At 60.8% G+C, this 57,434-nt stretch carries 48 protein-coding genes and 1 pseudogene (2 of these 49 only partly in view); 20 read left to right on the top strand and 29 right to left on the bottom strand.

The features are described from left to right. Window positions 1-1,352 carry the 3' portion of a methyl-accepting chemotaxis protein gene (locus tag ACAX43_RS18930; protein WP_370709943.1) on the top strand. The gene continues 208 nt to the left of window position 1, outside the view, so only the last 1,352 of its 1,560 coding nucleotides appear in the window; the start codon falls outside the window, past its left edge; it ends in the stop codon at window positions 1,350-1,352. Between the two features lie 110 nt (window positions 1,353-1,462). On the opposite strand, the gene ACAX43_RS18935 is transcribed toward ACAX43_RS18930, so the two are convergent. Next, complete coding sequence (locus ACAX43_RS18935) at window positions 1,463-2,836, bottom strand: PLP-dependent aminotransferase family protein (RefSeq protein ID WP_370709944.1); 1,374 nt, start codon at window positions 2,834-2,836, stop codon at window positions 1,463-1,465. 170 nt (window positions 2,837-3,006) lie between these two features. Between ACAX43_RS18935 and ACAX43_RS18940 the strand changes: the two genes are divergently transcribed. From ACAX43_RS18940 to ACAX43_RS18965, 6 genes are all read left to right on the top strand, one after another. Beyond that, complete coding sequence (locus tag ACAX43_RS18940; protein ID WP_370709945.1) at window positions 3,007-3,648, top strand: SGNH/GDSL hydrolase family protein; 642 nt, start codon at window positions 3,007-3,009, stop codon at window positions 3,646-3,648. A gap of 40 nt (window positions 3,649-3,688) precedes the next feature. Further along, complete coding sequence (locus ACAX43_RS18945; RefSeq protein ID WP_370709946.1) at window positions 3,689-4,507, top strand: putative hydro-lyase; 819 nt, start codon at window positions 3,689-3,691, stop codon at window positions 4,505-4,507. 133 nt (window positions 4,508-4,640) lie between these two features. Next, window positions 4,641-5,891 (top strand): NAD(P)/FAD-dependent oxidoreductase, encoded by a 1,251-nt coding sequence (locus ACAX43_RS18950; protein WP_370709947.1) that lies wholly within the window; start codon window positions 4,641-4,643, stop codon window positions 5,889-5,891. An 87-nt stretch (window positions 5,892-5,978) separates the two neighbouring features. Then, entirely contained in the window at window positions 5,979-6,896 is a 918-nt protein-coding gene (locus ACAX43_RS18955; RefSeq protein WP_370710038.1) for a pyridoxal-phosphate dependent enzyme, read from the top strand. 258 nt (window positions 6,897-7,154) lie between these two features. Further along, on the top strand, window positions 7,155-8,342 hold the full coding sequence (locus ACAX43_RS18960) for a M20 aminoacylase family protein (protein WP_370709948.1): 1,188 nt from the start codon (window positions 7,155-7,157) through the stop codon (window positions 8,340-8,342). A 117-nt stretch (window positions 8,343-8,459) separates the two neighbouring features. After that, on the top strand, window positions 8,460-9,809 hold the full coding sequence (locus tag ACAX43_RS18965) for a DUF3100 domain-containing protein (RefSeq protein ID WP_370709949.1): 1,350 nt from the start codon (window positions 8,460-8,462) through the stop codon (window positions 9,807-9,809). Between the two features lie 307 nt (window positions 9,810-10,116). Here ACAX43_RS18965 and ACAX43_RS18970 read toward each other — a convergent pair whose 3' ends face one another. The 3 genes from ACAX43_RS18970 to ACAX43_RS18980 all read right to left on the bottom strand — a co-directional run bounded on the left by ACAX43_RS18970 (window position 10,117) and on the right by ACAX43_RS18980 (window position 12,146). After that, window positions 10,117-11,133 (bottom strand): IS110 family transposase, encoded by a 1,017-nt coding sequence (locus ACAX43_RS18970; RefSeq protein ID WP_370709950.1) that lies wholly within the window; start codon window positions 11,131-11,133, stop codon window positions 10,117-10,119. 211 nt (window positions 11,134-11,344) lie between these two features. Then, the gene (locus tag ACAX43_RS18975; protein WP_370710039.1) at window positions 11,345-11,680 is read right to left on the bottom strand and encodes a YbjQ family protein; all 336 of its coding nucleotides are present in this window, start codon (window positions 11,678-11,680) and stop codon (window positions 11,345-11,347) included. Between the two features lie 34 nt (window positions 11,681-11,714). After that, complete coding sequence (locus ACAX43_RS18980; protein WP_370709951.1) at window positions 11,715-12,146, bottom strand: Lrp/AsnC family transcriptional regulator; 432 nt, start codon at window positions 12,144-12,146, stop codon at window positions 11,715-11,717. A gap of 195 nt (window positions 12,147-12,341) precedes the next feature. Between ACAX43_RS18980 and ACAX43_RS18985 the strand changes: the two genes are divergently transcribed. Together ACAX43_RS18985 and ctlX are read left to right on the top strand one after the other, a co-directional pair. Continuing rightward, on the top strand, window positions 12,342-13,418 hold the full coding sequence (locus ACAX43_RS18985; protein ID WP_370709952.1) for an ornithine cyclodeaminase: 1,077 nt from the start codon (window positions 12,342-12,344) through the stop codon (window positions 13,416-13,418). 58 nt (window positions 13,419-13,476) lie between these two features. Then, window positions 13,477-14,406 carry a citrulline utilization hydrolase CtlX gene (ctlX, locus tag ACAX43_RS18990; protein WP_370709953.1) on the top strand — a complete coding sequence of 310 codons (930 nt, stop codon included), beginning with the start codon at window positions 13,477-13,479 and terminating at the stop codon, window positions 14,404-14,406. A 100-nt stretch (window positions 14,407-14,506) separates the two neighbouring features. Here the strand turns inward: ctlX and ACAX43_RS18995 are convergent, their stop codons facing one another. The 3 genes from ACAX43_RS18995 to betC form a co-directional block, all read right to left on the bottom strand. Beyond that, entirely contained in the window at window positions 14,507-15,655 is a 1,149-nt protein-coding gene (locus ACAX43_RS18995; protein WP_370709954.1) for a porin, read from the bottom strand. A 299-nt stretch (window positions 15,656-15,954) separates the two neighbouring features. Beyond that, window positions 15,955-16,908 carry a choline ABC transporter substrate-binding protein gene (locus tag ACAX43_RS19000; RefSeq protein WP_370709955.1) on the bottom strand — a complete coding sequence of 318 codons (954 nt, stop codon included), beginning with the start codon at window positions 16,906-16,908 and terminating at the stop codon, window positions 15,955-15,957. Between the two features lie 40 nt (window positions 16,909-16,948). Further along, window positions 16,949-18,496 (bottom strand): choline-sulfatase, encoded by a 1,548-nt coding sequence (betC, locus tag ACAX43_RS19005; RefSeq protein ID WP_370709956.1) that lies wholly within the window; start codon window positions 18,494-18,496, stop codon window positions 16,949-16,951. A gap of 152 nt (window positions 18,497-18,648) precedes the next feature. Here betC and ACAX43_RS19010 point away from each other — a divergent pair, with 152 nt between their 5' ends. Both ACAX43_RS19010 and purU read left to right on the top strand, forming a co-directional pair. Next, on the top strand, window positions 18,649-19,563 hold the full coding sequence (locus ACAX43_RS19010) for a LysR family transcriptional regulator (protein WP_370709957.1): 915 nt from the start codon (window positions 18,649-18,651) through the stop codon (window positions 19,561-19,563). A gap of 126 nt (window positions 19,564-19,689) precedes the next feature. Continuing rightward, on the top strand, window positions 19,690-20,565 hold the full coding sequence (gene purU, locus ACAX43_RS19015; RefSeq protein WP_370709958.1) for a formyltetrahydrofolate deformylase: 876 nt from the start codon (window positions 19,690-19,692) through the stop codon (window positions 20,563-20,565). Between the two features lie 81 nt (window positions 20,566-20,646). Here the strand turns inward: purU and ACAX43_RS19020 are convergent, their stop codons facing one another. From ACAX43_RS19020 to ACAX43_RS19065, 10 genes are all read right to left on the bottom strand, one after another. After that, window positions 20,647-21,504 (bottom strand): glycine betaine ABC transporter substrate-binding protein, encoded by an 858-nt coding sequence (locus ACAX43_RS19020; protein ID WP_370709959.1) that lies wholly within the window; start codon window positions 21,502-21,504, stop codon window positions 20,647-20,649. A gap of 137 nt (window positions 21,505-21,641) precedes the next feature. After that, window positions 21,642-22,916 carry an FAD-binding oxidoreductase gene (locus ACAX43_RS19025; protein ID WP_370710040.1) on the bottom strand — a complete coding sequence of 425 codons (1,275 nt, stop codon included), beginning with the start codon at window positions 22,914-22,916 and terminating at the stop codon, window positions 21,642-21,644. Window positions 22,917-22,949: 33 nt separating this feature from the next. Continuing rightward, complete coding sequence (locus ACAX43_RS19030; protein ID WP_370709960.1) at window positions 22,950-24,260, bottom strand: SRPBCC family protein; 1,311 nt, start codon at window positions 24,258-24,260, stop codon at window positions 22,950-22,952. 73 nt (window positions 24,261-24,333) lie between these two features. Beyond that, the gene (locus ACAX43_RS19035; RefSeq protein ID WP_370709961.1) at window positions 24,334-25,119 is read right to left on the bottom strand and encodes an electron transfer flavoprotein subunit beta/FixA family protein; all 786 of its coding nucleotides are present in this window, start codon (window positions 25,117-25,119) and stop codon (window positions 24,334-24,336) included. Then, window positions 25,116-26,288 (bottom strand): electron transfer flavoprotein subunit alpha/FixB family protein, encoded by a 1,173-nt coding sequence (locus ACAX43_RS19040; RefSeq protein WP_370709962.1) that lies wholly within the window; start codon window positions 26,286-26,288, stop codon window positions 25,116-25,118. The genes ACAX43_RS19035 and ACAX43_RS19040 overlap by 4 nt, the downstream gene beginning before the upstream one ends. Window positions 26,289-26,292: 4 nt before the next feature. Then, window positions 26,293-28,206 (bottom strand): (Fe-S)-binding protein, encoded by a 1,914-nt coding sequence (locus tag ACAX43_RS19045; protein WP_370709963.1) that lies wholly within the window; start codon window positions 28,204-28,206, stop codon window positions 26,293-26,295. 2 nt (window positions 28,207-28,208) lie between these two features. Next, window positions 28,209-30,272 (bottom strand): FAD-dependent oxidoreductase, encoded by a 2,064-nt coding sequence (locus ACAX43_RS19050; protein WP_370709964.1) that lies wholly within the window; start codon window positions 30,270-30,272, stop codon window positions 28,209-28,211. 49 nt (window positions 30,273-30,321) lie between these two features. After that, entirely contained in the window at window positions 30,322-30,858 is a 537-nt protein-coding gene (locus ACAX43_RS19055; RefSeq protein ID WP_370709965.1) for a DUF5943 domain-containing protein, read from the bottom strand. Window positions 30,859-30,910: 52 nt separating this feature from the next. Then, window positions 30,911-31,882 carry a dipeptidase gene (locus ACAX43_RS19060; protein WP_106280831.1) on the bottom strand — a complete coding sequence of 324 codons (972 nt, stop codon included), beginning with the start codon at window positions 31,880-31,882 and terminating at the stop codon, window positions 30,911-30,913. Between the two features lie 18 nt (window positions 31,883-31,900). Further along, complete coding sequence (locus ACAX43_RS19065; RefSeq protein WP_370709966.1) at window positions 31,901-33,175, bottom strand: serine hydroxymethyltransferase; 1,275 nt, start codon at window positions 33,173-33,175, stop codon at window positions 31,901-31,903. Window positions 33,176-33,629: 454 nt separating this feature from the next. Here ACAX43_RS19065 and ACAX43_RS19070 point away from each other — a divergent pair, with 454 nt between their 5' ends. Further along, on the top strand, window positions 33,630-34,625 hold the full coding sequence (locus ACAX43_RS19070; protein WP_370709967.1) for a GlxA family transcriptional regulator: 996 nt from the start codon (window positions 33,630-33,632) through the stop codon (window positions 34,623-34,625). Window positions 34,626-34,650: 25 nt separating this feature from the next. Here the strand turns inward: ACAX43_RS19070 and fdhA are convergent, their stop codons facing one another. Beyond that, window positions 34,651-35,850, bottom strand: coding sequence for a formaldehyde dehydrogenase, glutathione-independent (gene fdhA, locus ACAX43_RS19075; RefSeq protein ID WP_370709968.1), 1,200 nt, complete (start codon window positions 35,848-35,850; stop codon window positions 34,651-34,653). A 264-nt stretch (window positions 35,851-36,114) separates the two neighbouring features. Between fdhA and betI the strand changes: the two genes are divergently transcribed. From betI to ACAX43_RS19100, 5 genes are all read left to right on the top strand, one after another. Further along, entirely contained in the window at window positions 36,115-36,702 is a 588-nt protein-coding gene (betI, locus tag ACAX43_RS19080; RefSeq protein WP_370709969.1) for a transcriptional regulator BetI, read from the top strand. A gap of 29 nt (window positions 36,703-36,731) precedes the next feature. Then, on the top strand, window positions 36,732-38,201 hold the full coding sequence (gene betB / locus ACAX43_RS19085) for a betaine-aldehyde dehydrogenase (RefSeq protein WP_370709970.1): 1,470 nt from the start codon (window positions 36,732-36,734) through the stop codon (window positions 38,199-38,201). Between the two features lie 12 nt (window positions 38,202-38,213). Next, entirely contained in the window at window positions 38,214-39,899 is a 1,686-nt protein-coding gene (gene betA / locus ACAX43_RS19090; RefSeq protein ID WP_370709971.1) for a choline dehydrogenase, read from the top strand. A 523-nt stretch (window positions 39,900-40,422) separates the two neighbouring features. Next, complete coding sequence (locus ACAX43_RS19095) at window positions 40,423-42,891, top strand: DUF6531 domain-containing protein (RefSeq protein ID WP_370709972.1); 2,469 nt, start codon at window positions 40,423-40,425, stop codon at window positions 42,889-42,891. Then, window positions 42,888-43,403, top strand: a complete 516-nt coding sequence (locus ACAX43_RS19100) for a hypothetical protein (protein WP_370709973.1) — start codon at window positions 42,888-42,890, stop codon at window positions 43,401-43,403. The genes ACAX43_RS19095 and ACAX43_RS19100 overlap by 4 nt, the downstream gene beginning before the upstream one ends. Window positions 43,404-43,544: 141 nt before the next feature. Here the strand turns inward: ACAX43_RS19100 and ACAX43_RS19105 are convergent. From ACAX43_RS19105 to ACAX43_RS19135, 7 genes and pseudogenes are all read right to left on the bottom strand, one after another. Beyond that, window positions 43,545-43,781: pseudogene (locus ACAX43_RS19105) on the bottom strand (MFS transporter); the annotation flags it as partial. A 17-nt stretch (window positions 43,782-43,798) separates the two neighbouring features. Further along, entirely contained in the window at window positions 43,799-44,062 is a 264-nt protein-coding gene (locus tag ACAX43_RS19110) for a hypothetical protein (RefSeq protein ID WP_370709974.1), read from the bottom strand. 57 nt (window positions 44,063-44,119) lie between these two features. After that, window positions 44,120-44,776: a sarcosine oxidase subunit gamma gene (locus ACAX43_RS19115; RefSeq protein WP_370709975.1), complete on the bottom strand. Its 657-nt coding sequence runs from the start codon at window positions 44,774-44,776 to the stop codon at window positions 44,120-44,122. Beyond that, window positions 44,766-47,768, bottom strand: coding sequence for a sarcosine oxidase subunit alpha family protein (locus tag ACAX43_RS19120; protein WP_370709976.1), 3,003 nt, complete (start codon window positions 47,766-47,768; stop codon window positions 44,766-44,768). The genes ACAX43_RS19115 and ACAX43_RS19120 overlap by 11 nt, the downstream gene beginning before the upstream one ends. Further along, the gene (locus tag ACAX43_RS19125; RefSeq protein WP_370709977.1) at window positions 47,765-48,091 is read right to left on the bottom strand and encodes a sarcosine oxidase subunit delta; all 327 of its coding nucleotides are present in this window, start codon (window positions 48,089-48,091) and stop codon (window positions 47,765-47,767) included. Before ACAX43_RS19125 ends, ACAX43_RS19120 begins: the two co-directional genes overlap by 4 nt. A 17-nt stretch (window positions 48,092-48,108) precedes the next feature. Then, a complete protein-coding gene (locus ACAX43_RS19130) occupies window positions 48,109-49,353 on the bottom strand; it encodes a sarcosine oxidase subunit beta family protein (protein WP_370709978.1) in 1,245 nt (414 codons plus the stop codon). Window positions 49,354-49,407: 54 nt separating this feature from the next. Further along, the gene (locus tag ACAX43_RS19135) at window positions 49,408-50,802 is read right to left on the bottom strand and encodes an L-serine ammonia-lyase (protein WP_370709979.1); all 1,395 of its coding nucleotides are present in this window, start codon (window positions 50,800-50,802) and stop codon (window positions 49,408-49,410) included. Between the two features lie 352 nt (window positions 50,803-51,154). Between ACAX43_RS19135 and ACAX43_RS19140 the strand changes: the two genes are divergently transcribed. After that, window positions 51,155-52,237 (top strand): GlxA family transcriptional regulator, encoded by a 1,083-nt coding sequence (locus ACAX43_RS19140; RefSeq protein WP_370709980.1) that lies wholly within the window; start codon window positions 51,155-51,157, stop codon window positions 52,235-52,237. A 43-nt stretch (window positions 52,238-52,280) separates the two neighbouring features. Here the strand turns inward: ACAX43_RS19140 and ACAX43_RS19145 are convergent, their stop codons facing one another. The 4 genes from ACAX43_RS19145 to ACAX43_RS19160 form a co-directional block, all read right to left on the bottom strand. Beyond that, the gene (locus ACAX43_RS19145) at window positions 52,281-53,216 is read right to left on the bottom strand and encodes a choline ABC transporter substrate-binding protein (protein ID WP_370709981.1); all 936 of its coding nucleotides are present in this window, start codon (window positions 53,214-53,216) and stop codon (window positions 52,281-52,283) included. A gap of 95 nt (window positions 53,217-53,311) precedes the next feature. Beyond that, window positions 53,312-54,310: a GlxA family transcriptional regulator gene (locus ACAX43_RS19150; RefSeq protein WP_370709982.1), complete on the bottom strand. Its 999-nt coding sequence runs from the start codon at window positions 54,308-54,310 to the stop codon at window positions 53,312-53,314. Window positions 54,311-54,319: 9 nt separating this feature from the next. Next, window positions 54,320-55,222, bottom strand: a complete 903-nt coding sequence (gene choW, locus ACAX43_RS19155; RefSeq protein ID WP_370709983.1) for a choline ABC transporter permease subunit — start codon at window positions 55,220-55,222, stop codon at window positions 54,320-54,322. Further along, window positions 55,215-56,393, bottom strand: coding sequence for a glycine betaine/L-proline ABC transporter ATP-binding protein (locus ACAX43_RS19160; RefSeq protein WP_370709984.1), 1,179 nt, complete (start codon window positions 56,391-56,393; stop codon window positions 55,215-55,217). The genes choW and ACAX43_RS19160 overlap by 8 nt, the downstream gene beginning before the upstream one ends. Before the next feature lie 503 nt (window positions 56,394-56,896). Between ACAX43_RS19160 and ACAX43_RS19165 the strand changes: the two genes are divergently transcribed. Both ACAX43_RS19165 and ACAX43_RS19170 read left to right on the top strand, forming a co-directional pair. Beyond that, complete coding sequence (locus ACAX43_RS19165; protein WP_370709985.1) at window positions 56,897-57,091, top strand: hypothetical protein; 195 nt, start codon at window positions 56,897-56,899, stop codon at window positions 57,089-57,091. 224 nt (window positions 57,092-57,315) lie between these two features. Continuing rightward, window positions 57,316-57,434, top strand: the 5' portion of a protein-coding gene (locus tag ACAX43_RS19170; RefSeq protein WP_370709986.1) for a hypothetical protein. 190 nt of this gene lie beyond the right edge of the window; 119 of the gene's 309 nt are visible here — the first part of the coding sequence; the start codon lies at window positions 57,316-57,318; the stop codon falls past the right edge of the window.

Genomic DNA, 57,434 nt, shown 5'->3' on the forward strand with positions numbered 1-57,434 from the left:
GCGCCGATCCCTCTTTGTCGGATGTCTTCAGACGCGACAACGCCGCGACGATTTCCCAGATCGCCGGGGTGCAGCGGACGATAGCCGCCCTCGCGCACACGCCCGCTGATCGGAAACAGCTCGACGCCATTGCCGGGTTGCGCAAGCAGGTGCTGGCAACCCGGGACAAAATCGTGGCACTGCGATCCAGCGAGGCCGGAAAGCCCGCGGCGCTTACCATGTTGAATGAGGAATACATACCGATTCAGGCTACTTACGGTAAGGCGATCAGAACTTTCGTCGAACTGCAGGAGCAGCAACTGGCCATGGCCCAGGCAGATTTCGAACTTCAACGGCACATGGTTGTGGCGACAACAGCAATACTGATTGTGGCGCTCGCGTTGAGCGTACTGACCGGCGCTGCTGCACTGATCCGGTCAATCCGAAGGTGTTTGCTCGAAGTCAATCAATTGGCGGCGAGAATTGCGCAAGGTGACCTGAGCGTGGAGTTCACGGTAAGCCGGGTCGACGAATTTGGCGAACTGATGAAATCCATCCTCGCGATGAACCGCTCGTTGGAGGGCATCGTTCAACGCATTCGCACCGCAGCCGAGAATATCGGTACGGCATCAAGCCAGATTGCATCTGGCAATCTCGACCTGTCGCAGCGCACGGAGCAACAGGCGGCGTCGCTCGAGGAGACGGCGGCCAGTATGGAAGAGTTGACCGGCACGATAAGGCAGAACGCTGACAATGCGCGGCATGCCGGTACGCTTGCGTTGAGCGCCGCCGGCACGGCCGAGCGGGGCAACGAGGTCGTAAGCCGTGTTGTCGCCACGATGGCCGAAATCAATCAGAGTTCGGCGAAGATCGGGGAGATCATCGCGATTATCGAAGGCATTGCATTTCAGACCAACATCCTCGCGCTCAATGCAGCGGTCGAAGCTGCCCGGGCCGGAGAACAAGGCCGCGGCTTTGCCGTGGTCGCTGGAGAAGTGCGCACACTTGCACAACGCTCGTCTTCTGCGGCAAAGGAAATCAAGGACCTGATCGAAACGTCCGCCGAACGGGTACGTGCCGGAAGTGTGCTGGTGGAGGAGGCCGGCCGACGGATGAATGAGATCGATACGAGCGTGCGGCGCGTGACCGACATCATGGGTGAGATATCCGCGGCTTCAACCGAGCAACAAACCGGTACTGAGCAGGTCGCACTGGCGGTCACGCAGATGGACGAAGTGACCCAGCAGAACGCCGCGCTCGTCGAAGAAGCGGCGGCGGCCGCAAAGTCACTAGAAGAACAGGGGCGTGATCTGAAGGCGACCGTCGCGGTATTCAGATTGTCGGACTATAAGCTTAATCCGAGCAATGCGTGAGGCGTGTCTCGCAGTAGCGGCTCCAGCCTTAACCAGGTTCGTACCCGCTGCTAAAGCTCTTTTTGAAACATCCTCTTAGGTGGTCTGCTCGGTTGCGCGGCGGCAAACGCTCAAACTATGAACGCCGGGACAAGGTCCTGGCTGGTCTGCGCCAGAACCGCTGCGATCGCGCCCAACGCCGAGGTAAGGTCGGTCGGGGAGGGGGCGCCGAGACAAAGCCGAATGCCGCCGCTCAACGCTTGCAGATCGGCTGCGGTCGACTCAGGCGGAGTCACGATTACGCCGCGTGAGCGGGCAGCGTCAGCAAACTGCACGGCTTCCCGCATCGTCATCGGAAGCCACAGATGGAAGCCATCATGGTCCGGGCGTCGCATCGACTCACCAAGAAAGGATCGAGCCAAAGCGTAACGACGCTTCGATTCTTCCTGAATGGACTCCGTGACAGCTTGCACTGTACCGTCGATCAGCCACTGCTCCAACACCGCGCAACTCATTGACGACACCATGAGCGCCGAAACTTGTAGCGCTGCTTCTGCCTGAGCGTACATTGTCTTCGGCGTCACAAGGCCGCCAATTCTTAACGCCGGATTCAGCGTCTTCGAGAGACTGTTCGTATACAACGTGCGCTCAGGTGCCAGCATCGCAAGAGGCGGTAGGTTTCGATCTGCGACGAGTGCATAGACGTCGTCTTCGATGATGGTGACATCGTGATCTCGACACACGTCCACTACTGCACGCCTACGAGCGAGGCTCATTGTGGTGGTTGTCGGGTTGTTCATGGTCGGAGAGAGGAAAACCGCGGTCTGGCGGTTTCCTTTCGCTTCCAGGGCCCTATCCAGCGCGTCGGGCACAATCCCTTCGCTGTCCGCGGGCACGCCAACCAAATTCAACCCCAGGTGTCTCGCCAGGGCAATCGCGCCGGGATAGGTCTGCTCTTCGACGCACAGTATGCCGCCGACACCGCATGCCACGGACACGGCGACCGACACAGCGTGGTGCGCGCCACTGGTGAGAAGAAGACAGTGAGGATCCGCCTCCATTCCCTTGCCAGCGAACCACCGCGCCATCTGCCTGCGATATTCCTCGTGGCCGGCGGTCGGCGGATAAGAATTAAACAGGTCGGCGTCGACGCGCTTGGCCACTGCGGCCAGCGTGCGTGCAAGCAGCCGCTCGGTCATCAGCGCCGGCGGCACATTCCGGGACATATCGATCATTGGGCCTCCGCGCGCTTGCGACACCGAAACGAACATGCCGCTTCCCTTCACGCTGCGGACGAGGCCCCGGCGTTCAAGAATCGCATAGGCTTTCGTCACGGTGCCGAGGCCAATTCCCAACTGGCTGGCAAGGTCGCGGTGAGCAGGCAGCCGGGCGCCGGCCTCGATATGCCCCTCGATAATGTCTTCGGCCAACGCCGTTACCAGACGATCAGATGGCGCAGCATCGACGGGTGCGAGCCGCGCATTCCAAGGTGATTTTGCACGCATAGCATTTTTCCCAATAGTGTCACGTGACACTATATCGGTTTACATAGAGCGTCACAATATGTACGATTTGACACATCGCAGTGACAGTCGCGATTGAGATGGTTGACGCGCGTGGATTTCCCGCGTCCATAAATCGTATTCCTAATTTTTTACCAGGAGCTCGAAACAAAGTGAAGCAGATTGTCGTGTATGGCGACAGCGTGTCTTTCGGCATGATTCCGGGCAGCCGGGATCGCTATCCGTTCGACAAGCGCTGGCCCGGTGTACTGGAAAACTCGTTGAATGCCGAGGGCGCCTCGGTTCGGGTTATTGAAAACTGTCTAGCCGGTCGCAAGACCTCGTGGGACGACCCTTTCCGGCCGGGTCGTAACGGAGCACAAGGTCTTTCGGAAGTGATCGAACTTAATTCACCCACGGCGCTGGTTTTGATCTCGTTGGGGACGAACGATTTTCAGGCCACACACGACATCAAGTCGTGGGGTTCGGCGCAGGGCGTTGCAAAGCTGGTGGACATCGTACGCCAGGCGCCGATCGAGCCAGGAATGCCGCGACCAGAGATCCTCATTCTGGCGCCTGCGGATATCGTCGAGCCGAAGGGGGAAAACATCGTGAAGTTCGAGGGCGCACCTGCGCGTTGCAAGGGGCTTGTGGAGGCACTGAAGGCCGTCGCCGAAATCAAATGTGTTCACTTCTTCGACACGAATTCGGTGACGGGCGCAAGTGAGGTGGACGGTATTCATCACGACGACGTGCAGCACGTGAAGATTGGCAAGGCGTTGGCCCCGGTCATTCGACGCATCATCGGAAGTTAAATCCGTGCTGTTCCCGGTCAGTTCGCTATGGAGAAACGCTATGCAAAGCAGTGTGCAGGACTTTCAAAACAGCCTTGCGAATTTTCCTGATGCGCGAGCCGTACGACACGCAATCCGCAGCGGCGCGTGGCGCACCCATACCAGCGGTCTGACGCCTGCTTACGTGCAAGGGAACCTGGCGATTCTCGAGTCCGATCATGCCGATGATTTCTTGCGATTCTGCGAACGCAATCCAAAACCGTGTCCGCTACTCGCGGTAGGCGATGTCGGTGATCCGAAGCTTGCGACCTTGGGCGCCGATCTGGATATTCGCACGGACGTCCCCGGATATCGTGTCTATCGAAACGGGGAACTGACCGCCGAAGTGTCCAACATTGAGGACCTCTGGCAAGACAATTTCACCGCCTTTGTCATTGGATGCTCATTTTCCTTCGAGCATGCGCTAATCGACGCGGGCATCCCCTTACGCCACGTTGAGCAGAAGCGGAACGTCGCGATGTACCGCACAAATATCCAGACACGGCCGGCAGGTGTCTTTCACGGACCAATGGTGGTTTCGATGCGTCCGTTGAAGGCGGCCGACGCCATTCGTGCCGTGCAGGTGACAGCGCGCATGCCTCGCATACACGGAGCGCCGGTGCATGTTGGCGACCCTTCCTTGATCGGGATTGAGGACATTACGCACCCGGACTACGGTGATCCGGTCGAAATCATGCCCGATGAGCTACCGGTCTTCTGGGCGTGCGGTGTGACGCCGCAAGCGGTCGTGATGGCGAGCCGTCCTTCATTGTGCATTACGCATGCCCCAGGACATATGCTGATTACCGATCTTTTGAACCGCGATCTCTTATGGTCCTGAGCGTGACCCAGGGCGCATAGGCATAGCACCGACCCACTAGCAGCGGCGCGCACGGCTGAGGCGTGGAGGCGAGCCGCAGCAGACGCGTCACCTGCCGCGCCTGGTGCGAACAATATAGATGTTGGGGATTCCTATGAAATACGATGTTCTGGTTTTGGGTGCAGGGATGGTGGGCGTCAGTTGCGCTCTCCATCTGCAATCCAGGGGCAAGTCTGTCGTGCTTTTCGACCGGCGTGAGCCTGGTCTCGAGACCTCGTTCGGCAACTCAGGCATCATCCAGCGCGAAGCGATCGAGCCGTACGAGCTTCCCCGCAAGCTCTCGTTCCTGGCCTCCGCCATTCTGAACAGGCGCCTTGACGTGAGATTCCATCCCCGCGCGATCGGCAAAATGGCGGGCCCGCTTCTGTCTTATTACAGAAACTCGGCGAAGCGGCCTCACGCGGTGATATCCAAGGCGTATGAATCAATTATCGCGCTCTCTCTGGAGACGCACGGGCAGTTGATCAAAGATGCAAATGCGCAGTCGCTTCTCGGTGGGCGTGGCTATCTGACGGTTTTCAGAACCGAGAAGGAGCTGCACGCGTTATACAGGAAGGCGGACGAGCGTGCCCGTCATGGCGTCGGCCATCACAAGATGAATGGGTCGGAGGTGGGGAATCTGGAGCCGTCGCTCACTGGACACTTTGTCGGCGGCGTCTATTGGACCGATCCTATTACGGTCAAGAGCCCGGGCGACCTTGTGCAGGCATACGCGGGGCTGTTCGAAGACCGAGGCGGAGACCTCAGCATTGGAGATGCGTCGAGTCTCACGAAATCGGCCGATGGCGGGTGGCACGTCAAATCGGCCGATGGTGGGGTCATTGAGGCGGACGAGGTCGTGATCGCACTCGGGCCATGGAGCGTCGAACTTACGTCACGCTACGGATACAAACCGCCGATGTTCATCAAGCGCGGCTATCACATGCATTTCACGCCGAAGGTCGGACGCCAGTTGAACCACTGGGTAATCGACGCAGAAATGGGCTATGTCGTCTGTCCGATGAAGAACGGCCTGCGCCTCACGACCGGCGCGGAACTCGCGGAGATCGACGCGCCAATGACTCCGCTCCAGTTGGCTGCGGCAGAGAAGATTGCCCGTTGCGTTTTCCCACTTGGCGAAAAGGTCGATCAGAAACCGTGGATGGGTGGGCGTCCGTGTATGCCGGACATGAAGCCGGTAATTGGTGCCGTTCCATTTGTACCAGGTATGTGGTGCGCATTCGGGCATGGACATCAGGGCTTCACACTTGGACCTGCTACAGGTGAATTACTCGCCGATCTCATGACCGGCGCCAAGACAAAAATTGATGCAGCGCCTTTCGCACCTTCCCGGGCCTTCGTCTAACTCTCATCCTGGCCAGATCGGTTCGGCCATTGTAAAGAATTGGGCCGCGGCGCTGCCGTTGCGCAATCGCTAATTCAAGGAGCGAATATGCTTCACATTCGTACACCGCTTGTTTTGCACCACGGCCTTTCCACCGAGAATCGCCGCATCTGGCTTAAGCTCGAGAATCTTCAACCGAGTGGCTCGTTCAAGCTGCGCGGAGTAGGTCTGCTTTGCGAAGATGCGGCAGCAGCAGGGAAGAAATCGCTTATTTGCCCCTCAGGGGGAAACGCTGGGGTAGCAACTGCATTTGCGGCATACAAGCTCGGCCTTAAATGCGACATCGTCGTGCCCAGGACGACCCCGGCAGTCACGAAAAACCGCATTGCCGAACTCGGTGCCACTGTGACCGTCCACGGCGAAGTCTGGGATGAAGCGAACGCGCTGGCACTCGAATGGGCGCACCGTCCCGACGCTGAGTTCGTCCCGGCATTTGATCATCCGACTCTCTGGAAGGGGCACAGCTCGATGGTCGACGAAATTCTCGGGGAGTGTCCCGAGGTCGACACTATCGTGACGGCCGTAGGGGGAGGCGGACTGCTCGCCGGGCTGCTTGTCGGCCTCGAACGGAACCAGAGAAATGATGTGCGCATCGTCGCATGCGAGACGGAAGGTTCTGCGTCTTTTGCGACGGCTGTCGAGGCCGGGCACCCCGTGAAATATCCGCTCAATACGATTTGCGGATGCCTGGCAGCGAGCGAAGTTGCGGCTTGGCCGGTGCAGGAGATTGCCAGGTTCCCGCATGAATTGGCGATTCTCACAGACCTGCAGGCCCTGTCAGGCGCGGTCCACTTCGCCGACGATATGCGACAACTGGTTGAGCCGGCTTGCGGTGTGTCGCTCGCCGTTGCGTATCTGGACCACGCCTGCATTGCAAACGCGAAAGACGTCGTCGTGGTCGTTTGCGGTGGCGCGAGTACGAGCACGGATCTTGTCTCGACCTGGAGGCAGATGATCGCGGCATGATGGGTGTCGAGCCTATCTGCCGCGAGCGCGGGCCTCGTGACGCGTCCCGGTCCGCAACGGCCAGAACGCTGTCGCGCTTGCCGATCGCTGGAGCCCTCCCTCCGCGTTGCGCACTGGTTGAACGTCTTTAATTTCTGGCAAAAAAATCGATCCGTGGTGTTATTTTTGGACTACGAAACGATGTGTTGACAATGCACTGCGCTGAACAGACGAGTATCAGCGCGATTGGATTTACGAAACTAGAAAGGAGTTTCCCGCATGACTCAGTGCGCTAGTTTTACCCTTCCACGTCTTTTTACAACTCAGGAAGAAGACGCTCTATGCGGCCATCGACGTTGGCTTCACGCGAATCCTGAGCTTGCTTTCAAAGAACTCCGGACATCCGACTATGTCACGACCCAGCTCGAATCTTTTGGGCTGACACCTGAACGTGGCCTGGCTGGGACGGGCGTTGTGGCGACTGTTGTGGGCCAGACTGAAGGGCGGTCAGTCGGCCTTCGTGCCGATATGGACGCGCTTCCCGTACTGGAGATGACCGGCCTCGCGCACGGCTCGCGGCATGAGGGGATTATGCATGCCTGCGGTCACGACGGCCATACGGCGATGCTGTTGGGCGCAGCAAAGCTGCTCTCGGAGGATCGGGACTTTCCGGGGAAAATTCATCTGGTTTTCCAGCCGGCGGAAGAGCAGGAGGGCGGCGGAAGGGTGATGGTGGAAGACGGCTTGTTCGACCGTTATCCGATGGATGCCATCTTCGCGATACACAACTGGCCGGGGCTCGCAAAAGGACACGTCGCGGTTATGCCAGGTCCGATGATGGCGAGTTTCGACGTTTTCGATATCACGTTGCGCGGAGCAGGTGGTCATTCGGCAATGCCGCATAAGGTGGACGACGTCGTGGTTTGTGGGAGTGGAATCGTGACTGCTCTTCAGACTATCGTAAGTCGGCGGCTTGACCCAATGCAGTGCGGCGTAATGAGCATCACGCAGGTAAATTCCGGCAGTGCGTACAACGTGCTTGCCGACACTTTTGTCCTGAGAGGATCGTGCCGCACGCTGAGCAGCGCGGTACAGGACGAGATTGAAAGCTCTATGCACAGGATCGTCGGCGGTATTGCGTCCGCCTTCAACATTCACGCGGATGTTCGGTATGAACGGCGCCTTCCCGCCACGATCAATGATCCAAATTGCGCAACCCTGGCAGCGGTGTGTGCGGAACAGCTGTTCGGCTCTGACCGCGTTCACACTGGAATGGTCCCCAGCATGGCGAGCGAAGACTTTTCTTTCATGCTTCAACGGTGCCGAGGCGCCTATCTCTGGCTTGGCATTGGCGAGCAGCACGCACCGCTGCATAGCTCACACTATGATTTTGAAGACGGCGTTATTGCCGACGGCTCCCGTTTGCTGGCAACTCTCGCGTTGACTGCGCTTCGGGAAGGCAAGTAGTCGGGGCCTCAGCGGCCTGACCCTGACCGTTCACGGAAATGGCCGCTCGCCGAGATGCACGAATCGGTACTTTGGAAAATATATCCAAATATTCACAGATACCTAAGGAGACCTAATATGATACCCGTAGTTTCGCAGTATACGAGCGATAGCAAACTAGGTATAAGTGGCCAAGTGCGTATTTATGTGATGGCCTTTTTTCTGGTTCTGGTTGCTGAACTGATTGGCAGTGTGAGCATTCCGGTGGGTCCGGCAAAAATCGTGCTGATGCCGCTTCTTTGGGCATTGCTTCTGGGTGCTGTGTTGAGCTGTAGCAGCAGTCGCCTGAATGGTCCGTTACACATTTCGGAAGCGATGCAAAACTATGCTGGCGCACTCTTGCAACCGGCATTGTTGCTGTTTATCGCGAAGCTAGGGCTCCTGGTCGGAGGCACGCTACCGAAGATCGCTGCGTCCGGATGGGGAATTCTGCTTCAGGAATTTGGACACTTCTTTGGAACGATGGTCTTTGGATTGCCGATTGCGCTTTTGCTCGGCATCAAACGTCAGGCGATTGGAGCGACCTTCTCGGTCGGACGCGAACCCAGTCTGGCAATTATCGGTGAGCGTTTCGGTATGAAATCTCCTGAAGGGCAAGGCGTGCTTGCCGAGTACCTTACCGGTACGGTATTCGGCGCGGTTTTTATTGCCGTTGTCGCAAGCCTCCTGGCAAGCACCAAAATTTTCAATCCCTTAGCGCTGGCCATGGGCGCGGGCGTAGGTTCGGGAAGCATGATGGCCGCTGCCGTCGGCTCAATCGCTTCTCAACAAACGCCGGAAGTAGCGAAAGAGGTCGCTGCGTTTGCTGCGGCGAGCAACCTGATTACAACGACGATCGGCACTTACTTCACGCTTTTCCTCTCGCTTCCATTCACCATTTGGGCGTATAAGCGCCTTGAACCGGTTCTCGGCCGGAAAACCAAGGCAAGTGTCGAGACGAACGTGGATGCGCCGGATAGCGCAGGGCACGAAGAACCCTCTATCGGTTTCCGGACGCAGGTTCTTGTATGGATCATTGTCGGTGCGTTCTCCCTGTTGGGTAACTGGATCAGCACGAAGACTTCACCGCTTGACCCCATGGCACTCGCCGGCATGGCAATCATTGTGGCTGTTGTGCTCTGCGGGTACGTCCTGTATCGACTGACATTCCGCAAACTGCCCGCAGTCATCTGGGTTTCGGTGATTGGCATGCTGCTCACTTTCCCCGAGTTTCCTACGGCAGCACCGATTGTTTCATTGACCGGCAAAATCAATTTCCTCGCTTTTACTACGCCAATCCTCGCGTTCGCCGGGCTTTCCATCGCGAAGAATATGCCGGCGTTTCGTAAGCTCGGCTGGCGCATTGTTGTCGTTTCATTCGCTGCGAACGGTGGGACCTTTATCGGCGCGACTTTGATTGCGCAATTTTTCATGCATTCGACCACATAAAAAGGGCTCTGGCGCAAATGGAAAGCCTGGACGGCCCGAACCGGACATTTCTTATATGGTCGCCTCCCATTTGCAAGGAGATATTTTGCATTCGGCGAGAAGGGTGGTTGCGGACTTATATCCGGACTCGATTGCGGAACATACCCGCCGGCCCCGATGGATTTCGCCGCAAGGATCCTAATCTAAATAACGGACTCGAAGTCCGAGAAATGTCTCAGGCTTGTCCTTGCGCGGTCCAACCTGTCTTGCCATCGCTCAATATCACCTATGCAACCTGGAGTGGGGTTGTATCAGACTGCAATGCTGTTCATGCAGGCGTCGACGTCGGAGGCTGATACGTTCGACCGTACGCAAGTAACGCCCAGATCGTTCGCGCAACCTTGTTAGCCAGCGCGACAGCCACGACGTTCGTGGGTCGTCGGGCGAGCATGTTGCGCATCCGCTCAGGCAGTTGTCGCGAACTGGAGATGACAGATCGGGCGCCGTGGATCAGCAGGGTGCGTAAGTACACGTCTCCGCGTTTGCTGATGCCACCCAACTTCACCTTGCCGCCTGAGCCGTTCTGTCGCGGCACCAACCCGAGATAGGCGGCAAATTCGCGTCCCGACCTGAAGGCGTGCGCGTTGCCGATGACTGCGACAGCTGCGGTGGCGGTAAGTAGTCCCACGCCGGGAATCTCGGAGATGCGACGGCATGCTTCATCGCCGCGACGCCATTCGGTGATGCGCTGCTCAATGCGCTGGATCTGATCGTCGAGTACCAGTAGTCGCGAAATCTGGTCCTGAAGGCTGTCTGTCAACATGGCTGGCAACTGATCCGTGAGGGACGCAAGCGATGCCCTGGCTGCCTCGATTGCTGCGCGCCGGCCCTGTGGCAACACGACACCGAATTCATATAACAGCCCGCGCAGCTGATTGACCTGCATGACCCGGATTCTCACGAGTTGCTGGCGCATCCGATGCAGTGCAAGCATGGCCTGCTGATCTTCCGTCTTGACGGCAACGAAGCGCATGCCGGGTCGCTGAGAAGCCTCCCAGATCGCTGCAGCGTCTGCCGCATCGTTCTTGTTCGATTTGACAAACGGACGGACGAACTGCGCCGCGATCAACTGGACGTTGTGACCGAGCGCGGCCAACTGCCTGGCCCAGTGATGGGCGCTTCCGCAGGCTTCCATGACAACCCTGCATCGGGCACGATTGGCGAAGAACGGTTTGAGCTGGGTGCGCTTCAGTACCTTGCTGTGAACCGTGCCGGTATCAGGTTCAACGAAATGCACTTGGAAGACGCGTTTGGCCAGGTCGATGGCAATGGTCGTGGGTTCCATCAGCTTTCTCCTTAACGGGATGTCCCAACGGAAACGATACTCGGGCTCGACGTCATCGCCAGGGCTGCTGCGACGTCTGGGCGACCGCTAAGGCGGGAGGCGACCATTCCATCTAAAAAGCTCTGACAAGATTTACGTTGATAATTTATCTTATGTAAAATCAATAAAGGACGTGAATCCATGCAGATCAGTTTCGACAAGCCCATGTCCCTTAACCCAGCGACGTTGCGTGGACCGCCGTCCCGTAGCAGATCACTTCTGTGATTCCTCTCGCGATCTCCGTTGCGTCATACCGCATACCGACGATGCCGTTTGCTCCTAAGTCCGCAGCCTGAGCAATCATGCGTTCGTATGCATCTTGTCGCGCTCGCTCACACAGGGACGTGTATAGCGTGATATTGCCTCCGAAGATCGTTTGCAGCGAAGCGCCAAGCGCGCCGACGATGGATCGGGACCGAACGATGATTCCACGAGCGACTCCGAAGGAGCGCTCTATCCTGTGGCCGGGAAGCTCAAACGTCGTCGCAACCATATGTCGTTCTATCATCGTCTTCTCCATTGGGCTTTGAATCCTACCTTGCTCACAGCTTGTGAGTCGAAAGCAGGATGCTTGTCTCCGTATTGGCGATTCCGTCGATCAATCGGATCGCTCCGAGCACGCGGTCAAAGTTCTCCAGCGTGTCGGCTCGCAGCTCCGCGATCATGTCCCAACGTCCATTGGTGCTATGGATGGTCGCCACGTTGGGATGGCCGCGCAGCACCATCATCACCTCTTTCGCTCGATTTCCTTCAACCGCAATCGTCATCAATGCGCGAATCTGATGTGGCTCGGCCGCCGGTTTCAGCCGCACGGTATACCCAACGATTACCCCGCTTTTCTCGAGCCGCATGAGACGGTTTTGCACCGTTGCGCGCGCGACGCGCAAGTGCTTTGCAAGCGTCACCACAGACATGCGAGCGTCCTGGCGCAGCAACGCAATCAACTGTTTGTCGACATCATCGAGATTGACCACCTTCCCCACCGATTTGAATGCCCCAGCAAAGCCAAGCCGCCGCCGAAATGAACAAAACGTCATCGCAAGGTAGCATTTTGCTATTCAATCCGCCAAAACTGCAACCTTTGCCATCTTTTTGTTGGCTCGAGGCACGCGAATAATTCTTCCAGCGTTTTCGACATAGCGACCACCAATAGCCTGGGAGATTCGGCAATGACCTGCTTTCTAGACGTACCCGCAACCTATCGCCTCGTCGCGGACATCGGCGTTCCGCGCTTCCTGACGGAACTCGCCGACACGATTCGCGCCGATTATCTTCGGTGGCAGGAATTCGACAAATCGCCGCGCGTCGCCTGTCATTCGAACGTCGGCGTCATTGAGTTGATGCCGGTCGCGGATTCAAACCTGTTCGCTTTCAAGTACGTGAACGGCCACCCCGTCAATGCAGAACGCGGCATCCATACCGTGATGGCATTTGGCGCGTTGGCGGACGTCGCCACGGGCTACCCGACTTTCCTGTCCGAGCTTACCTTGACCACCGCGTTGCGCACCGCCGCCACGTCGGCGATGGTGGCGAAAGTGCTCGCACGGTCCGACTCTCGCACGATGGCTTTGATCGGCAACGGGGCGCAGAGCGAATTCCAGGCGATCGCCTTTCGCACCCTGCTCGGCATCGAAGAGATCCGCGTGTTCGACGTGGATCCTCGCGCAACCGATAAGCTGACGTCGAATCTCTCGGGGTACCCGCAGTTGCGAGTTGTGCGCGCAAGCTCGACGGCCGACGCCGTGCGTGGGTCCGACATTGTCACAACCGTCACGGCCGACAAGGCGTACGCGACGATCATCACGCCCGACATGATCGAGCCGGGCATGCACCTCAATGCAGTCGGAGGCGACTGCCCAGGAAAGACAGAACTGCACGCTGACGTGCTGCGCATGGCAAGCGTGTTTGTGGAATTTGAGCCGCAGACCCGTATCGAAGGGGACATCCAGCAACTGCCGGGCGACTTCCCGGTAGTCGAATTCTGGCGCGTGCTGCGGGGCGAAGCAGCTGGCCGCGAGCACTCCGATCAGGTCACGGTGTTCGACTCGGTGGGCTTCGCGCTCGAAGACTATTCTGCGCTCCGCTATCTGCACAGTCTCGCACTGGCCCGGAAAGTCGGAACACAGGTCGCGCTGATCCCGCCTTCTGTCGATCCCAAGAACCTGTTCGACACGTTGGCCAGGTCGCGCGAGCAAGCGGACAATTCAATTGTGTTCGATAGCGAGGCCATGGCACTGGGTCGATAAGAAGCGTCGTCGAAACTCGAAACGACATCCACAACATACTCGCTCTGCCCTCACCTACATGAGCACTATTTCGATTCAGGCGCCCAGCGCTGTCGTCGTGATCCGACCGCACCGTTTTTACCCCAATCCAGAAACGGCGGCTGACAATACTTTTCAGCACGCCGGCCACCAGCAGAACCCTACGGCACTTGCCGCCGCCGCGCGCAACGAAGTCACGGAGGCGGCGGCCGTTCTGGAGCGCGCCGGAGTCCGCACACACGTGTTCGACGATCACGGAGAAAACCAGCCCCCCGACTCCGTGTTTCCGAATAACTGGTTTTCAACCCATGCCGGCGGTCATATCGCGCTCTATCCGATGCACTGCACGAACCGCCGGCGCGAGCGACGTGCCGATGTCGTCGAGATGCTCAAGGCGGAATATCGTGTTCAGGACGTGATTGATTACTCAGGACTTGAATACGACGGGGTTTTCCTTGAAGGCACCGGTGCGATGGTGCTGGATCACGTCGCACGGGTGGCCTACACGGCACGTTCGAGGCGCGCGGACCCCGTTGCCCTGGAACGCTTCTGTACGCATTTCAACTTCGAGCCCATGTGTTTCGACACCGCTGATCGCTCCGGTCGTGCCGTGTACCACACCAACGTCATGATGAGCATCGGCACCGAGTTTGCGCTGGTAGGATTTGACTTGATTGCTGATGCGTCGCGTCGCAAGGACATTCAGCAACGACTGCTGGAAAGTGGACGGACCGTGATCGCGCTCGATCACGAACAGATCGATAGCTTTGCCGGCAACGCGCTCGAACTGACGGCAACCGGTGGTCGTCTGCTTGCGTTGTCCGAACGCGCGGCTGAAAGTCTGAGACCACAACAACGCGCACAGATTGAGCGATCCGCGCGGCTACTGCCGCTTCGTGTGCCCACCATTGAAATGGCCGGCGGTTCCGTGCGCTGCATGCTCGCCGGCATCCATCTCGCGCGACGCTAACGCCTGTGAGCGACCCGCCTCAAATACAGCGCTAATCCAGTGATGAACGCGAGCGGCACCGCAACCGGGACGCCGCTCGCGCCAATGCGCTGAAAATGCCTTAGAACGAATGCCTCATCCCGATGCGCACGTCGCTTTGTGTGTTTGATGTCGACGGTGCGAAGCTGTAGCCTATCACCGCATTCACCCCATTTGATGCGCGCAGATAATCGCCGGAAATATACAGGTCGGTACGTTTGGACAGCAGGTAGTGCAGTCCGAGCGATCCCTGGTTCCAGTGATTGCCTTCGAAGCTCGTGTGCTGATAGCCGCCATACAGCAACAGCGCAGGCGTGAAGTTGTACGACGCGCCCGCTTCATAAACCTGCATATGCGAGCTCTGCCCGAAGCCCTTGATCGTCGTGTAGGTGAAATCGCCGGAGAGCATCAGGTTGCCGATCGTGTAGGCCGCGCCAACCGCAAACGCGCCTTGCTTATCCACCGGGAACGACGACGCGCTATACAGATCGGTCACCACGCCGGTGGCCGGGTTGACGGAAACAGTCGGCTGGCCGAGGAAGCTGCGTGTGCCGATCATTGCATACGGGTCGAAGGCGTAGATGCCGTACGGATTGTTCAACTGCGTATACGCCGCGCCCATATTGAACGGACCGTGGTCGTAATGCGCGCCCACGCTCCATGCACTCTTCTGATGGAAGTCGCCGGCGGTGTTGCCAAACGAGTACATGCCGCCGAAGGTGAAGCCTGCAAAATCGCTCGACAGGAATTTCACCGAGTTCGGCAGGCGGTCGCCATTCATACGGTCGAAATCGCCTTGGTGAATCGCGTAGCCGCTCGCCCATGCGGAGATGTTGTACAGATAGACGAATTCCTCGGTCATATCGAGTTGGTTGCCGAGCGAGAAAGTCCCCCATGCGTTTTTGATGCCGACATAAGCCTGTCGTCCGAATTCAGCACCGCCGAATCCCAATTGCCCGTTGCCCAAATGAAAACCCGATTCAAGCACGAAGACGGCTTGCAAGCCGCCTCCGAGATCTTCCACACCTTTGAAGCCGATCCGGTTGCCGTACGAAATGCCGTCGTCGAATTTGAACTGATGTGCACCGCCGGCATTGTTCACATAGGTGATGCCGGCGTCCAGAATCCCGTACAGGGTGACGCTGCTTTGCGCATAGGCCGCCGTTGGCGCACATATCGCGCCTGCCGCGAGGGCGAGTCCCGAAAGGCTGACGGCATGTCTCTTCTTCATCTAATTCTCCCCTGCTCTTTGCCTGCGTATTTCGTTGGATAAAGCGATCCCTGCCGCGCGCTGTATTCCAACGCGCGGCGCTTCTCGCATGACGGGCAGTTCGAAATCGGCTAAGACTGATTGAAACGAATTGAAGCTGGCTAAAGTCGACTATGGCTGATCGAAGCTATCGGCAATGCATACGAAAATCTGTCTTGCCTGTATCGACGCATCAAGAATACGGGTCCAGATTTATACGGATTCGACCGGATGCGACATAAATCTGTCGGGTAGCGACCTCGTGGTTAGGAATGCAGGCGTTATTTCATCCCGAGTGCGGTTTGCACCGCGTGCAGACCGTTGGCGCCGCTCGCGGTATTCACGCCGTCGAGCCACGTCTTCAGCAATTCCGGGTGACGCTTGAGCGCTTCCGTGGCTGCCGCATCGACGGCGGTTTTCTTCTCCAGCACCTCGGTGATCACACCGTTTTCCAGATCGACATTGAACGTGAGTTGCCTGAACAGGCGGCCGACATTCGGGCACTGCTCAGCGTATCCGCTGCGCGCAACCGTATTGACCGTGGCGCCGCCGTAGTTCGGCCCGAAGTACTTGTCGCCGCCGTCAAGGTAGCTCAGTTTGAATTTCGTATTCATCAGATGCGGCTCCCACGCGAGGAACACGATCCATTTCTTCTCGCGGACTGCTCGCTCAACCTGCGTAAGCATGCCGGTCTCGCTCGATTCGACCAGCTTCCAGCTGCCGAGGCCGTACGCCTTGTCATCGACCATCTTCTTGATGTTCTGATTGGCCGGCGCCCCAGGCTCGATGCCATAGATCTTGCTGTCGAACTTGTCGGCGTTTTTTGCAAGGTCCGCGAACGAATGCACACCGGCAGCCGCCACGTAATCGGGAACCGCGAGTGTGAACTTCGCATTGCTCAGATTCGAATGCACGACCTCGATCGATTTTTCATCTTCGAGCGGCTTGACGATCGGCGCTTGCGCCGGCATCCAGTTGCCGAGAAACACGTCGACCTGCCCTTTCTTCAAGCCCTGATAGGTGATCGGCACCGACAGGTTCGCCACGTTCTGCCGGTAGCCAAGCGCCTTCAACAGGACACCGGTCATCGCATTGGTCGCGTCGATGTCAGTCCAGCCGGGCCCGGCCATGTTGACCTGCGTACAGGACTGTGGTTCGGCGGCCGCGGCAAAAGTGGTCGCCGCGCATAGCAGCGCTACGCCGGCTACAGCCTGTTTGAAGAGCTTTTTCATCATGTCGGCTTCCTGTGGGTGGGATGAATCGCAAACGGACGTATCAACGCGCGACGGCCGGAAAACGCGCCATTGCTTCGAGCGTGTCGAGATCGATGTGATTGCGCATGTAGCGCTGGCTTGCATCGACAAACGGTTGCCAGTCCCATGACGCGACCGTGCCTTGCGTGGTGGCCTTGAAATGGAAACGGCGGCGGCGCTGACTTTCCAGTACTTCATTGTGCAGTGCCACGAGGTTCCAGCGCTGTGCGATCTCCTCGCGCAGCGCTACGACCTGTGCTGCATGTTCGGGGTGAGCGGCGAGGTTGTCTCGTTCCAGCGGGTCCGCTTCGACGTCATAGAGCTGGTCAGGATCGGCTGGCGTGTGAATGAATTTGAAGCGTCCGCGCCGCAGCATCACGATCGGCGCGATAGCGCCTTCGGCCAGATATTCGCCGACCGCTTCGTCGTGGCCGCCTCGGTTGCCTTCATTCCCGAGCAGGTGAGCAAGGAGACTTTGCCCATCGAGTGAATCGGGCCACGCGGCGGGTGCTTCGCCGCGCGCTATTTCCACGAGCGTGGGCAGCAGATCGAGATGCGAGACCGACTCGCGCACGCGATGCGCGTCGAATTGCTGCGGCGCATGCACGATCAGCGGCACACGGCAGCCTCCTTCGAAGAACGTCATCTTGTACCAGAGGCCCCGCTCGCCGAGCATCTCGCCGTGATCGGACGTCACGACGATAACGGTGTCTTTGGCGAGCCCGGACTGTTCGAGCGCCTCGATGATCGCGCCGAACTGGTCGTCGACGTAAGAGATCGCGCCGTAATAAGCCCGTCGTGCATTGCGAATCTGCTGGTCGGTCGGCGGTGTGCGGTCGGTTTCGCAGACGTGCCTCAAGCGCCTGGAGTGCGGATCGGCTTCATCGAACGAATCGCGATGCGCGGGCATGTCGATGTCTTCGTCTGCATACATGTCCCAGTATTTCCGCGGAATCGCGTACGGGTCGTGCGGATGCGTCAGCGAGGCGACCATGCAGAACGGCCGCGCATCCTTGCCGGCGTGTCGTTCACGCGCGATATCGAAAAGCTTCTGGCGCGTGGTGAACGTGACTTCGTCGTCGAAGTCGAGCTGATTCGTGCGCACGCAGGGACCTGCGTCGATCACCGAACTCATGTTGTGATACCACGTGGGACGCGTTTCGAAATCGCTCCAGTCAGGCGTCCAGCCGAAATCGGCGGGATAGATATCTGTGGTCAGCCGCTCTTCGAATCCATGCAACTGGTCGGCGCCGCAGAAATGCATTTTGCCGGACAGGATCGTGCGATACCCTTCGGCGCGGAGATAATGCGCGAACGTCAGCGTTTGCGATGGAAATTCCGCTGCATTGTCGTAGGCGCCGATCGCGGACGGCAGCTTGCCCGACAAGAAAGAGAAACGCGACGGCGCGCACAGCGGACTTGCGCAATACGCCGATTCGAATACCACGCCCTGCTTCGCGAGGCGATCCAGATTGGGGGTTTTCGTCAGACGGTGTCCGTACGCGGCAAGCGCGAATGGAGTCATCTGGTCAGCCATCAGGATGAGAATATTCTGTTTCGTTTCAAGCATTGGAGCGCGCCTCGAATAGAATCGCACATGTCGGTGCAGGTATCGTTGCATGCGGGATAGCTGACGTGCCGGTCCCGCGTTGAGCACCACTATTGCCGTCCAATTCGCCGCTGTGAAGACGGTAAATCGTTATGTGCCTATAAGGGGGACTTATGTCGAGGCAGGATCGCTTGCCGCCGATGCAGGCGTTGACGATGTTCGAATCCGCCGCGCGCCTGGCGAGCTTCACGGCTGCGGCGCGCGAACTGGGTTCGACGCAACCGGCGGTCAGCCAGCGCGTCGTGCAACTCGAAGAAGCACTCGGCGCGCCGCTATTCGAGCGCGGCCATCGCGGCGTCACGCTGACGGAAGACGGCGTACACCTCTTCGAAGCCGTACGTAGCGCGCTCGACACCATTCGCCTCGCCACCGCCCAAATCCGCGCGCGGCGTACGCCGCAAACCCTCACGCTCTCCACCGATTTCGGTTTCGCGACCTATTGGCTGATGCCGCGCCTGTCTCAGTTCAAGGCGCTGATGCCGGACGTCGATGTGAAAATCATCACGTCGCAGAACGTATTCGACCCATCGCACGATCAGGCTGACATTGCGATTGCCTTCGGCGATGAGAACGCGGACTGGACCGCGCGCGGTGCACTCAAGTTATTTCCCGAGCGCGTGACACCGGTGTGCAGTCCGGCTTTTCTCGCGGCGCATCCGCAGTTGCGTACACCGTCAGACCTGATGACCTTGCCCCTGCTGCATCTCGAACCCACCCAGCCGGCGCGCTGGCTCTCGTGGGCCGACTGGTTCGGAGCCCACAGTCTGGACGCGCCCGCCGCGCATCGCGGCATCACGTTCAACAGTTTTACCCTCGTGGCCCACGCGGCGATCATGGGCCAAGGCGTTGCGCTCGGCTGGGCGCCTTTGGTGGACGAGCTCCTCGCCACCGGGCAACTCGTCGAACCGTTCGATACGCCCGTGGTTACCGAGCGCGGCTATCTACTCGTCACCCAGCGCGCGGCCACGCCAGCGGTCAGCGCATTCCGCCAATGGCTGCTCGGCGAATGCGGACTCGACGCCGAATGAGCGCCTGACGCTCTCATTCCAGCGCGACGGCGGTTAGCTTCTATCCGCATGTCGCGCTGATTTGCTCTACTGCGATGATGCATGCCGCGTCCCGCGGCGTTGCCCTATCGCTTAAGTGGAGAGCGCATGTCCGCCGATTCCCGTCCCGATCAACTGGTTCTCACTGTCGCGTGTCCGAGCGCGGCGGGCCAGGTTGCCGCCGTCGTCGGCTTTCTCGACCGGCATCATTGCTATATCGACGAGTTGACCGTTTTCGACGACGACCTTAGCGAACGCTTCTTCGTACGTTGCGTGTTTCATGGTGTCGACACCAACGAGACCCTGCGTATAACGGCACTCAAGCGCGAGTTCGAACCGATCGCCGAGCGCTTTCGGATGACATGGGCAATGCACGACGTCGGCAGGCGTCCGAAGGTGCTGATCATGGTGTCGAAACTCGAACACTGTCTCGCCGATCTGCTGTTCCGCTGGCGCATGGGAGAACTGAAGATGGATATTGTCGGCATCGGCTCGAACCATCGCGATCTCGAACCCCTCGCGCAACAGCACGGCTTGCCGTTCCATCATCTGCCGGTCAGCGCCGATACGAAGCCGCAACAGGAGGCGCGCCTGCTCGATCTGTTTGAGACGTCGGGCGCTGAATTGATGATCCTGGCGCGCTACATGCAGATTCTCTCCGGCGAAACGAGCCGTGCGCTCGCGGCCCGCGCGATCAACATCCACCATTCGTTTCTGCCCGGCTTCAAGGGCGCGAAGCCCTATCACCAGGCCCACGCGCGCGGCGTGAAATTGATCGGTGCAACCGCGCATTTCGTCACGGACGATCTCGACGAAGGTCCGATCATCGAGCAGGTCGTGGAGCGTGTCGATCACTCATATAGCCCGGACCGGCTGCTTGCCACGGGCCGCGACGTCGAATGCATCACGTTGGCGCGGGCGGTGAAGGCGTTTATCGAGCGGCGGGTGTTCATCAACGGTGACCGCACTGTGGTCCTGCAATAAAAAAACGCCGCTTGAAAGCGGCGTTTCCTTAAGAAAGTTGCCGCAATAAAACGCGGCAACGCATTCACACGAAGTACTCCGTCACTTCACCCAGCTATCCACCCGATCGCCATGCGCGCTAATCCACGCATCGGCAGCGGCAGTCGGCTTCTCGCCGTTTTGCGTGGCCAGCATCACACTGTCGATCTCGCCCGGCTTCCATTGGAACTTCTTGAGGAACGCAACCACCGGCGGCGCCTTCTTCTCCAGTTCAGGATTCACGACGCTATCCACGTGCTCCGCATCGCCGAACACTTTCTTCGGGTCATCGAGGAATTTGAGCTTGTACTTCGCGAACATCCAGTGCGGCTTCCAGCCGGTCACGATGATCGGCTTGCTAGCGGCTTCCGAGCGCGCCAGTTCCGCCGTCATCGCACTGCCCGAGCTCGGCATCAACGTGTAGTCGAGCCCGTATGCCTTGATCGCTTCGCTGGTTTTTTGCATCACACCCGCGCCGGCGTCGATACCGACAATGCGTGAGCCGAACTCGGTCTTTTTCGCTTCCAGATCGCCGACGCTCTTCACGTCCGCACTGTCCGGCACGATCAAACCGATCTTCGCGTCATTGAAGTTCGGACCCAGGTCGACGACCTTATCCTTGAAGTTGTTCCAGTAAGCGCCGTGCGTGACCGGCAGCCACGCGGACAGCGTCGCGTCGAGATCGCCACGCGCCACGCCTTGCCACATCACACCGGCCGCGACCGGCACGAGTTGCACCTGATAGCCGAGGCGCTTTTCGATCACGCGCGCGGCTACGTTCGACGTTGCGACGCTGTCGTCCCAACCTTCCACGTAGCCGATCTTGATAGTCGGCTTGGTATCGGCCGACACACCTACGCTGCTTGCCGCCAGCGCCGCGCTCAAGGCGCTCAGCACAAGTATCTTTTTGATCAGTCTCATCGCCGTTCTCCCGTTCGCCGTTCAAACTACCCATTGAGCATTTAGAATCGCTAACCAGAATTGCCGGGTAACGTTGTTTTACGACATGCAGTTGTCCGCATGCGACCTCACCCGCCGGCGCGGGCCCAGTTCTTGTCTTACTTATCCACTACGAGGTCGCTCAAAGGCCTGCTGCAGCACAGCAGGACCATGCCCTGGTCGATTTCGCGTTGACGGATGCCGCCGGCGTGTTTCATGGCGACTTCACCAGACACCAGCTTCACCTTGCAGGTGCCGCACATGCCCTGCGTGCATGAAGACGGCAGCCGCACGCCGGCTTTCTTCGCCGCGTCGAGTACATGCTGGCTGCTGCCGCATTCTATCTCCCGATTGCTTTTGGCGAAGCTTACCTTGAACGTCGTATCGGTTTCGACCGGCACCCGCGCCGGTGCGAATCCGGCCGCCTGTTCACGCGTATCGACAAAGCGCTCCGCAGTGTCTGTCGACGCCTGCAATGCATCCGCGACATGCACCGTCGTCAATTGCGCGGCCACTTCGCCGATCGTCTCGAACGAGAAGCTCTCCTCGTGATAATGGCTGCGATCGAAACCGCCTTCGTCGAGCAGATTGCGCACTGCTTGCATGTATGGCGCAGGGCCACACGTGAAAATTTCGCGTTCCAAAAAGTCCGGTGCGATCAGCTTGAGCAAGGGCAACGTCAGAAAGCCGGTCACACCAGGCCAATTTGTGCGTGATCCAAGCCGCTCGCAAACGAACGCCGTACGGAAATTGGCCTGATTCGACGCGATCAGATCGAGTTCGCGCGCGAAGATGATGTCGTCCGGCGTGCGGGCACTATGCACGAATACGATATCGCTATCTTCGCCCAGCTCATGATGCGCGCGGCTCATCGACATGAGCGGCGTCACGCCCGAACCCGCCGACAAGAACAGAAACTTACGCGCTGGATGCCGCGCACAGGTGAACTCGCCCGATGGCCCCAGCACACGAACCTGCGCACCGGCATGCAGATTGTCGTGCAGCCAGTTCGACACCTTGCCGCCCGGCACGCGTTTCACGGTGATGGAGATCGTGTGCGGCCGCGTGGGCGGCGACGAGATCGTATAGCAGCGATTCACCGCTTCGCCGTCGATCTCGAGCTCCAGCGTAATGAACTGCCCCGGCTCGAACACGAACGCGCGTTCGGATGGCGCGCGAAAGAAAAAACTCTTTACGTCGTGGGTTTCCTGGCGGACCAGACAGCACACCAGGGTGTCGTCGGTATCGCTGTTCCAGCGCGCCGGCAAACTCTCCCAGAACCGCGGCTGCGTGACTCGGCTTAAAGTCTCACGGCTTAAAGTCGCGCGGCTTGAAGTCTCGCGGTTTGGATCCGGCTCGGCGCTGAGCTGAAACGTCGCCTGATCGCGCATCATCATTTTCTCCCGCTCCTGGTTGCGGCGTCGCGCTCAGCGCATGAAGGACACGACTTTTTCGCCGTGCGAAGCCAGCGCATCGCCGGCGTCATGGTTTTGGGGCGCATTGCCGTAATCCGCAATCCGGCCGATATACCACTCGCAGAACTTCTCGACGAGGCCTTCGGTGAACGGCGAGTAGGGACCCGGTTCGTAGGCGCTGCTGGTCGCGCCGCGTTGCGAGTACTCGACGAGCGCACGGTCCTGGTCGTTGGTTGCGCGCCACACGGCCGTGAGATTGTTCACGTCGTAATCGATGCCTTCACGCGCGTCCTTGTGAACGAGCCATTTGGTACGCACCAGCGTTTTTCCTGCCGACAGCGGAATCACGGAGAAGCTGACGATGTGGTCACTCATGAAGTGATGCCATGAGTTCGGCTGCGTCCAGAACGAGAGGCCGCCGAGATCGGCCTGCTCGAAACCGCCGAGCAGCTTCTTCGATGCAACCTTCGCGTCCAGGGTCTGCGATTCGCCGTCGCGATCGAGCGGCAGGCGCTGCGTACGGAAACCGGTGACGAGATCGGCGAGCCGTTCGATTTCCACCGACGGCAGCTTCATCGCCTCCCACTGCGCGGTGCGTCGCACAACGGTCTCCTCGAACGCGGCCATGCCTTCTTCGTTGGCGGGCGTGCGCTGATAGCCGAAACCGTATTCGTAGAGCGAAATCGTCAGCTCGGGATGGTTCGCGACGCAGTGATAGCACTCGCGATTGTTCTCCATCGTGAGCTTCCAGTTGCCTTCCTCGATGATATCGATCGACGCCGCCACCTTGCAGCTGGCGAGATCGTGCGGCAACAGATACGGTTCCATCGAGGCGCGCATCACGGCGAAGTCGGCAGGCGGTTCGTCGGCGAGACAGATAAAGATCAAGCCGGCCAGATTCTGGAGATGCACCGCCTTCAGGCTGTGCTTGCAGCGGTCGAACTGCTCGCCCATGTGCTCGGCGAACATCAGGTCGCCGTTCAGGTTGTAGGTCCAACTGTGATACGGGCAGACAATATTGCCGAGCGAGCCCTTTTCCGTATTGCACAGGCGCGAGCCGCGATGGCGGCACACGTTATGGAACGCCCGCACTTGCATGTCGTCGTCGCGCACGATCAGGATTGAATCGTGGCCGATCTGCACCGTGATGTAGTCGCCCGGTTCCGGCACGTCCGGTTCCACCGCGACCTGAATCCAGTGCTTGCGGAAAATCACCTCCATGTCGAGCGCAAAGATATCCTCGCTCGTATAGAACGGCGCTTCCAGCGTGTGATTCTTCTTGCGGCGTTCGATCATTGCGCGAACGTCTGCCGAAACTTTCATTGTGTGCTCCGTTGCATGTCACGTCTGGCGCCGCGCCAGGCCCTCCTGGTCGCATGCTGGCCCGAACCGGAAATCAGTAATCCACGAGTTGATGCTCGCGCAAATACGCGAGGATCACTTGTGCTTTTTCGACGGAACTCCCTTCAATTACGACGCTGCCGCCGCGGCTTTCGGTCGTCGTCGCCGAGAGCATGCGTGCGTGGCCGGAGCGCTTCTCCGCGGCGGCGAGACGCACCGGTTTGGCAGTCGCGGGACGGGTCGTCCAGACGAGGTCGTCGGGTTTGGCGGGCTGGCCGCCGGCTTGCGTCCCGACCGGGCGGATCGCGCCTTCGCGCAGCCTTGCGTAGGCGTAGCTCGGCGACGCGTTGGCCATCGGATGCACGGCGATCAAAGCGGGCAACTGCACTTCGACGCGCCGGCGCAACCCCTTCGGCATGAATTGCCGAACTTCGGCGCAGCCGTCGCGAAGCGTCAGATCGACCGCTGCGCCGACCAGGGGAATATCCAGCGCACAGGCGACGCGATACGGCAGCATGCCGGTGTCGAACGCGCCTTCCGCGCGGGTGCCGGTCAAGACAACGTCGTAGCCGCGCAGACGGATAGCGAGCGGCGCTACTGCATCGCCCTGCAATTCAGGCGTTGCAGGTACGTCCAGCACCTCGACCGAGCGCGCGCCGAGCGCGAGATATTCCTTGAGCGCAGGATTCGACGGATCGCCCGCGTGTAAAACGTCGAGCGTCGCGCCGTGAGTTTTGGCGAGCGAGAGCGCCATCGTCAGCGCGGCGGCGTCGTTGCGGCTGTAGCGTGCGGTGCCGCTGACCGGATGGCGCCCAATGGAAACCAGGACAGCGATTTTCATGCGAGGGCTCCTTCCGCGATAGCCGTTGAATTCAATAGCGCGGCGCCGGTGCCGCGTGCCGTGCGCGCAGCCGCCGCGGCTTCGTTCAGCGCCGCGATGGTTTCCTGCGCGTCGGCAATGACGGTCAGATTCGCGCGCTTGGCGATCGGTGCGCTGGCGTCGAGATTCACGGCGATCACATGACGGCAATCCTTGATCCCTTGCAGATGCTGGACTGCGCCGGAAATGCCGAACGCGATATAGACGCTGGCTTCTACGGTCTTGCCGGTGGCGCCGATCTGTTTGTCGCGGGTGAATTTTCCGTCGTCCACGGCGACGCGGCTCGCGCCGATCGCCGCGCCTAAGGTGACAGCTAGACGCTCGAACGCTGGGACATCGCTCACGCCGTTGCCCGCGGAAACGATGAAATCCGCTTCTTCGAGTGCGAGCTGGGCGGCGTCGATTTCCTCGATGCCCAGATCGCGCACGATGCCCTTCGAAAAAGCCGGTTCGCCATCGAAACGCCACACGACCCGCTCGCCCGCGCCGACAAACGGCAACTTCGAATCGACGGCATTCGGAGCAAGCAGAACGACCTCGGGCAGTGAGCGCGCGGCGAACGCCGTATTCGCCCGGATATAAGCCGCGACGTGCGCCGCATCGATCTCGACGACATGCGTCGCGACGCTCGCGTTCGCGGCTGCCGCATAACGGCGGCCGAGGTCGCCGTCGCCGGTGGCGTTGTCGGGCAGGAAAATGTGCACCGGTGCATAAGCCGCGACGCACGCTGCCAGTGCGTTCAATTCGTCGACCGGGGCGAACTTGCGGCGGTCGAATATCGGCAACTCGATCAGCTTGTCGGCGCCGAGCGCGGCAGCGTCGCCAGTGAACTCGCCCAATACCAACAGCACGACTTCGGTCGTCGCCTCCGCGATCAGCGCAGCGGCGGCCAAGGTCTGACGCGCATGATCGTCCAGCGCGCCGCGATCCGCGTGCGCGGCGACCAGCAGCGAGCGCTGCGGCGTTGCTGTCGTGCGGCGCGGCTTCGCGTGCTCGCGATGCGCGGACGAGCCCGGCGCCGCGAATTCCATCGAGCCCGCCGAGCCCGTCATGCCGAGCGTGATGCGCTTGAGCCCGTCGGCTGTGATGGTGAACGGCCGGCGCGGATCGATTCGTTTGGGATTATTCATCGCGTTACTCCAGCGCCGCTGCAACCAGTTCGGCCACGTCCAGGACTTCCGGACGCGGGCCGACCACGCCTTCGAGCATCGCCGTGCAATTCGGGCAGCCCACCGCCACGATCTCGGCGCCGATCGAGCGCGCGTCGTCGATCCGGATATCCGGAATGCGCCGCTTACCCGGGATATCGGTCAACGGCGCACCGCCGCCGCCGCCGCAGCAACGTCCGCGCATGCCGTTGCGTTCCATCTCGACCACCTTGATGCCGATGGTCTTCAGCAAACGGCGCGGCGCTTCCGTCTCACCGTTATAGCGGCCCAGATAGCACGGGTCGTGATACGTGACCTTGCGATCGGCGAACGCGGCGACTGCCCGCGGCGTCAGCTTGCCGCTAGCGACCAGTTCTTCGATCAGCGCCGTGTGATGCTGCACCTCATAGAAGCCGCCGAGCGCGCGATACTCGTTGCGCAGGCTGTGCATCACGTGCGGATCGGCGGTAACGATCTTGCGGAACGCGTACTGCGACAGCGTGCCGATCAACTGCTGGGCGAGTTGCTGAAAAGTGGCTTCGTCGCCAAGACGCCGTGCCGTATCGCCCGTATCGGTTTCGACGCCGCCGAGCACCGCGTAGTCGATTCCCGCGCGGTTCAGCACCTTGACCAGTGCACGCAACGTGCGCTGATAGCGCATGTCGAACGCGCCTTCGCCGGCGATCAGCAGCACGTCCACCGGACGTCCCGGTTGCGCGACCTGCACTTGCAGATCGACCGCCCAGTCGTAACGCGCGCCGATGTCGTAGCCGTTCGAGCTGCCGGTCTCGCGCAGATTCGCCAGCGTGATCGGGCCCTTGCCGGGTACATTGCCTTCGACCAACGTCTGATTGCGCCGCATGTCGACGATCGCGTCGACGTGTTCAATCAACATCGGGCATTCCTGCACGCAGGCGCGGCAGGTGGTGCAGGACCACAGCGTGTCGGCTTCGATCAGGCTCGACACGAGCGGCTTACCCGGTGCCCCGCCATGCTTGCCGACCGGAATGCCAGGCGTCGGGCTGCCGGCGTAAGCCTCGTCCGTGCCGCCAACCATACCGGTGACGAGATCCTGAATCAGCTTCTTCGGATTCAGCGGCTGACCCGCGGCAAACGCGGGACACGCCGCTTCGCACTTGCCGCACTGCACGCAGGCGTCGAAGCTCAGCAACTGGTTCCAGCGAAACTCGACCGGCTTGCCGACGCCATATTCCTTCGCGTCGAGCACGGGCGTCTTCAGCGCGGTCGGCGGCACGACGTCATTGTCGTTACGCTCGGCAAAACGCTCCTGACGCGGATGAAACGCGAGGTGCAGCAGACCGGCGAGCGCATGCTTCATCGGACCGCCGCGCGCCGCGCCGAATGTCATCGTGAACGCGCCGACTGCGATCAGCAACGCGACAATAATGGCCAGCGCACCCGACATCGCCGCAGCAGGCAGCGCGATGAACAGCGCCAAACCGAGCGCGAACGACCCAAGCAGCAAGGGCAGATGATCCCAAGGTCCACGCGAAAGCCGCGCCGGCACCGCCTTCGCGCCATGCCGCCGACGCCAGACGAATACCGCGCCGACCAGCATCACGAGCGCCGCCAGGAAAATCAGCTTGTCGAGCCAGGGCGAATAGATCGCGAGACCGTAGTTGACGAACACCAGCGCCATCGCGAGGATCGCACCACCGGCGGTCGCCACGTGCGTCTTCGCGATGTACGGGTCCCGTGCAACCACATGATGCAGATCGACAAAATAGCGCTTCGGAATCGACAGCAAATTGGTCCAGCCATACGCGCCTGCCGCCGTGGCGCGGCCTTCGCGCCAGTAAGCGGCGCGCTTCGCGAGCGCGAAAGCGAGACCCGCCACCGACAACCACAGCAGGACGGTGATGACAAACACGGGGCTCATCGTCAGAAATCCTTGCAAAGGCGCAGCGCGTCGTAGATCGCGCCGTGAATGTTGTGCATGGAAATGCAGTCGCCGACGCGGAACAGCAAGAACCGGCCGTTGCCGAGTTCTTCGCTCAACGAGGGTTGCGGTTCGGACGCGAAGAGCTTGTGCACGTCCACCTGGCCGCGATTCACCGATTCAGGCTTGAGTGTCCAGTAGAGCGCGTCGTTCGGCGTGCTGCCGTTCTCGATCACCACCTGATCGACCGCGCGTTCTTCCTGCTCTTCCGTGTACTCGTTGCGGATCACGGCGATCTTCTTGCCGTCTTCCTCGTAGACCTTGTCGAGCCAGTAGTTCGGCGTGTGAATCACGCCTTGCGCATAGAGGCGGCGGTAGAAGATCGGGAATGTCGTGCCGCCGACGTCGTCCGCGACCTTCACGTCCGGCGTCACGATCTCGACGTTCGAGCCGCGGCTCGACATGAAATCCGCGACGCCTGCGCCGGCATGCGTGCTGACGCCGTCATAAACCAGAACGTCCTTGCCCGGCTCGACCTTGCCCGAAAGTACGTCCCATGAACTGACCGCGAGACCTTCTTCGACGCCCCATGCCGCCACTTGCGACGTGAACGACGAACCGCCGGTTGCGAGCACGACGATGTCCGGTTTCTCGGCCATGATGGTTTTTTCGTCTGCTGCGACGCCAAGACGGCGATCGACGCCGAGGCGCTTCGTCTCCATGTCGAACCAGCGCACGATGCCCGCCATCTGTTCGCGCTGCGGCGCTTTTGCCGCCAGCATGATCTGGCCGCCGACGTAGTCGTTCTTCTCGAACAGCACCACATCGTGCCCGCGCGATCTGGCGACGCGGGCCGCTTCCAGTCCCGCCGGACCCGCGCCGACCACGACCACCTTGCGCTTCGGTCCACGCGTTTTGGCGATCACGTGCGGCATGGTTTCTTCACGCGACGTCGCGGCGTTCTGCACGCAAAGCACGTCGAGCCCGTTGTACTGGCGGTCGATGCAATAGTTCGCGCCGACACACTGCTTGATCTCGTCTTCGCGGCCGTCGCGGATCTTGATGACCATATGCGGATCGGCGATCTGCGCGCGCGTCATGCCCACCAGATCGACCATGCCGCTCGCGAGCAAACGCTCGGCCTGCCCTGCATCGCGGATGCTTTGCGCGTGCATCACCGGCAGCTTCACCACTGACTTGATACCGGCCGCGAGATGCACGAACGGCTCGGGCGGCAACGCCATAGGCGGCATGCAGTTGGCCAGCGTGTTGTGCGTATCCGCGCCGGAACCGATCACGCCCAGGTAATCGATCAAGCCGGTTTCGCTCATCGCCTGGGCGATCTCTTTTAGCTGTTCGTGATCGAGACCGTCTTCATGGAATTCGTCGCCGCACATACGCAGGCCGATGCAGAAATCCGCACCCACTGCTTCGCGCACCGCCTTCAAGACTTCCGTGCCGAAACGCAGACGGTTTTCGAGCGAGCCGCCCCATTCGTCCGTGCGAAAATTCGTGCGCGGGCTCCAGAACTGATCGATCAGATGCTGGTGCGCCGCCGAGATTTCAATGCCGTCCATACCGGCGTCTTTCACGCGCTTTGCGGCCGCCGCAAAGTCCGAAATGATGCGGCGAATCTCTTCTACTTCAATGATCTTCGCGTTACCGCGGTGCACCGGCTCGCGCACGCCGGAGGGCGACATCAGATGCGGCCAATGCTCGCCATGAAACGCCGAACGGCGGCCCATGTGGGTGGCCTGAATCATGATCTTCGCGCCGTGGCGATGCATCGCTTCGGCGAGCCGCGCGAGTGGATCGATGATCTTGTCGGTGGAGAGATTGACCGACTTCCACCAGCCTTGCGGACTATCGATCGACACCGGGCTCGAGCCGCCGCACACCGCGAGGCCGACGCCGCCCTTCGCCTTCTCTTCGTAGTAGCGGATATAACGGTCGCCGGGCAAACCGCCCGGCTCCGCATACACCTCCGCGTGCGCGGTGCTGACGATGCGGTTGCGCAAGGTCAGCTGGTTGAGCGTGAGAGGCTTGAAAAGGTTCGGGTAACGCATCGCGATCGACCTCGGAATGGATAGGCTTATGGCGCGTATTCGTGCGCTTTTACGACGCGAGCGGCGACACTTCGAACACGCAGTGATCGTGGCCTTCAGCCGCGCATCGCGCTTCTTTCGAATGGGACGGCGGACCCTTGCGTGTGGAATCGGGCGCGGTGTCGTTGACCCAGTCCATCGCGCCCGCAAACCAGCCGGCGAACATGTAGCAAAGCTTGCCCTCCTTGCCCGGCTGCGCGAGTACGAACGACGAGTGATGCAATTCGATCCGCGCACGCGAGCTTGAAGGATCCGACTCGATGATGCTAAAGATGCCCCAGCCGCGCTGCGACAAGCGGTTCAGGTAATGCTCAAACACCGCCATGCCGGCAATGCCATGCTGCTTCGCTTCCTTATCGCACCAGAAATACGCGGACTTGTAGCCGGCCTTGTAGAGAATCTCGGCATACGTGTCGAGGCCAAGCGCTTCCTCGACGGCGGTGTGGTTGTTCGTGAAGAAGTGACGCGGCACGTACAGCATCGGCAGCGCGTCAGTGGTCCAGACGCCGGTGTTCGGATCGACGTCGATAGGCAGTTGGGGTTGCATAGGGGCTCCGTTTCTTATGGGGTAACGTTCAATAAGTGCGAGGGCGTGGAAGTCAAACCTTCCAGACTTCGCCGAATACCCGCACCCAGTTCTCGCCCATGATCTTCTTGATGCGCGTCTCGCTCCAGCCGGCGCGTTCCATCGCGGCCGTCAGGTTCGGGAACTCGCCGATCGTGCGAATGCCTTCCGGATTCACCACCTTGCCGAAGTTCGTCAGTTGGCGATAACGGCCCTTGTCGTGCGTGATCCAGTCGAAGAACTCGGTGCTATAGCCTTGCGTGAAGTCCGTACCGATACCGACCTGGTCTTCGCCGATCAGATTCACCACGTATTCGATCGCCTCGATATAGTCTTCAACCGTCGCATCCGGGCCGCGCTTGAGGAACGGCGCGAACATCGTCACGCCGACAAAGCCGCCCGCATCGGCGATCTCTTTCAGTTGCTCATCGCTCTTGTTGCGCGGATGCTCTTTCAGCCCCGACGGACAGCAATGCGAGTAGCACACCGGCTTGTTCGAAGCCGCGATGGCTTCCGAAGAAGTCTTGCCACCCACATGCGAGAGATCGACCATGATGCCGACGCGGTTCATCTCCTGAATCACTTCGCGGCCATAACCCGAGAGGCCGCCGTCGCGCTCATAGCAGCCCGTGCCGACCAGATTCTGCGTGTTGTAGCAAAGCTGGACCACGTTCACGCCGAGGTCCTTGAAGGCTTCGATATAGCCGAGGTTGTCTTCGAACGCATGGGCGTTCTGAAAGCCGAAAATGATGCCGGTCTTGTTCTCTTTCTTCGCGCGGAAAATGTCGTCGGTGGTGCGCACCAGCGTGAGAATCTCGCCGTATTCGCGGATCTGCTGCTTCATCTCGGCGATGTTGTCGACGGTCTTCTGGAAACTCTCCCAGACCGACACCGTGCAGTTCACCGCGGTCACGCCACCCTTGCGCATATCCTCGAACACCGAGCGTTCGAACTTGGAAATGTTCAGACCGTCGATGATGATGCTGTTGTCGTGCAGAGTGCTCATCGTTTGCTCCAGGCGTTCTCAGTAGATGGGAAAGCGTTCGCACAGCGCGAAAATCTCGCGGCGCACGCGTTGTTCGGTTGCGGCATGGCCTTCGGGGTGGTCGCGCAGTGCATCGAGCACCTCGACGATCAGCCGCCCGATTTCGCGGAATTCGCCGATGCCGAAGCCGCGCGTCGTACCGGCCGGCGTGCCGAGGCGAACGCCGGACGTGACAGTCGGCTTCTCAGTGTCGAAAGGAATGCCGTTCTTGTTGCAGGTGATGCCCGCGCGTTCCAGCGCCTGCTCGACCTGATTGCCTTTAAGACCCTTGGGCCGGAGATCGACCAGCAGCAGATGGTTGTCGGTGCCCCCCGTGACCAGATCGACGCCGCCCGCCTTCAACACTTCGCCCAGCGCCTGCGCGTTGGCGAGCACGTTGTCGATGTAGGTCTTGAAGCCCGGTTGCAGCGCCTCGCCGAACGCGACTGCCTTGCCGGCGATCACGTGCATCAGCGGGCCGCCCTGCAAGCCTGGAAACACGGCCGAGTTGATCTTCCTGGCGATGTCTTCGTCATTCGTCAGCACAAAGCCGCCGCGCGGCCCGCGCAAGGTCTTGTGCGTGGTCGACGTGACGACGTGCGCGTGCTCGATCGGATTCTGGTGACGCCCCGCCGCGATCACGCCCGCGATGTGCGCCATGTCCACCATCAGCTTCGCACCCACGCCGTCGGCGATCGCACGCAGCCGTGCGAAGTCCAGCGCACGCGGATAAGCCGAGAAGCCGGCGATCAGCAGCGCGGGTTTATGCTGCTGCGCGAGCTCCTCGATCTGCGCGTAATCGATCAGCATCGTGTCGCGATTGACGCCGTACTGCACCGCGTTAAACCACTTTCCCGACATCGCCGGCTTGGCGCCATGGGTCAGGTGGCCGCCCGCGTCGAGCGACATGCCGAGCACCGTGTCGCCCGGCTTCACCAGCGCGAGCATGACCGCGCCGTTGGCCTGCGCGCCGGAATGCGGCTGCACGTTGGCAAACTTCGCGTTGAACAGTTGCTTGATGCGATCGAGCGCCAGCGTTTCGATCACGTCGGCATATTCGCAACCGCCGTAATAGCGTTTGCCCGGATATCCTTCCGCGTACTTGTTGGTCAGCACCGAGCCCTGCGCTTCGAGCACCGCGCGCGACACGATGTTTTCCGACGCGATCAATTCGACTTGCGACTGCTGGCGCTCCAGCTCTTTCAAAAGGGCGCCGCGCACCGGCGCGTCGCGCGTGGCCAGCGATTCTTCGAAGAAAGGATTCGGGTTCGACATGAAAGGTCCTGGGGTCGTTGACGATGGGCCGGAAGCGCCTATTAAGCGGGCCATGAGGCGGGCTTTGAAGCGGGCTTTGAAGCCCTGCCGCCACCGGTCTGCATTGCGTCTATTCTTGACGTTCGCCTCGCGCGTCAATTTACGAATTCAGACGTGTTCTTTGCCTTTTCCGCCATCCGCGTCCTTTTTCGACAAGTCGGCGACGCGCATTTCGAACGATCGTTGTCCTTTCCCGTTCATGCTGCACCGCAGTTGAGCGGAGCGCGCGGTTCAGGTGCGTGTGCGGACCGCGACGACTCCGTTCTGGTGCTGTATGTTTAGCTATCCAACCTGATTGATGGGGAACCGAGGGTTTAGCCTGATGGCACGGTAGTTGCGCTAGTCCGCAAAATTGCATGAGCCGCCGCTCCCCACGACGACGCGAAATTACAGATTCGAAGGAATCATTCCTCCCATGTCCACCGATCGCACGGCGTCGCTGTCGCATTTCGCATTCATGCCGGTTCCGAACTTCACAATGATCGCGTTCACCAATGCGATCGAAGTCCTCCGCATGGCGAACTACCTGACAGGACAAACGCTTTACCGCTGGTCGATCGTGAGCCCCGAAGGCGGCCCGGTGGCGGCGAGCAATGGCCTGTCGGTCGACACGGGTCCGGTTGAATGCGTGGGCCAACCGGATATCGTGTTCGTGGTCGGCGGTATCGACGTGCAGCGCGCCACCACCCCCGCCCATCTTTCCGCGTTGCGCCGTTTCGCTCGCACGGGCAGCGTGCTCGGCAGCCTGTGCACCGGCACCTATGCGCTGGCGCGCGCCGGATTGCTGGCCGGTTATGCGTGCGCGATTCACTGGGAGAACATGTCGGCGCTCAAGGAAGAGTTTCCCGACACGCGCTTTCTGAAAGAACTGTTCGTGATCGATCGCGATCGCGTCACCTGCACGGGCGGCGTGGCACCGCTCGACATGATGCTCAACCTGATCGCACCGCGCGTCGGCACGGCACGGGTCACGCAGATCGCCGAGCAGTTCATCGTCGAACATGTCCGCGATACGAGTGCACAACAGAAAATGCCGCTGGTGGCGCGGCTCGGTTCGGCCAACAAGTCGCTCTTCGAAGTGATCTCGCTGATGGAGAACAACATCGAAGAGCCGCTCTCACGCGAAGAACTCGCGCGCCTCGCGGGCATGTCGCAGCGGCAGTTGCAGCGCCTGTTTCGGGAGCATCTGGGCATGACGCCGACGCATTACTATCTGACGCTGCGTTTGCGCCGCGCGCGCGAGTTGCTGCTGCAGACCGACATGTCGATCATGCATATCACCATGGCTTGCGGCTTCCAGTCGGCTTGCCACTTCTCGAAGAGCTATCGCGACGCATTCGGCACGGCGCCCACGCGCGAACGGCGCAAGCAGGCGCCGTCGCTGGCCACGGCGCCTGTGCTGGCGGCTTGATCCGCGAGCGCGGTCCCTTGGCGCCTCAAGCCGCCTTCAACAGCCCGTGCGGATCGATCACGAACTTCCTCGGCGCGCCACCGTCGAACTGCCGATAACCGTCCGGCGCTTCATCGAGCGACACGACGGTCACGTTCACGATATCCGCAATCGGCAGCCGGTCCCACAAGATCGCCTGCATGAGATTCTGGTTGTATTTCATCACCGGCGTCTGCCCCGTATGGAACGAGTGCGACTTGGCCCAGCCGAGGCCGAAGCGGATGCTCAGGCTGCCCTTGCGAGCGGCAGCATCGGTGGCACCCGGATCGTCCGTCACGTAAAGGCCCGGAATGCCGATCGCGCCCGCGGCCCGCGTGATTTCCATCAGCGAATTGAGCACCGTGGCCGGCGCTTCTTCGTGCTGGCCGCTGCTGCCGTGGCCGTGCGCCTCGAAGCCGACGCAGTCCACCGCGCAATCCACCTCGGGCCTGCCGAGAATCTGTTCGATCTGCTCGCCGAGCGTGGCGTCCTTCGAAAGATCGATGGTCTGGAAACCCATCTTGCGCGCATGCGCGAGGCGCGCCTCGTTCATATCGCCGACGATCGTGCAAGCCGCGCCCAGCAGGCGCGCTGAAGCCGCCGCCGCCATCCCCACCGGCCCTGCGCCTGCAATATAGACCGTGGCGCCGGGTTTCACACCCGCCATCACCGCACCGTGATAACCGGTCGGGAGAATGTCGGACAAGCACGTGAGGTCGCGGATTTTCGACATCGCCTGGGCGCGGTCGGGGAATTTCAGCAGATTGAAGTCGGCGTACGGCACCATCACGTACTCGGCCTGCCCGCCGATCCAGCCGCCCATGTCGACATAGCCATAAGCCCCCCCGGCGCGCGACGGATTCACGTTCAGGCACACGCCGGTATGCTGCGCCTTGCAGGTCGGGCAGCGTCCGCAGGCCACGTTGAACGGCACGGACACCAGATCGCCGATCTTGAGCGTTTCGACGTCGCGACCCATCTCGATCACCTCGCCGGTGATCTCGTGACCGAGTACCAGACCGACCTCGGCGGTCGTGCGGCCGCGCACCATGTGCTGATCGGAGCCGCAAATATTCGTGCTCACCACTTTCAGGATCACGCCGTGGCCGATCGACCGGCCACGCGGATCGACCATCTTCGGATAGTCGATCGACTGCACTTCCACCTTGCCCTGCCCTAGATACACGACGCCGCGATTGCTGCTCATTTGTCTGTCTCCATGTTTCGTGAGCGGCGCGCGCCTGATCCGACCTCGTCGAACTCGCGCGCCGTTTAACGAGCGTAGCGCCCACTGAAACAAAGGACATGTACCCAACGCGACACCGGTTTGGCCGGAACCGACACGCGCGGCGCAACCCGCGCGCACGCTGATGCAACCCGGCTTTTATTGATTGACCGATCAATATAAAAAAACTACGATGCCTCATCGAATACCTGGGTGGCTGGGCCCTCGCCTGCTGCCCCTCGCACCATGCCCAAACTTGGAATGCGCGAAATCCGCCGCGCACAGTTGATCGACGCCACGTTGCTGACCATCGACCAAACCGGTCTCGCGGGCGCGACGCTCGCTTCGGTCGCGCAGCGCGCGAGCATTTCCACCGGCATCGTCAGCCACTATTTCGGCGACAAGGACGGCTTGCTCGAGGCCACCATGCGCCACGTGCTGCGCGATCTGTGGCAAGCCACATCAAGGCGGCGCCGCGCGGCAAAGGCGGATCCGCGCTCGAAACTGCGCGCGGTCGTCGCAGCGAATTTCGACACCGGGCAGACCAGCAGCCCGGTGATGAAAACGTGGCTCGCGTTCTGGTCCGAGAGCATGCACAAGCCGCCATTGCGGCGGCTGCAATACGTGAACACGCGCCGGTTGAACTCGAACCTGTGCGCGGATTTTTCGAAAGCGCTGCCGCGCCCGGCGGCGCGCCGGGCGGCGAGCGGCCTGGCGGCGCTGATCGACGGACTGTGGCTGCGCGGCGCGTTGTCCGGTGAACCCTTCGATACGAAGGCGGCGCTGCGCGTGGCGAACGAATACATCGATCTGGTCCTGAAAGCCGGCAACTAGACCAGCGAGATTTTAGAAAGGAGCAAGTCATGGCGGTATTCGCAACGCAACGTCTCTATATCGGCGGCGGCTACGTCGACGCGACCGGCGCAGAGACCTTCGACACGCTCGACCCCGCCACCGGCGAAACGCTCGCAACGGTGCAGCAGGCGTCGGCGGCCGACGTCGATCGCGCCGTGCAATCCGCGCGTGCCGGACAACGCGAGTGGGCCGCGCTGACAGCGATGCAGCGCTCGCGCATTCTGCGTCGCGCCGTCGAGATCCTGCGCGAACGCAACGACGAACTCGCCGCGCTCGAAACGCGCGACACCGGCAAGCCGATCGCGGAGACCCAGGCGGTCGATATCGTCACCGGCGCGGACGTGATCGAGTACTACGCGGGGCTTGCCACCGCCATCGAAGGGCAGCAGATTCCATTGCGCCCGTCGTCGTTCGTTTATACGCGGCGCGAACCGCTGGGCGTGTGCGCGGGCATCGGTGCGTGGAATTACCCGATCCAGATCGCGTGCTGGAAGTCTGCTCCGGCACTGGCAGCGGGCAACGCGATGATCTTCAAACCGAGTGAAATCACCCCGTTGTCGGCTTTAAAGCTCGCCGGGATTTATACCGAAGCCGGCGTGCCGGCCGGCGTGTTCAATGTCGTGCAAGGCGACGGACGTGTCGGTGCGATGCTCGCCGCGCATCCGGACATCGAGAAGATTTCGTTCACGGGCGGTGTGGAAACAGGCAAGAAGGTGATGTCGCTTGCGGGCGCCTCGTCGCTGAAAGAAGTGACCATGGAGCTGGGCGGCAAGTCGCCCTTGCTGGTTTTCGACGACGCCAATCTCGAGCGCGCCGCCGACATCGCGATGAGCGCCAACTTCTTCAGCTCCGGCCAGGTCTGCACCAACGGTACGCGCGTGTTCGTGCAACGCAGCGTTGCCGAGCGATTAGAAGCGCTGGTACTGGAGCGTGTCAAGCGGATTCGCGTCGGCGCACCCACCGAGGCCAACACCAACTTCGGCCCGCTGGTAAGCGCCGCGCAATTGCAGAAGGTACTCGGCTACATTGAAAGCGGCGTGCAGGAAGGTGCGCGGCTTGTTGCCGGCGGCAAGCGGATTACCGAGGGCCACTTCGGCAACGGCCAGTACGTCGAGCCGACGGTTTTCAGCGGCTGCCACGACGATATGCGCATCGTGCGCGAGGAAATCTTCGGCCCGGTGATGAGCATCCTCGTGTTCGACACCGAAGACGAAGCCATCTCTCGTGCGAATCACACCGCCTACGGTCTTGCCGCGGGTGTCGTGACCGAGAACCTGGCGCGGGCGCATCGCGTGATCCATCGCCTGGAAGCGGGTATCTGCTGGATCAACACGTGGGGCGAATCGCCGGCGGAAATGCCGGTGGGCGGCTATAAGCAATCGGGTGTCGGCCGTGAGAACGGCATCACCACACTCGAACATTACACACGCATCAAGTCCGTGCAGGTCGAACTCGGCCCGTATCAACCGGTGTTCTAAGGAGTGGCGGCGATGGCTTCGAACGAATACGACTACATCATCGTGGGCGCGGGTTCCGCGGGCAACGTGCTCGCCTCGCGCCTGACCGAAGACGCGGACGTGACCGTGCTGCTCCTCGAAGCAGGCGGCCCCGACTACCGTTTCGACTTCCGCACGCAGATGCCGGCGGCCCTCGCCTATCCGCTGCAAGGACGGCGCTATAACTGGGCGTACGAAACGGACCCCGAGCCGCATATGAACAACCGGCGCATGGAATGCGGCCGTGGCAAGGGGCTGGGCGGTTCGTCGCTGATCAACGGCATGTGCTACATCCGCGGCAATGCACTCGATTACGACGGCTGGGCCGGGCGTCCTGGGCTGGAAAACTGGACCTATCTGGATTGCCTGCCGTACTTCCGCAAAGCCGAAACACGCGACGCGGGTGCGAACGCATACCACGGTGGCGACGGTCCGGTGCATGTGACGACCAGCAAGCCCGGCAACAATCCCTTGTTCGCCGCCATGGTCGAAGCCGGCGTGCAGGCCGGTTTCCCACGCACCGACGATCTGAACGGCTATCAGCAAGAAGGGTTCGGCCCGATGGACCGCACGGTCACGGCGAACGGCAGACGCGCCAGCACCGCGCGCGGCTATCTGGATCGTGCGAAAGCGCGTCCGAATCTGACCATCGTGACGCATGCCGTGACCGATCGCGTACTGTTCTCGGGCAAGCGTGCGATTGGCGCCGCGTATCTGCATCAGGGCAACGCGGTGACCGCGCATGCACGCCGCGAAGTGCTGGTATGCAGCGGCGCGATTGCGTCGCCGCAATTGCTGCAACGCTCGGGTGTCGGCCGCTCGACATGGCTGCGCGAACTCGACGTTCCGCTCGTACACGATCTGCCGGGCGTCGGCGAAAACCTGCAAGACCATCTGGAGATGTACATCCAGTACGAATGCAAGGAGCCGGTTTCGCTTTATCCGGCGCTGCAATGGTGGAATCAACCTGCGATCGGACTTGAATGGATGCTGCGCGGCACGGGTATCGGCGCGAGCAACCAGTTCGAGGCGGGCGGCTTCATCCGCACCCGCGATGAGGACCTGTGGCCGAACATCCAGTATCACTTCCTGCCCGTCGCGATTAACTATAACGGCTCGAACGCGATCAGGATGCACGGCTTCCAGGCGCACGTCGGTTCGATGCGTTCGCCTAGCCGTGGCCGTGTGAAGCTCACGTCACGCGACCCTGGCGCGCATCCGGGCATTCTGTTCAACTACATGGCCGACCCGCTCGACTGGCGGGAATTCCGTGACGGAATCCGCATTACGCGCGAGATCATGCGCCAGCCGGCGCTCGATCGTTACCGCGGGCGTGAGTTGAATCCGGGCGCGGAGTTGACGACGGACGAACAGCTCGATGCGTTCGTGCGCATGCGCGCGGAGACCGCGTTTCATCCGTCGTGCTCGTGCAAGATGGGCTATGACGACATGGCTGTGGTCGATAGCGAGGGACGCGTGCATGGGCTCGACGCGCTGCGCGTGGTCGATGCGTCGATCATGCCGCAGATCACCACGGGCAATCTGAACGCGCCGACGATCATGCTCGCGGAGAAGATTGCGGATCGGATTCGTGGGCGGGATGCGCTGGCGCGGGTGGAGACGCCGTATTTTGTCGCGAATGGGGTGGCGTCGAGGAGACGCGAGGCCACGGCGGTTTGAGTTACGATCTAAAACAGCATGCGTCGCAGCTTACTGACCGCCATCTTCACCGGCTTCGGAGAACGGTAACGAAACTGTCGGCGAAAACGTCGGGCAATGCCGCAAGTTGCCTCGATGGATAGTCAATTACTTTCTCGCCATTGCTGTCAGACAGTTGCCAAGGCGCTGTACCGGATCTCTGGCAACCCCGCATCGCTGGCCTGCTACTGCAGCTCGCCTAGTCGTGCTCAGATAAGTCACACGCCTCTCTCAATTCGACATCCAGGCTCACGAGAGACTTGATCCATCAATGATCGACTGCGTCATGGTCCACGATCGCACTGCCGAGTTCTGACCGGAGTTAAGGATGATCATCGTCGTTCCGTGGCCGGACGGCGGCCCTATTAGAGCCTATTGATTAGGCAGGTTTGTGAAGACGTGTTGTGACGTCGCAGTTTCCGATTTTTCCTATTTTGATTTCTGATCTCCCGCTGCAGTGTCGCGACAACTACGTTTTTCTAACGACACACATAAAAGGAGATTCATGAAACCAAAAGACTCGTTTCATTGGCAGGCTGGCTACGTGGGGCGCCTACTCGTGGCGTTCATTTTGCTGCCAGTTGCATTCAGTGCAAATGCAGACGACTGCTTCACGCTTTACTCAAAGTCTGGCGCGACCCCGGGGACAAAAAGCTGCCGACTTGATGTGACCAGCAACACGCCTGGCGGCATGGGCAACTACGCGTGCATAAACGATCTTGCGCTGATTGACCAGTGGTGTTCAATCCCCGCTACCGACGAACCGGAAAAGAGTTGTCCTGTCGCGGACCCCATCTACCCTGGCAGTGGCGCGGTAACGTCGACGGAGACCGACTTCGTTAGCGGCGACGATATCCCGTTGCAGTTCACGCGTACTTACCGATCCAAACCACTCGCAAAAAATGTCAATGCGTTGGGACCGGCTTGGTTCCATAGCTGGCAGCGCAACCTGGGGCTGGCCAATGCGAATAGCGGCAGTTCGTCAAAGGTTCTCGCGTATCGCGAGAACGGTGAACCAGTCACCTTCAACTGGTCAGCCGGCACGTGGCGAACAGCTGGATTTACAGGCCTTGCGCTCGCGCAAAACGGATCGGGCTGGACGCTCACTGACCTTCGCACAGAAACCGTCGAATCATATTCCGCGCAAGGTATGCTGCTCTCGGAAAGCACGAAGACCGGATTTTCCCGGACACTGACCTACGACGCTTCGGGTCTGCTGACGACGATCACCCAGCATGCGGCAGGCACAAACGCGAACAAGGACCTCACGCTTCGTCTCGATTACGACGACAAGCGCCGGCTGTCACGCCTGAATGATCCGCTCAGCGGCATGACGCAGTACGGGTACGACGCAAACGGCAATCTTGTGTCGGTAACCTGGCCGGATGGCTATGTGCACCGGTATGTCTACGACGACACCCGTTTCAAGAATGCGCTGACCGGTGAAATCGACGAGTCGGGTAACCGCATTGCAACCTGGACCTACGACGCGCAGGGCCGCGCGGTGGCCGTCAGCCATCCGGACGCGGGGCACAACGTGCAGTTCGCCTATCAGACCGGCTCGACAGTGATCACCGATAGCAGACGTGCCACCACGCTGAATCTCTCGTCAATCGGCGGCATGCTGCGGTCGACGGGAAGCACGTCACCGGCGGGCAACACCAGCACGGCATGGGACGCTTCGGGCAACCTGCTGAAGGACGCGGATGCAAGTGGCGCCACCTCCGAATACAGCTACGACGACACGGGAAGACCGGTTCGCGCGACAGTAAAAAGTGCGTCCGGTACGTCGGTCTCCACGATCCGCTACGCCGACGCAACGAGTCTGCGGCCGTCGATGATCGCGTCGCCGAGGCTAATTCAGTCATTCGTCTACGATGCAAGCGGCAACACCACGGGAATCGCTGAAACACCGACCAGCGACGCGACCGGCGCCAGTGGCTTTGATGCGCCAAGGGCCGTCGGCGTAACGATGTCCTACGGGATGACGTATGACGCCACGAACCGGCTCACGTTCGCGCAGCAGATGGCCGATGGGAAGGTCGCAGGGCAGTGGGTGGTCACGCGGGATGCGACGGGGAACGTCTTCTCGATTTATCCGGTAGAAGAAAACGTTGCAAGCGAGGCCATTTCGCGCGATGCCGCGCATCGTGTCCTGTACGGTTACAATCCGACCGGCGATTTCTATCTGCGCTACGACCGACGCGGGCGCATTGACCTCTTCAAGTTCAATGAGTACGCGAGTCCGGTGAATGGTGGTGTCCGACGCGTGTTCAAGGTCAGGTTCGACTATTCGCCGGACGGTCAGGTCGTGTACCGTATTGGTACGGTTGCAAGGAACGGCAGCGTTCTCGACCTGAATGACGGCACGGATATTCCGATCAGTAGCGACGAGATCGATCAGTGGATTGATAACTATAACTACGGCGATTCACCGGTAGGACCGCCCGCTAACCTGCAAGGGGGGCGTCAGCTTCTACTGGCTGGCTCTGCCGTAGGCGCGAGGACCGTTTGTAGGAGCTGTCATTTCTCAGTGGGGCTGATCGACGGCGCGGCGCGTGGAATCGCTTTTGTCTGGCGACTCGCGCAAAACCCGGCGGTCAGGTATGGGATCGGTCAGGGGGCAAGAAAGACTGCGGAAAACTGGGAGCGCATCAAGGAGATGTGCAAACCAGTTGCGGAGACGGAGGTTGATGGGATCCCGCCGGGGCGCATCACATCGGAATACACTGACATCACAACGGGCGGTAGCATTCGCAACATCCGAACCGACGTCGGCAAGGCAGAGTTTGAAGCGAACCTCTTAGAAAGTGGCTATGTACAGTCTCTTAGTAAAGATGGCAAAGCAGACATCTTTGCAAAGGATGGTGCAAGGTACACCGTCAGGGACGACTCGAACGCTGGATATCCCACTGCCGAATATGTGCCGCCCGGCGCGTCACGTGGCACCATCAAGATACGGCTTCCAAAATGAGCAAACCAGACTTCATCACCGATTTGGCTATCTTTCTTCCGCTATGGGAGCGTGCGCACGCGGGCCGGGAAAAGCTGGCTGGAGCTTCGTCCGCCGAATTGCTTTATTTTGATTCTGTTGATATTTCGACGCAGAGATTCTTTGAACTTATACGAGCGTTGCTCGCCTTCAAAGATGCGAGCGATTTTGCCACGTTAGTGCTGAAGCCAGACCCGTTTAGCTATTTTCATTTCCACTTTCATAAGTACCCTGGCTTCGTACATCGTGCCGAACACTCCGACGACGACTTCTTCGAATCTTGGCAAAAAGACCCGGGCGACAGCCCTGCGGACTGTCTGTGGGCCAATTCTGAGCGATATGCGGTCCTGCCAATTCCCGGAGAATGGTTCGTTTATGCGGACAGAAAATGGGAAATGGGCGTGCTATCGGGGCCGCCTGATATCGTTGCGTTTGCCCGTAGCTTCTATCCGTTTTTTTTCGATCCTGGCGAGGAGTTCATAATTGTTAAGTAGCCGAAGCTAGATCAGGGCTTTCGTCCAACGCGGAAACGACGTAACGGATTGTGTCGTTTCCGCATACCATGTAGGCCGACACAGCCGCCGGGTATCATCACCTTCGCGCGCAGTCCGGCCATCGCCAGTCTACCTTGCTGGCATCGGCAGCACGACGCCTACCACGTAAGGACGGATCAGCGAGCCCAAGCGGCCGATCACCGACGTAAAACCTGAGCCGGTTGCCCGCGCGCCGGTGCCATACAACTCGGGCGTGTACGTATAGAGCACCGCCTACATCGCAAACAGAAAGAACTGCATCGCAAGGCCCGCGCAGATCAGCAGCGTCGGCGTTTGCGCGTGCAGCGCGGTTTGCCCGTAGATATAGGCCATCACCGCAAAGATGAATCCGAGCCTTACGGTCGCAGCCGCGCACGCGCAGCGTCAACAATGCGCGCGAGCGTCTCCGCACTCAGCCGTGCGGCGATTTTCTCAACGTAGTCATGATGTCGCGGCAGTAGCGGTGCACCTAGCTGCTGCGCGAGGAGATAGCGGATCAGCGCGATGCGCCGGTGCCGCAACACGATGCTTTGATCAAGCAGCGCGAGCGCGGCATAGGCATCGCGTTGCTGGCACACGCGCTCGGTGAGACGCGCGGTGGCTATGCGTGTGGACGTCATCTCAATCAAAGGCACGAAGCGCCGCGCGCGGTGCGTGAAAACACCGCTCGCCGCGCCTCACGACATCAGCGGCTCGGCCGCGTCGAGCATGATCTTGACGAAATAATCCGCGAAGCTGCGGCGCACCACGATATCGAAACTATCCGCGCCGGTGGGCAGCAATGTCATCGACGCCTTGAAATAGTGGCTCTGCGCGCATTGCCCAGCGCCGAATAGCTTCGGATGCAAGTCCAGCGGGCAACCTCGCGCCAGCACTTCACGCGTACGCGTGCCCGTGATTTCGAGCACCGTATAACCGCTGCCGATATCCACCGCCGAAGCAAACACGCCGGCAAACGCTGCACCGAGCTTCGCCTGCAGCGGCGCGGTACGTGTCGCGTCGTGCGCGGTGGCAGAGCGTACCAGCCATTCATCGGGACCGAGCCACAGCATGTCGTAACCATTGCCGCGGGCAATCGTATTCGCTTTCTCCGGCGGCCGGCAGCCAATCACGCTCTCCACTGCCCGTACGAACGCTGCGTCACGCGTATCGCCACGCACGTTCACGAGTTCCAGAAACGGCCGCTCGCTCAACCGGAAAGCCGCCGACGCCGTCGCCTGATGTTTCTTCAGCAGTGCGTCCGCACCCACCAGCGGCGACTCCTGCCACGCGCCCGCTTTCCCGCCGACAGCGCGATCCACGACCGGCGGCGTCCCTCTGGTTTCATTCCACATGTTGACGTGCTCCTTCGCTGTCGTAGAACACCGAACTGGTGACCTTGGCCGCAATCTGCTTGCCGCTGGCGAGCGGAATCGTGACCGTTTCGCCGATCTTGTCGAGACCGCCCTTCACGACCGCCATCGCAATCGAGCGCTTCAGGATCGGGCTGTAGTAGCTCGACGTGACGTGGCCGAGCATCGGCGCGGTATCGCCCTGAAAGGGACCGGCGACAATCTGCGAGCCCTCGGGAATCACGAACGACGGATCGTCCGAGAGCAACCCGACCAGTTGCTTGCGCCCTGCCTGCGCCGTGTCGGTGCGGGTCAGGGAACGCTTGCCGAGAAAATCCTTCGACTTCGCGACCAGCCCGCCCATGCCGAGGTCGTACGGCGTCATCGAGCCGTCCGTATCCTGGCCGACGATGATGTAACCCTTCTCCGCCCGCAGCACGTGCATCGTTTCCGTGCCGTATGGCGTGATATCGAATTCCGCGCCTGCCGCGATCAGTGCTTCCCACACCGCGCGTCCAACATTCGCGGGCACGTTCACCTCATACGCAAGTTCGCCGGAGAAGCTGATGCGCATCACGCGCGAGGCCGCGCCGGCCACGGTGCCTTCGCGATAGCTCATGAACGGGAACGCCGCATTCGCGAAGTCGATGTCGTGGCACACCTTCTGCAAGACCTTGCGACTGTTCGGACCAACCACGGCGAAGGTTGCCCAATGATCCGTCACTGACGCGAGCCGCACGCGCATGTCCGGCCACTCGGTTTGCAGCCAGCGTTCGAGCCACGTCAGCACGCGTGCCGCGCCGCCGGTGGTGGTGGTCATCATGTAGTGCTGGTCGGCGAGGCGCACGGTCACGCCGTCGTCGAAGATCATGCCGTTTTCGTCGAGCATCAGGCCGTAGCGGCACTTGCCGATTTCCAGCTTGCTCCACGGATTCGTATAGACCCAGTTCAGCAGTTTCGCCGCATCGGGGCCCTGAATGTCGATCTTGCCGAGCGTCGAGGCGTCGAGAATGCCGACGCTCGTACGCACCGCCAACGACTCACGCGCGACCGCTGCATGCATGTCTTCGCCGGTCTTCGGGTAGTACCACGGACGCTTCCAGTTGCCGACGTCCTCGAACGCCGCGCCGTTCTCCACGTGCCATTCGTGCACCGCCGTCTTGCGTACCGGATCGAGAAACTCGCCGAGTTCGCGGCCGGCAAACGTGCCGAACGTAACCGGCGTGTAGTTCGGACGGAACGTCGTCGTACCGGTCTCCGGAATCGTCTTGCCGAGCGCCTGCGCGAGAATTGCCATACCGTTGATGTTGCCGAGCTTGCCCTGATCGGTGCCGAAGCCCATCGCCGTATAACGCTTCACGTGCTCGACCGATTCGAAACCCTCACGCGCCGCCAGAAAAATGTCGGCCGCCGAGACGTCGTTCTGGAAGTCGATGAACTGCTTCGGCCCACGCGTCGCGAGTTCGCGGCCGCCGACGAGCCACAGCGGTTGCATCTTCGCCTCCGTAATCTCCGCCACCTGCACCGGATTCGGCCGCGCAACACTATGGCCGACCGCGCGGGCCGCTTCGACTCCGGCATCGACCGCGAGGCGAATACCTCGTCCCAACGTGAAATCGCCGGCGCACGCGCCGATGCTCGTCTCCGCCTGCATCGCCTTGCCCGGCACGAAGCAGGCCTTGTCGTCATGCCAGTGCGCCTTGCCGCCCGACTGGGCGAACAGGTGCAGCACCGGGCTCCAGCCGCCGGACATCGCCAGCAGATCGCACGGCAGTTCACCCTGGCTTGCACCGATCTGTCCGTTCGAATACGACGCCACGTCCACCGACGCAACATGCAGCTTGCCGTGCGCGGCCGTAATGGCCACGCCGTTCATGACCTTGACGCCGTAGCGCCGTGCGAGTGCGGGCAACGTCCCCTTCGACTCACCAGCACGCGGATCGACCACGGTCACCTGAGCGCCCGCTGCCTTCAGGTCGAGCGCGCACTGATAACCGTCATCGTTATTCGTGAACACCACGGCGTTGCGGCCCGGCAGCACAGCATAGCGATGCAGATACGTCGAGACGGCCGAAGCCATCATCACGCCGGGGAGGTCGTTGTTGCCGAACACGATCGGCCGCTCATGCGCACCGGTGGCGAGAATCACGCGCTTCGCGCGAATCTTCCACATTAGTTCGCGCGTACCCTTCCTCTGCGACACAGGCAGATGCTCTGTGAGCCGCTGCGTGACGGTAATGAGGTTATGGTCCTGATAACCGAATGCGGTGCTGCGGCACAGGATCTTCACATCGGGCATCTGCCGCAACTCGTCTTCGATCTTGTGGACCCATTGCAGCGCGGGTTTGCCGTCGATCTCCGCCCGGCACGACAGCAGCGAGCCGCCGAGTTCCGGCTGATCGTCGATTAGCGTCACGCGCGCGCCCGACAATGCCGCCGCATGCGCGGCAGCCAACCCCGTGGGGCCGCCGCCGACCACCAGCACGTCACAATGCGCGAAGCACTTGTCGTAGCGGTCCGCGTCGGTTTGCTCGGGCGCCTTGCCGAGACCGGCTGCATCGCGGATCACTTCTTCATACTTCGGCCAGAACTTGCGCGGCCACATGAAGGTCTTGTAGTAGAAGCCCGCCGGAATGAAGCGCGCGAACTTCTGGTTGATCGCCATGCGGTCTCTTTCGATGCTCGGCTTCGCGTTCACACTGGTTGCGACGAGCCCCTGATACAACTCGACCTCCGTTGCTCGCGCATTCGGCACCGTGTAAGCGCCGGTTTCGAGCTGCACGATCGCATTCGGCTCTTCCACACCCGCCGTCACGATGCCGCGCGGCCGGTGATACTTCCAGCTGCGCGCCACAAAGTGCACGCCATTCGCAAGCAGCGCGGACGCAAGCGTGTCGCCCTGATGGCCCTGATACTTGCGGCCGTTGAACGTGAAGCTCAGTACGATCGCGCGGTTGATGCGCCCGCCGCTGGGGAGTCGGTCTTTCTGGCTCATGGTGCCTTACCCTCGTGTGCCTTGTCTTGTGCTTTTGCCTCGTTGCTGTCCAGCGCGAGCAGCGGACGCTCGAACGTCTCGTAGCCCTGAATCTCGTAGCTCACCGTGTCGCGCTGCGCCTTGAACCAGCGGCGGCATCCTTGCGTGTGCAACCATTGCTCGCGATGCACGCCACGCGGATTCTTGCGCATGAACAGGTAGTCGCCCCATTCCTTGTCGGTGAGCTTGTCGGTGTCGAGCGGACGCGCAATGTCCGCCTCGCCGCCGCAGGAAAATTCGGTTTCGGCGCGTGGCCCGCACCACGGGCATTCGATCAGCAGCATCTGGTTCTCCGTCAGCGTTAATGGGCAACAGCGGCAGCGCCGTGTTCATCGATCAGATGACCGGTGTAGAAACGGTCGAGCGAGAACGGCGCGTTCAGCGGATGCGGCTCGTCCCTCGCGATCGTGTGCGCATAGGCCCAGCCGGAACCCGGCGTCGCCTTAAAGCCGCCAGTGCCCCAGCCGCAATTGAAATAAAGGCCCTTCACGTCGGTCTTGCTGATGATCGGGCACGCATCCGGCGACACGTCGACGATGCCGCCCCACTGGCGATTCATCCGCACCCGCGAGAACACCGGAAACATTTCGACGATTGCTTCGAGCGTGCCTTCGATAATGTGGAAACTGCCGCGCTGCCCGAAGCCGGTGTATTGATCGACGCCCGCGCCGATCACCAGATCGCCCTTGTCGGACTGGCTGATATACGCATGCACGGCGTTCGACATCACCACTGTATTGACGACCGGCTTGATCGGCTCGGACACCAATGCCTGCAACGGATGGCTCTCCAAAGGCAGCCGTATGCCGGCCATATCGGCGAGCGTGGACGTATTGCCCGCCGCAACCACCGCGACTTTCTTCGCCTTGATGAAACCCTTCGTGGTGTCCACGCCGACCACCTGGCTGCCGTCACGGCGAATCCCCGTGACCTGACAGTTCTGCACGATATCGACCCCCGCCTGATCCGCGCCGCGCGCAAAACCCCACGCAACCGCGTCATGCCGGGCCACGCCGCCACGCCGTTGAATCGACGCACCCAGCACCGGATAACGGCTGTTCAGATTGATGGTCGGCTCGATTTCCTTGATCTGCGCCGGCGTGAGGAATTCGGCGTCGACGCCGTTCAGCCGGTTCGCATTCACGCGCCGTTCGGTGTCGCGCACGTCCTGCAGCGTGTGCGCGAGGTTCATCACGCCGCGCTGGCTGAACATCACGTTGTAGTTGAGATCTTGCGACAGGCCTTCCCACAGCTTCATCGCTTTCTCGTAGAGCGCGGCCGATTCGTCCCACAGATAATTCGAGCGCACGATGGTCGTATTGCGCGCGGTATTGCCGCCGCCGATCCAGCCCTTCTCCAGCACGGCGATATTGCGCACGCCGTGCTCCTTCGCGAGGTAATAGGCGGTGGCGAGACCATGGCCGCCGCCGCCGACGATCACCACGTCGTACTCACGCTTAGGCTCCGGGCTCTTCCACTGACGCTCCCAGTTCTCGTGATACGACATCCCGTTGCGCAACAGGCTGAATATCGAATAGCGGCTCATCGTTGGTCCTTGTTAATACTTTCGGTACTGTCGGTACGTTGCTTCGTCACCTGCTCAACACTCGATGACGTTCACGGCAAGGCCGCCGCGCGACGTCTCCTTGTATTTCGTCTTCATATCCGCGCCGGTTTCGCGCATCGTCTTGATCACGTTGTCGAGCGACACGTAGTGCTGGCCGTCGCCTTTCATCGCCATGCGCGCCGCGTTCAGCGCCTTGATCGCGCCCATCGCGTTGCGTTCGATGCAGGGAATCTGCACGAGGCCGCCGACCGGATCGCAGGTCATGCCGAGGTTGTGTTCCATGCCGATTTCCGCTGCGTTTTCCACTTGCGTCGGCGTGCCGCCCATCACCGCTGCGAGCGCTGCGGCGGCCATCGAACATGCGACGCCCACTTCGCCCTGGCAGCCCACTTCGGCGCCCGAGATCGAGGCGGTTTCCTTATAGATGATGCCGATCGCAGCAGCCGTCAGCAGGAAGGTGACGATGCCTTCGTCGTTCGATGCATGCATGAACTTCACGTAGTAATGCAGCACGGCGGGGATCACGCCGGCCGCGCCGTTGGTCGGCGCCGTGACCACGCGCCCACCGGCGGCGTTTTCTTCGTTCACGGCCATTGCGTAGAGATTGACCCAGTCGAGCATCGACAGCGGATCGCGCAGCGACTCTTCCGAACGCGAACGCAATTGCGCGCACAGGTCGGCGGCGCGGCGCTTGACGTGCATCGGGCCGGGCAGCTCGCCACGCACCTTGCAGCCGCGCTCGACGCAAGCGGACATGACGCGCCAGATCGCCAGCAGACCTTCACGCACCTCCTGTTCGGTCCGCGACGCGCATTCATTGCGCAAGGCCACCTGCGCAATCGACAAACCGGTTTCGCGGCACACGCGCATCAGATCGTCGCCGGTACGAAACGGATAAGGCGCTTCCGCGCCGGCGCGCAGGCCGTTGACGCGGTCACCTTCGCGATTGATCACAAAGCCGCCGCCAATCGAGTAATACTCTTTCTCCACCAGCAGCTGGCCGTTTTCGTCGAAGGCCTGAAAACGCATGCCGTTCGGATGCACGACGCTCGAACCCGGTGCGCCCGGCATCAGCTTGCGGAAAAAACCGAGGTGTTCGCGCTCGTCGAATTTGACCGGGTGCTTGCCGAGCAGCACCAGCTGTTTGGTCTCCCGGATCGCCTGCAAACGCGGCTCGATCAGGTCCGGGTCGATCAGATCGGGCAGATTGCCCTCCAGTCCGAGCAGCACCGCCTTGTCCGTGCCGTGCCCTTTGCCGGTCGCCCCGAGCGAGCCGAACAGCTCGGCCTTGACGCGGCGCACGAAGCCGAGCAGGTTGGCGTCTTCGATATGCGAGGCGAAGCGGCATGCAGCGATCATCGGCCCGACTGTGTGCGAGCTGGAGGGACCGATGCCGATCTTGAACAGATCGAAGACGCTGACGTTCATGGCGTGCCTTATGCGTTGCGATGCCTGGGTTGCCGGGTTCGGCTTGAATTAGCCCCTATTGCACCGCACGTCAATTTGGACCGATAGAATAAAAACGGCATGACAGTGGGATAGTGGCGTCAAGCGGGTCGCCGGCCAAGCGCGGCGGCGGATTTGCGATGACTTCTGACGCATTTGCGACAGGCCGTGCGGGCGCGGCTGGCGATGCTGGTGCTACCCGGATGGGCCTGATGAGCCTGATGTATGGCCCGTTGAATGGTCTGGATCGTGACCCAATGAGCGATGCCGTTAAAGCGCCCTCTATCCCCGGTGCTATGCTTGATTCAACCCTTTTCCCTTGCTGGCTGCATGCATGAATTCCGCTGAACCGCTTCCTCTTCAATCGATCGACGGCACCTCGAAGCAGCGCATCCGCTTCGGCATCATCCTGCTGCCGAACTTCACGCTGACGGCGTTCTCGGGGTTCGTCGACCTGCTACGCCTGTCCGCGGATGAAGGCGATTTCAGCAAGCCCGTGCGCTGTTCGTGGAGCGTGATAGGGGAAACCCTCGCTCCGGTGCGCGCGAGTTGCGGCATCCAGATCACGCCGTGGGAGACGTTCGACAAAGCCGAGCCGTTCGATTACGTCGTGGTGGTGGGTGGCCTGCTGCATTCGGGGCCGGCCGCGAACGACGCGACGCTGGCGTTCATCCGCCGCGCCGCCGCCACCGATGCGACGCTCGTCGGCATGTGCACCGGTGTGTTCTCGCTGATGCGAGCGGGCGTGCTGGAAGGGCACCGCATCTGCGTGAGCTGGTTTCACTACTGGGATTTCATCGAGCGCTTTCCGTCGGTCAATGAGGAGGCGCTGGTGGCGGATCGGTTGTTCGTGATCGATCGGCGGCGTATTACGTGTTCCGGCGGGCGGGCGTCGATTGACGTGGCGGCGGCAATTTTGTTGCGCCACTTTGAAACGGCCACCGTGCAGAAGGCGCTGCGGATTCTGCTGGTCGACGACATGCAGAAGGGGAATGCGCCGCAGCCGCATCCACCCGGGTTGGCCCCAGCCGCGCATCCGAAAGTGAAGCGCGCGATTCTGCTGATGGAGCAGCATGTTGGGCGTTCGTTGTCGCTGGATGAACTGGCGCGCAAGCTCGATTTGTCACCGCGTCAGCTTGAAAGGCTCTTCAAGGCGCAAACTGGGAAGGCGCCGCAGGCGTATGCGAAGCAGGTGCGGTTGCGCACAGCCGCCTGGCTGCTGACGAGTTCGGATAAAACCGTGGCGGATATCGCGTCGAGCTGCGGGTTTTCCGATGCGTCGCATCTGGGCCGTGAGTTTCGCAAACAGTTCGGCTTGCCGCCGATGATGTACCGCGAACAGCGCGGCACGGCGGCGGAAGCGGAAGATAGCGGTGGGTATGACGAAACTTTTCCGGGGCGGGCTCGGGCGATTTGAAGCGGGTTTTCGCGCCGCCCCCAACGGCGCGAAAACTAAACCCTCACTTTCCCGCTACATAAGCCTTCACCGCCGGCAAGCCATCCTTGCCATCGAAGGTCTTCACGCCCGCGAGCCATTTATCAAGCACGCCCGGATTCGCCTTCAGCCAATCACGCGCCGCCTTGTTCGGATCCGTCTTGTTCATGATCGGCAGCATCACGTGGTTCTCGATATCGGTCGTGAAGTGCAGGTTCGACACGAGCTTTGCGACGTTCGGGCAGCGCGTCGAGTAATCGTTCGGCGTGACCGTCATCACTTTGGCTTCGCCGTAGTTCGGGCCGAATACGTCGTCGCCGCCGGTCAGATAGTCGATCTTCATCTGCACATTCATCGGATGCGGTTCCCAGCCGAGAAACACGATCGGTTTCTTGTCGCGAATCGCGCGATTCACTTCGACCAGCATGCCGGCCTCGCTCGATTCCACCAGCTTGAACTTGCCGAGGCCGTACTGGTTGCTGTCGATCATCTTCTTGATGAGCGCATTGCCGTCATTGCCCGGTTCGATGCCGTAGATCTTGCCGTCGAGCTTGTCGTAGTTACTGGCGATATCGGTGAAAGACTTGATGCCCGCCTGATACGCGTAGTCCGGCACGGCCAGCGTGTATTTCGCGCCGGTCAGATTCGGCGTGGGCAGCACGGTGAGCTGGCCGGCTTTCCTGAACGGATCGATCATCGGGTCCATAGTCGGCGACCAGTAGCCGAGGAACACGTCGATCTGCTTGCTCTTCACGCCGGCGAACGTGATCGGCACCGAGGCGATAGTCTTGGTCGGCTTGTAGCCGAGCCCTTCGAGCACTGTCGATGCAAGCCCGGTAGTCGCCGCGATATCGGTCCAGCCGACGTCGGCAAATCGGACATTCCGGCACGTGGCAGGTTCCGCGGCAAAGACAGACGAGACCGACAGCGCGCACAACGACGCAGCCCACAAACGTTTCATGGCGTTCCCTCAGGGTGATTGATGCTTGACTGGTTTGGTTAAGCGGATTTTCTTACGCGGACTTTTTTATGCGCGGCTCGCTTATGCCGAGCGATTCACGCCGACAGCCGCCGCTCGACACTCGGCGCGTGACCAAACTGCGCGCGGTAGGCCTTGCTGAAATGACACGGCGAATGAAAGCCGCACACGGCCGTGACGCGCGCGATCGACGCATCCGTGTTGCGCAGCAGTTCGCGCGCGCGGCGCAGCCGCAGAGTGAGGTAATAGTGCGTCGGCGATACGCTCAGAAACATCTTGAACATGCGCTGCAAATGGCGTTGAGACAGATGCACGAGCCGCGCAAGTTCATCGAGCGACAACGGCTCTTCGATATTCGCCTCCATCAGCCGCACGACTTCGATCAGTTCCGCACGCGAAAACCCGACCCGCGCGTCGACGGGAATGTGCTGATAATCGGTCGACCCTCGAATCCGCTCGACGATGAACTGCTCGGACACTTGCGCCGCGACAGCGTGGCCGAGGCGCATGCCGACCAGGTTCAGCATCAGATCGAGCGGCGCGGTGCCGCCGGTGCAGGTCATCCGGTCACGGTCGATCACGAACAGTTCATCCGCGAAATGCACGTGCGGATAGCGCTTGTGCAAGGGCGACATGTCTTCCCAATGCACGGTACAGCGATAACCGTCGAGCAGGTTCGCGGCCAGCAGCGCATACGGTCCGGTGCAGATGCCGCCGAGCGGAATGCCCTTAGACGCAACGTCGCGCAGCAACGCGATAATCGTGTCGTCGACATAGTCACGCACATGCCAGCCGGCACAGACGATCAGCACATCCGGCATGCCCGCCGCGGCCAGCGTCGTGGTCGGCTTCACGGTGATGCCGTTGCTCGCTCGCGCCGGCTCGCCGTCCGGCGTGATCACCGACCAGGTGTAGTGCTGCGCGCGACCCACGTAATTGGCCATACGCAACACTTCGACCGCGCTGGTGAAGGCGATCATCGAAAAATTCGGCAGCGTCAGAAAGCCGAAATGCGCAAGCCCGGACAGCGGCGATTCGGATTCGGCCTCGACAGGTGTGATCGCGTCGCGCTTCATAGAGGCGGCTCAGCTATGTTGCGCCGCCGGCGCCCGGCGCACCTTCATGACACTGCGGATGCCCGAGAGCAGCGGCGCCCGCGCCATGCCCGGCGAGCGGCCGAAGCTTTCCGTGATGCGGTCGAGAATGATCGCGAGCATCACCACCGAGAGACCGCTTTCGAAGCCGAGCCCGATATCGAGCCGCTGAATACTGGCCAGCACGTCGTTACCGAGACCCCCTGCGCCGACCATCGAGGCGATGATCACCATCGACAAAGCCATCATGATCGTCTGGTTCACGCCGGTCATGATCGAGGGCAACGCATTCGGAAACTGCACCTTGTAGAGCAATTGCCACGGCGTGCAGCCAAACGCCTGCCCTGCTTCGACGATTTCGCGGTTCACATGCTTGATGCCGAGCGACGTCAGGCGCACGGCAGGCGGCATCGCGAAGATCACGGTGGAAAGAATCCCCGGCACGCGGCCGAGACCGAACAGCATCGCCGCCGGAATCAGGTACACGAACGCGGGCATGGTCTGCATCAGGTCGAGCACGGGGCGCACGATCATCTCGACGGTGCGGCTCTTCGCCGTCCAGATGCCGAGCGGCACGCCGAGCAGCAGGCTGATCAAGGTCGACGAGAGCGTAAGGCCGAGCGTGATCACCATCTGATCCCAGAAGCCGGTGCCGTAGATCAGCAGCATCGAGAGCAAGGTGAACAGCGCGAACCGCCAGCCCACGCGCCACAAGCCGATACCGACAAAAAACGCCATCAGCGCCCACATCGGCACCGCTTGCAGGCTGTGCTCGACTACCGCGGCAAAGCTCTCGATGACCTTGCCGATGGAATCGAAGGTTTTCGCATCATGGTCGAGCAGGTAGTGAACGCCGTGATCGACCCAGGCGCCAAGTGGAATGATTTCAGACATGGGAACCTCGGTGGCGCGTGAGAACATTCAGCACGTTCGTCTTGTTGACCGAACCGCAATAGGAGCCGTCCGCTTCGACGACCGGCAACGGCGCACGGCTCGCCACGACGCGTTCGACGACATCGTCCAAAGGCGTAGTGCGGCGGATACATTCGATGTGATTGAGCTGCGGCGACGCGCTGCCCATCGCATCGCGGCACACGAAACCGCGAATCTTGCGCTCGCCGTCGAGCACGAACGCGTAGTCGGCGCTGCCGTTGAGCGTCGCGGCTACGCTCGATGCGTCGATCTGCAGCGAGTGCTGCATGAGCGGCACCGCGTCGGTCTGCATCAGGTCGCCGGCCGTCAGATAACGGCTAGTGTCGATGCCTTCGAAAAACGCTCGCACGTAATCATCGGCGGGATTCGTGATGATTTGCTGCGGCGTGCCGATCTGCACTACCTTGCCGCCTTCCATGATCGCGATCCGCGTGCCGATGCGCATCGCTTCTTCCAGATCGTGCGAGACGAACAGAATGGTGCGCTGCTGCTCGCGTTGCAGATCGAGCAGCACGTTCTGCATTTCCTTGCGCTTGAGCGGATCGAGCGCGGAGAAGGCCTCGTCCATGATCATCAGCGAGGGGTTGACCGCCAGCGCCCGCGCGAGACCCACGCGCTGCTGCATGCCGCCGGACAACTGCGCGGGCAGCTTTTCCGCGAACGGCGCGAGGCCGACCTGCTCCAGCACGCTCATCGCGCGCTTCTCGCGTTCCTTGCGGCCGAGGCCCGCCACTTCCAGCCCGAATGCCGCGTTGGACAGCACGGTGCGCTGCGGCATCAACGCAAAGGACTGGAACACCATGCTCATGTCCTTGCGGCGCAGCGCCGTCAGTTCCGAGCGCGGCACGCTGGCCACATCGCGGCCGTCGATCAGCACCTTACCGGCGGTCGGCTCGACGAGGCGATTGATCAGGCGAATCAGCGTCGACTTGCCGGAGCCGGAGAGGCCCATCAGCACGAAGATTTCGCCTTCCTTGACTTCGAACGATACGTTGTGGACACCGACGATGTGACCCGTGCGCGCGAACACGTCCTCTTTCGTCGCGCCGCCTGCCAGCATGCCAATCGCCTGCTTCGGATTGGTGCCGAACACCTTGCACAGCCCTTCGACCACGACCTTCGGGGAATTCATTGAATACTCTCCTATGTCGACCCGAGTTAGCGCTTTAGCGGTTACTCGGGTCCCATGCAAGGTACTTGCGTCGACCCGAGTTAGCGCTTTAGCTGTCGGCCGGAGTTAGCGCTTCAGCGCTTACTCCGGCCCCATGCAGAGCACTTACTCGGGCCCCATGCAAGATACTTGCTGCGTGGCGGACGTCCGTCCGCGCTGTGCATACATAGTTGCCAGAAAAAAGTACGCGTTGCCGACTATTTGCGACAACCACATGTGGAAATGCGACACCATCGCCGCGCGCAAGCTGCCCGATGGCAGTCGGAGCCTTGTGGGACAACGGATTGGCGGAAGGTAGGGCGATCAGTCGCGCGTGTCGCGCGAGAGCAAGTCGGGGCGATCTGGCGGAAAAAACTGCGGTTCGGCGCGGTGGCCGGTGCGCATGACGCGGCGCAGCAAGCGCGAAGTTGGCGCGCAGTCGCAACGGACGCCGTTGCGCGTCCACCCGGCGGGGCCGAGGTTCAATGAGCGGCGCGAACCATCTGCAGCAGACGGTCTGCCCGCGAAAAATACCAGAGCGCAAGGCCGGCCAATACCGGGTACATGCACCACAGACGCGCGAGCGCCCAAACATCAGCGGGAAAAAACATTGCGTCTCCTGCTACATCGTGAATGCCAGTCGGCAAAAATTGAAATGGCGCGACTCGGCAATGGACTGACGGTTCGTGCCCAAAACAGCGTGGCGGGTTGCACACAGCGGAGAAAAAGCGGTGGTTTAGCCGGTTCATGGTGCACGGAAATCATTAGGGCAACCTTAAGGCTGCACACCGTTACTCCGTGTTACCAATCTCGCATCCTTCTTGCACCTGCAATCCGCCGTCCTGCCTAAACTTCGGACCATCTTCACTGCCATCGCCCGCAACCATCAGGAGAAAAGAAAATCATGCACAAAAAGCAATTATCAGTGGTTCTCGGCGGCGCGCTATTAGTGGCTTCCTCAATCGCGTCCGCCCACGTCGACGTGGGCATCGGCATCGGCATTCCCGGCCCGGTGTTCGTGCC

This window comes from Paraburkholderia sp. IW21, from assembly GCF_041321145.1.
Taxonomy (GTDB): Bacteria; Pseudomonadota; Gammaproteobacteria; order Burkholderiales; family Burkholderiaceae; genus Paraburkholderia.

What these genes read in the sequence shown, in the direction of transcription:
- ACAX43_RS19150 (WP_370709982.1), bottom strand. Translation starts at nt 54,310, where the DNA reads ATGAAGCGCGACGCGATCACACCTGTCGAGGCCGAATCCGAATCGCCG.
- purU (WP_370709958.1), top strand. Translation starts at nt 19,690, where the DNA reads ATGTCCGCCGATTCCCGTCCCGATCAACTGGTTCTCACTGTCGCGTGT.
- ACAX43_RS19120 (WP_370709976.1), bottom strand. Translation starts at nt 47,768, where the DNA reads ATGAGCCAGAAAGACCGACTCCCCAGCGGCGGGCGCATCAACCGCGCG.
- ACAX43_RS18955 (WP_370710038.1), top strand. Translation starts at nt 5,979, where the DNA reads ATGCTTCACATTCGTACACCGCTTGTTTTGCACCACGGCCTTTCCACC.
- ACAX43_RS19125 (WP_370709977.1), bottom strand. Translation starts at nt 48,091, where the DNA reads ATGCTGCTGATCGAATGCCCGTGGTGCGGGCCACGCGCCGAAACCGAA.
- ACAX43_RS19065 (WP_370709966.1), bottom strand. Translation starts at nt 33,175, where the DNA reads ATGTCGAACCCGAATCCTTTCTTCGAAGAATCGCTGGCCACGCGCGAC.
- ACAX43_RS18965 (WP_370709949.1), top strand. Translation starts at nt 8,460, where the DNA reads ATGATACCCGTAGTTTCGCAGTATACGAGCGATAGCAAACTAGGTATA.
- ACAX43_RS19140 (WP_370709980.1), top strand. Translation starts at nt 51,155, where the DNA reads ATGAATTCCGCTGAACCGCTTCCTCTTCAATCGATCGACGGCACCTCG.
- ACAX43_RS19055 (WP_370709965.1), bottom strand. Translation starts at nt 30,858, where the DNA reads ATGCAACCCCAACTGCCTATCGACGTCGATCCGAACACCGGCGTCTGG.
- ACAX43_RS18945 (WP_370709946.1), top strand. Translation starts at nt 3,689, where the DNA reads ATGCAAAGCAGTGTGCAGGACTTTCAAAACAGCCTTGCGAATTTTCCT.
- ACAX43_RS19100 (WP_370709973.1), top strand. Translation starts at nt 42,888, where the DNA reads ATGAGCAAACCAGACTTCATCACCGATTTGGCTATCTTTCTTCCGCTA.
- ACAX43_RS19050 (WP_370709964.1), bottom strand. Translation starts at nt 30,272, where the DNA reads ATGCGTTACCCGAACCTTTTCAAGCCTCTCACGCTCAACCAGCTGACC.
- ACAX43_RS18935 (WP_370709944.1), bottom strand. Translation starts at nt 2,836, where the DNA reads ATGCGTGCAAAATCACCTTGGAATGCGCGGCTCGCACCCGTCGATGCT.
- ACAX43_RS18985 (WP_370709952.1), top strand. Translation starts at nt 12,342, where the DNA reads ATGACCTGCTTTCTAGACGTACCCGCAACCTATCGCCTCGTCGCGGAC.
- ACAX43_RS18960 (WP_370709948.1), top strand. Translation starts at nt 7,155, where the DNA reads ATGACTCAGTGCGCTAGTTTTACCCTTCCACGTCTTTTTACAACTCAG.
- ACAX43_RS19000 (WP_370709955.1), bottom strand. Translation starts at nt 16,908, where the DNA reads ATGATGAAAAAGCTCTTCAAACAGGCTGTAGCCGGCGTAGCGCTGCTA.
- ACAX43_RS19135 (WP_370709979.1), bottom strand. Translation starts at nt 50,802, where the DNA reads ATGAACGTCAGCGTCTTCGATCTGTTCAAGATCGGCATCGGTCCCTCC.
- ACAX43_RS19110 (WP_370709974.1), bottom strand. Translation starts at nt 44,062, where the DNA reads ATGACGTCCACACGCATAGCCACCGCGCGTCTCACCGAGCGCGTGTGC.
- ACAX43_RS19040 (WP_370709962.1), bottom strand. Translation starts at nt 26,288, where the DNA reads ATGAATAATCCCAAACGAATCGATCCGCGCCGGCCGTTCACCATCACA.
- ACAX43_RS19115 (WP_370709975.1), bottom strand. Translation starts at nt 44,776, where the DNA reads ATGTGGAATGAAACCAGAGGGACGCCGCCGGTCGTGGATCGCGCTGTC.
- ACAX43_RS19095 (WP_370709972.1), top strand. Translation starts at nt 40,423, where the DNA reads ATGAAACCAAAAGACTCGTTTCATTGGCAGGCTGGCTACGTGGGGCGC.
- ACAX43_RS18995 (WP_370709954.1), bottom strand. Translation starts at nt 15,655, where the DNA reads ATGAAGAAGAGACATGCCGTCAGCCTTTCGGGACTCGCCCTCGCGGCA.
- ACAX43_RS19030 (WP_370709960.1), bottom strand. Translation starts at nt 24,260, where the DNA reads ATGAAAGTTTCGGCAGACGTTCGCGCAATGATCGAACGCCGCAAGAAG.
- ACAX43_RS18970 (WP_370709950.1), bottom strand. Translation starts at nt 11,133, where the DNA reads ATGGAACCCACGACCATTGCCATCGACCTGGCCAAACGCGTCTTCCAA.
- ACAX43_RS19165 (WP_370709985.1), top strand. Translation starts at nt 56,897, where the DNA reads ATGAGCGGCGCGAACCATCTGCAGCAGACGGTCTGCCCGCGAAAAATA.
- fdhA (WP_370709968.1), bottom strand. Translation starts at nt 35,850, where the DNA reads ATGAGCAGCAATCGCGGCGTCGTGTATCTAGGGCAGGGCAAGGTGGAA.
- betC (WP_370709956.1), bottom strand. Translation starts at nt 18,496, where the DNA reads ATGCTTGAAACGAAACAGAATATTCTCATCCTGATGGCTGACCAGATG.
- ACAX43_RS19045 (WP_370709963.1), bottom strand. Translation starts at nt 28,206, where the DNA reads ATGAGCCCCGTGTTTGTCATCACCGTCCTGCTGTGGTTGTCGGTGGCG.
- betA (WP_370709971.1), top strand. Translation starts at nt 38,214, where the DNA reads ATGGCTTCGAACGAATACGACTACATCATCGTGGGCGCGGGTTCCGCG.
- ctlX (WP_370709953.1), top strand. Translation starts at nt 13,477, where the DNA reads ATGAGCACTATTTCGATTCAGGCGCCCAGCGCTGTCGTCGTGATCCGA.
- ACAX43_RS19145 (WP_370709981.1), bottom strand. Translation starts at nt 53,216, where the DNA reads ATGAAACGTTTGTGGGCTGCGTCGTTGTGCGCGCTGTCGGTCTCGTCT.
- ACAX43_RS19060 (WP_106280831.1), bottom strand. Translation starts at nt 31,882, where the DNA reads ATGAGCACTCTGCACGACAACAGCATCATCATCGACGGTCTGAACATT.
- ACAX43_RS19130 (WP_370709978.1), bottom strand. Translation starts at nt 49,353, where the DNA reads ATGAGCCGCTATTCGATATTCAGCCTGTTGCGCAACGGGATGTCGTAT.
- choW (WP_370709983.1), bottom strand. Translation starts at nt 55,222, where the DNA reads ATGTCTGAAATCATTCCACTTGGCGCCTGGGTCGATCACGGCGTTCAC.
- betI (WP_370709969.1), top strand. Translation starts at nt 36,115, where the DNA reads ATGCCCAAACTTGGAATGCGCGAAATCCGCCGCGCACAGTTGATCGAC.
- ACAX43_RS18975 (WP_370710039.1), bottom strand. Translation starts at nt 11,680, where the DNA reads ATGATAGAACGACATATGGTTGCGACGACGTTTGAGCTTCCCGGCCAC.
- ACAX43_RS19020 (WP_370709959.1), bottom strand. Translation starts at nt 21,504, where the DNA reads ATGAGACTGATCAAAAAGATACTTGTGCTGAGCGCCTTGAGCGCGGCG.
- ACAX43_RS19035 (WP_370709961.1), bottom strand. Translation starts at nt 25,119, where the DNA reads ATGAAAATCGCTGTCCTGGTTTCCATTGGGCGCCATCCGGTCAGCGGC.
- ACAX43_RS19160 (WP_370709984.1), bottom strand. Translation starts at nt 56,393, where the DNA reads ATGAATTCCCCGAAGGTCGTGGTCGAAGGGCTGTGCAAGGTGTTCGGC.
- betB (WP_370709970.1), top strand. Translation starts at nt 36,732, where the DNA reads ATGGCGGTATTCGCAACGCAACGTCTCTATATCGGCGGCGGCTACGTC.
- ACAX43_RS19070 (WP_370709967.1), top strand. Translation starts at nt 33,630, where the DNA reads ATGTCCACCGATCGCACGGCGTCGCTGTCGCATTTCGCATTCATGCCG.
- ACAX43_RS19025 (WP_370710040.1), bottom strand. Translation starts at nt 22,916, where the DNA reads ATGATGCGCGATCAGGCGACGTTTCAGCTCAGCGCCGAGCCGGATCCA.
- ACAX43_RS19010 (WP_370709957.1), top strand. Translation starts at nt 18,649, where the DNA reads ATGTCGAGGCAGGATCGCTTGCCGCCGATGCAGGCGTTGACGATGTTC.
- ACAX43_RS18950 (WP_370709947.1), top strand. Translation starts at nt 4,641, where the DNA reads ATGAAATACGATGTTCTGGTTTTGGGTGCAGGGATGGTGGGCGTCAGT.